The organism is Burkholderia sp. MS389 (assembly GCF_016899425.1).
Taxonomy (GTDB): Bacteria; Pseudomonadota; Gammaproteobacteria; order Burkholderiales; family Burkholderiaceae; genus Burkholderia; species Burkholderia sola.
Genome location: NZ_CP045995.1, coordinates 1,432,244 through 1,489,914, shown reverse-complemented (window position 1 = coordinate 1,489,914; position 57,671 = coordinate 1,432,244). Strand labels below are relative to the sequence as shown.

At 68.2% G+C, this 57,671-nt stretch carries 46 protein-coding genes and 1 pseudogene (2 of these 47 running past the window's edge); 20 read left to right on the top strand and 27 right to left on the bottom strand.

The window, feature by feature from the left end:
• From otnI to GJG85_RS23010, 7 genes are all read right to left on the bottom strand, one after another.
• On the bottom strand, positions 1–301 hold the beginning of the coding sequence (gene otnI / locus GJG85_RS23040) for a 2-oxo-tetronate isomerase (RefSeq protein ID WP_050012230.1). It extends 476 nt beyond the left edge of the window; 301 of the gene's 777 nt are visible here — the first part of the coding sequence; its start codon is at positions 299–301; its stop codon lies off the left edge, out of view.
• A gap of 75 nt (positions 302–376) precedes the next feature.
• Complete coding sequence (locus GJG85_RS23035; RefSeq protein WP_050012231.1) at positions 377–1,702, bottom strand: MFS transporter; 1,326 nt, start codon at positions 1,700–1,702, stop codon at positions 377–379.
• Positions 1,703–1,830: 128 nt separating this feature from the next.
• Positions 1,831–2,469, bottom strand: coding sequence for an aldolase (locus GJG85_RS23030; protein WP_050012232.1), 639 nt, complete (start codon positions 2,467–2,469; stop codon positions 1,831–1,833).
• Positions 2,466–3,764 (bottom strand): 3-oxo-tetronate kinase, encoded by a 1,299-nt coding sequence (otnK, locus tag GJG85_RS23025; RefSeq protein WP_050012233.1) that lies wholly within the window; start codon positions 3,762–3,764, stop codon positions 2,466–2,468. The genes GJG85_RS23030 and otnK overlap by 4 nt, the downstream gene beginning before the upstream one ends.
• A 19-nt stretch (positions 3,765–3,783) precedes the next feature.
• Positions 3,784–4,674: an L-threonate dehydrogenase gene (gene ltnD, locus GJG85_RS23020; protein WP_006489132.1), complete on the bottom strand. Its 891-nt coding sequence runs from the start codon at positions 4,672–4,674 to the stop codon at positions 3,784–3,786.
• Between the two features lie 58 nt (positions 4,675–4,732).
• Positions 4,733–5,437 (bottom strand): FCD domain-containing protein, encoded by a 705-nt coding sequence (locus GJG85_RS23015; RefSeq protein ID WP_006480587.1) that lies wholly within the window; start codon positions 5,435–5,437, stop codon positions 4,733–4,735.
• Positions 5,438–5,626: 189 nt separating this feature from the next.
• Positions 5,627–6,700: a GlxA family transcriptional regulator gene (locus GJG85_RS23010; RefSeq protein WP_050012446.1), complete on the bottom strand. Its 1,074-nt coding sequence runs from the start codon at positions 6,698–6,700 to the stop codon at positions 5,627–5,629.
• Between the two features lie 286 nt (positions 6,701–6,986).
• On the opposite strand from GJG85_RS23010, the gene GJG85_RS23005 reads away from it, so the two are divergent.
• Genes GJG85_RS23005 through GJG85_RS22980 form a run of 6 tightly spaced genes read left to right on the top strand, consistent with a single transcriptional unit; the run spans position 6,987 to position 14,031 of the window.
• Complete coding sequence (locus tag GJG85_RS23005) at positions 6,987–8,372, top strand: L-serine ammonia-lyase (RefSeq protein WP_089489664.1); 1,386 nt, start codon at positions 6,987–6,989, stop codon at positions 8,370–8,372.
• Between the two features lie 14 nt (positions 8,373–8,386).
• Positions 8,387–9,631, top strand: a complete 1,245-nt coding sequence (locus GJG85_RS23000; RefSeq protein ID WP_006480591.1) for a sarcosine oxidase subunit beta family protein — start codon at positions 8,387–8,389, stop codon at positions 9,629–9,631.
• 21 nt (positions 9,632–9,652) lie between these two features.
• On the top strand, positions 9,653–9,964 hold the full coding sequence (locus GJG85_RS22995; protein ID WP_204384456.1) for a sarcosine oxidase subunit delta: 312 nt from the start codon (positions 9,653–9,655) through the stop codon (positions 9,962–9,964).
• Complete coding sequence (locus tag GJG85_RS22990) at positions 9,961–12,972, top strand: sarcosine oxidase subunit alpha family protein (RefSeq protein WP_089489663.1); 3,012 nt, start codon at positions 9,961–9,963, stop codon at positions 12,970–12,972. Before GJG85_RS22995 ends, GJG85_RS22990 begins: the two co-directional genes overlap by 4 nt.
• Positions 12,962–13,594 (top strand): sarcosine oxidase subunit gamma, encoded by a 633-nt coding sequence (locus GJG85_RS22985; protein ID WP_050012237.1) that lies wholly within the window; start codon positions 12,962–12,964, stop codon positions 13,592–13,594. Before GJG85_RS22990 ends, GJG85_RS22985 begins: the two co-directional genes overlap by 11 nt.
• The gene (locus GJG85_RS22980) at positions 13,591–14,031 is read left to right on the top strand and encodes a dihydroneopterin aldolase (RefSeq protein WP_204384455.1); all 441 of its coding nucleotides are present in this window, start codon (positions 13,591–13,593) and stop codon (positions 14,029–14,031) included. Before GJG85_RS22985 ends, GJG85_RS22980 begins: the two co-directional genes overlap by 4 nt.
• 181 nt (positions 14,032–14,212) lie before the next feature.
• On the opposite strand, the gene GJG85_RS22975 is transcribed toward GJG85_RS22980, so the two are convergent.
• From GJG85_RS22975 to GJG85_RS22945, 7 genes are all read right to left on the bottom strand, one after another.
• The gene (locus tag GJG85_RS22975) at positions 14,213–14,629 is read right to left on the bottom strand and encodes a lysozyme inhibitor LprI family protein (protein ID WP_080334165.1); all 417 of its coding nucleotides are present in this window, start codon (positions 14,627–14,629) and stop codon (positions 14,213–14,215) included.
• 3 nt (positions 14,630–14,632) lie between these two features.
• On the bottom strand, positions 14,633–15,325 hold the full coding sequence (locus GJG85_RS22970) for a lytic transglycosylase domain-containing protein (RefSeq protein WP_050012239.1): 693 nt from the start codon (positions 15,323–15,325) through the stop codon (positions 14,633–14,635).
• A gap of 157 nt (positions 15,326–15,482) precedes the next feature.
• Positions 15,483–15,878 (bottom strand): NAD(+)--rifampin ADP-ribosyltransferase, encoded by a 396-nt coding sequence (gene arr, locus GJG85_RS22965; protein ID WP_050012240.1) that lies wholly within the window; start codon positions 15,876–15,878, stop codon positions 15,483–15,485.
• 32 nt (positions 15,879–15,910) lie between these two features.
• Positions 15,911–16,678 (bottom strand): ABC transporter permease, encoded by a 768-nt coding sequence (locus tag GJG85_RS22960; RefSeq protein WP_050012241.1) that lies wholly within the window; start codon positions 16,676–16,678, stop codon positions 15,911–15,913.
• Complete coding sequence (locus tag GJG85_RS22955) at positions 16,675–17,628, bottom strand: ABC transporter ATP-binding protein (protein ID WP_050012242.1); 954 nt, start codon at positions 17,626–17,628, stop codon at positions 16,675–16,677. Before GJG85_RS22955 ends, GJG85_RS22960 begins: the two co-directional genes overlap by 4 nt.
• On the bottom strand, positions 17,625–18,803 hold the full coding sequence (locus GJG85_RS22950) for an ABC transporter permease (RefSeq protein WP_050012243.1): 1,179 nt from the start codon (positions 18,801–18,803) through the stop codon (positions 17,625–17,627). Before GJG85_RS22950 ends, GJG85_RS22955 begins: the two co-directional genes overlap by 4 nt.
• Entirely contained in the window at positions 18,800–19,723 is a 924-nt protein-coding gene (locus GJG85_RS22945) for an ABC transporter substrate-binding protein (protein WP_089489659.1), read from the bottom strand. The genes GJG85_RS22950 and GJG85_RS22945 overlap by 4 nt, the downstream gene beginning before the upstream one ends.
• 165 nt (positions 19,724–19,888) lie before the next feature.
• Between GJG85_RS22945 and GJG85_RS22940 the strand changes: the two genes are divergently transcribed.
• Positions 19,889–20,818 carry a 2-hydroxyacid dehydrogenase gene (locus GJG85_RS22940; protein WP_050012245.1) on the top strand — a complete coding sequence of 310 codons (930 nt, stop codon included), beginning with the start codon at positions 19,889–19,891 and terminating at the stop codon, positions 20,816–20,818.
• A gap of 236 nt (positions 20,819–21,054) precedes the next feature.
• Here the strand turns inward: GJG85_RS22940 and GJG85_RS22930 are convergent, their stop codons facing one another.
• Positions 21,055–23,025, bottom strand: coding sequence for a Xaa-Pro dipeptidyl-peptidase (locus tag GJG85_RS22930; protein WP_050012247.1), 1,971 nt, complete (start codon positions 23,023–23,025; stop codon positions 21,055–21,057).
• 552 nt (positions 23,026–23,577) lie between these two features.
• Here GJG85_RS22930 and GJG85_RS22925 point away from each other — a divergent pair.
• Positions 23,578–24,390: a hypothetical protein gene (locus GJG85_RS22925; RefSeq protein ID WP_050012248.1), complete on the top strand. Its 813-nt coding sequence runs from the start codon at positions 23,578–23,580 to the stop codon at positions 24,388–24,390.
• Between the two features lie 17 nt (positions 24,391–24,407).
• On the opposite strand, the gene GJG85_RS22920 is transcribed toward GJG85_RS22925, so the two are convergent.
• Positions 24,408–25,661 carry a lipoprotein-releasing ABC transporter permease subunit gene (locus GJG85_RS22920; RefSeq protein WP_204384453.1) on the bottom strand — a complete coding sequence of 418 codons (1,254 nt, stop codon included), beginning with the start codon at positions 25,659–25,661 and terminating at the stop codon, positions 24,408–24,410.
• Between the two features lie 313 nt (positions 25,662–25,974).
• Here GJG85_RS22920 and GJG85_RS22915 point away from each other — a divergent pair, with 313 nt between their 5' ends.
• Both GJG85_RS22915 and pbpC read left to right on the top strand, forming a co-directional pair.
• On the top strand, positions 25,975–31,971 hold the full coding sequence (locus GJG85_RS22915; RefSeq protein WP_204384451.1) for an alpha-2-macroglobulin: 5,997 nt from the start codon (positions 25,975–25,977) through the stop codon (positions 31,969–31,971).
• Between the two features lie 54 nt (positions 31,972–32,025).
• Positions 32,026–34,449, top strand: coding sequence for a penicillin-binding protein 1C (pbpC, locus tag GJG85_RS22910; protein ID WP_089489656.1), 2,424 nt, complete (start codon positions 32,026–32,028; stop codon positions 34,447–34,449).
• 7 nt (positions 34,450–34,456) lie between these two features.
• Here pbpC and GJG85_RS22905 read toward each other — a convergent pair whose 3' ends face one another.
• From GJG85_RS22905 to GJG85_RS22875, 7 genes are all read right to left on the bottom strand, one after another.
• Positions 34,457–35,863 carry a methyl-accepting chemotaxis protein gene (locus GJG85_RS22905; RefSeq protein WP_050012251.1) on the bottom strand — a complete coding sequence of 469 codons (1,407 nt, stop codon included), beginning with the start codon at positions 35,861–35,863 and terminating at the stop codon, positions 34,457–34,459.
• 213 nt (positions 35,864–36,076) lie between these two features.
• Positions 36,077–37,147: a porin gene (locus tag GJG85_RS22900; RefSeq protein WP_050012252.1), complete on the bottom strand. Its 1,071-nt coding sequence runs from the start codon at positions 37,145–37,147 to the stop codon at positions 36,077–36,079.
• Between the two features lie 216 nt (positions 37,148–37,363).
• Positions 37,364–39,346 (bottom strand): acetate--CoA ligase, encoded by a 1,983-nt coding sequence (gene acs / locus GJG85_RS22895; protein WP_204384450.1) that lies wholly within the window; start codon positions 39,344–39,346, stop codon positions 37,364–37,366.
• A gap of 250 nt (positions 39,347–39,596) precedes the next feature.
• Positions 39,597–41,489, bottom strand: a complete 1,893-nt coding sequence (locus GJG85_RS22890; RefSeq protein ID WP_204384448.1) for a sigma-70 family RNA polymerase sigma factor — start codon at positions 41,487–41,489, stop codon at positions 39,597–39,599.
• Positions 41,473–41,787, bottom strand: a complete 315-nt coding sequence (locus tag GJG85_RS22885; RefSeq protein ID WP_124631577.1) for a high-potential iron-sulfur protein — start codon at positions 41,785–41,787, stop codon at positions 41,473–41,475. Before GJG85_RS22885 ends, GJG85_RS22890 begins: the two co-directional genes overlap by 17 nt.
• 103 nt (positions 41,788–41,890) lie before the next feature.
• Positions 41,891–43,096 (bottom strand): c-type cytochrome, encoded by a 1,206-nt coding sequence (locus tag GJG85_RS22880; RefSeq protein ID WP_204384446.1) that lies wholly within the window; start codon positions 43,094–43,096, stop codon positions 41,891–41,893.
• Between the two features lie 80 nt (positions 43,097–43,176).
• Complete coding sequence (locus tag GJG85_RS22875) at positions 43,177–44,898, bottom strand: methanol/ethanol family PQQ-dependent dehydrogenase (protein WP_050012257.1); 1,722 nt, start codon at positions 44,896–44,898, stop codon at positions 43,177–43,179.
• Between the two features lie 432 nt (positions 44,899–45,330).
• Here GJG85_RS22875 and GJG85_RS22870 point away from each other — a divergent pair, with 432 nt between their 5' ends.
• Positions 45,331–47,658, top strand: a complete 2,328-nt coding sequence (locus tag GJG85_RS22870; protein ID WP_050012258.1) for a TonB-dependent receptor — start codon at positions 45,331–45,333, stop codon at positions 47,656–47,658.
• A gap of 54 nt (positions 47,659–47,712) precedes the next feature.
• Here the strand turns inward: GJG85_RS22870 and GJG85_RS22865 are convergent, their stop codons facing one another.
• Positions 47,713–48,690, bottom strand: coding sequence for an alpha/beta fold hydrolase (locus GJG85_RS22865; protein ID WP_239468993.1), 978 nt, complete (start codon positions 48,688–48,690; stop codon positions 47,713–47,715).
• A gap of 351 nt (positions 48,691–49,041) precedes the next feature.
• On the opposite strand from GJG85_RS22865, the gene GJG85_RS22860 reads away from it, so the two are divergent.
• The 7 genes from GJG85_RS22860 (at position 49,042) to GJG85_RS22830 (ending at position 54,854) form a co-directional block, all read left to right on the top strand.
• On the top strand, positions 49,042–51,090 hold the full coding sequence (locus tag GJG85_RS22860) for a sigma-54-dependent Fis family transcriptional regulator (RefSeq protein WP_050012260.1): 2,049 nt from the start codon (positions 49,042–49,044) through the stop codon (positions 51,088–51,090).
• Positions 51,091–51,411: 321 nt separating this feature from the next.
• On the top strand, positions 51,412–51,486 hold the full coding sequence (pqqA, locus tag GJG85_RS22855; RefSeq protein ID WP_006485436.1) for a pyrroloquinoline quinone precursor peptide PqqA: 75 nt from the start codon (positions 51,412–51,414) through the stop codon (positions 51,484–51,486).
• 60 nt (positions 51,487–51,546) lie between these two features.
• Positions 51,547–52,470 carry a pyrroloquinoline quinone biosynthesis protein PqqB gene (gene pqqB / locus GJG85_RS22850; RefSeq protein ID WP_050012261.1) on the top strand — a complete coding sequence of 308 codons (924 nt, stop codon included), beginning with the start codon at positions 51,547–51,549 and terminating at the stop codon, positions 52,468–52,470.
• Between the two features lie 2 nt (positions 52,471–52,472).
• Positions 52,473–53,192, top strand: coding sequence for a pyrroloquinoline-quinone synthase PqqC (gene pqqC / locus GJG85_RS22845; protein WP_089489648.1), 720 nt, complete (start codon positions 52,473–52,475; stop codon positions 53,190–53,192).
• Complete coding sequence (pqqD, locus tag GJG85_RS22840; RefSeq protein WP_006480620.1) at positions 53,189–53,470, top strand: pyrroloquinoline quinone biosynthesis peptide chaperone PqqD; 282 nt, start codon at positions 53,189–53,191, stop codon at positions 53,468–53,470. Before pqqC ends, pqqD begins: the two co-directional genes overlap by 4 nt.
• Position 53,471: 1 nt before the next feature.
• On the top strand, positions 53,472–54,611 hold the full coding sequence (pqqE, locus tag GJG85_RS22835; RefSeq protein WP_050012263.1) for a pyrroloquinoline quinone biosynthesis protein PqqE: 1,140 nt from the start codon (positions 53,472–53,474) through the stop codon (positions 54,609–54,611).
• Between the two features lie 3 nt (positions 54,612–54,614).
• Entirely contained in the window at positions 54,615–54,854 is a 240-nt protein-coding gene (locus GJG85_RS22830; RefSeq protein ID WP_080334168.1) for a TonB family protein, read from the top strand.
• A gap of 18 nt (positions 54,855–54,872) precedes the next feature.
• Here the strand turns inward: GJG85_RS22830 and GJG85_RS22825 are convergent, their stop codons facing one another.
• Positions 54,873–55,211, bottom strand: coding sequence for a helix-turn-helix transcriptional regulator (locus GJG85_RS22825; protein ID WP_050012264.1), 339 nt, complete (start codon positions 55,209–55,211; stop codon positions 54,873–54,875).
• A gap of 79 nt (positions 55,212–55,290) precedes the next feature.
• Between GJG85_RS22825 and GJG85_RS22820 the strand changes: the two genes are divergently transcribed.
• Positions 55,291–56,190, top strand: coding sequence for a hypothetical protein (locus GJG85_RS22820; protein ID WP_050012265.1), 900 nt, complete (start codon positions 55,291–55,293; stop codon positions 56,188–56,190).
• Between the two features lie 207 nt (positions 56,191–56,397).
• A complete protein-coding gene (locus tag GJG85_RS22815) occupies positions 56,398–56,628 on the top strand; it encodes a hypothetical protein (RefSeq protein WP_050012266.1) in 231 nt (76 codons plus the stop codon).
• A 28-nt stretch (positions 56,629–56,656) separates the two neighbouring features.
• Here GJG85_RS22815 and GJG85_RS22810 read toward each other — a convergent pair whose 3' ends face one another.
• Entirely contained in the window at positions 56,657–57,532 is an 876-nt protein-coding gene (locus GJG85_RS22810) for an alpha/beta hydrolase family protein (RefSeq protein WP_176016393.1), read from the bottom strand.
• A gap of 132 nt (positions 57,533–57,664) precedes the next feature.
• Positions 57,665–57,671 (bottom strand): annotated as a pseudogene (locus GJG85_RS35050) (alpha/beta hydrolase); its annotated part runs 104 nt beyond the window's last position; the annotation flags it as partial.

The window sequence follows — 57,671 nt, the reverse complement described above, 5'->3', positions numbered from 1 at the left end:
TCTTGTTGCCGATCACGCGCGCATAGTCGAGCGCTTGGTCGATGCCGCGGCGAAATTCGTCCTCGCGGCCCGGCAGCGATGCAATGCCGCGTTCGCCCGCGGCCCAGTCGCCCGGCGGCGCGTTGAACAGCGCCTGTTCGAGGCCGTGCGCGTCGAGGCGCGCGCGGATGTCCTCGGCGGCGAAGTCGTACGGGAACAGGTACTCGACGGCCTTGAAGCCGTCGCGGGCGGCAGCGCCGAAGCGGTCGAGAAACGCATGCTCGGTGTACATCATCGAGAGGTTGGCGGCGAAGCGTGGCATGGCAGCGGGTCCTGTGAATGAATGGGGCGGGGCGCCGCGCGCCCCGCGTCGAATGATGAATCGGCCGGCGGCGGATCAGCGGTTCACGAGCTTGGGCGGCGTGAGCCACACGGCGATCGCGCCGATCACGAGCATCGCCGCGAGCACGTACATGCCGGACGCAGTGCTGTGCGTGGCGTCCTTCAGGTAGCCGATCACGTACGGGCTCGCGAAACCGGCGAGATTGCCGACCGAGTTGATGATCGCGATCCCGGCGGCAGCCGCGGAGCCCGCGAGGAACGCGGTCGGCAGCGACCAGAACAGCGGCGCGCAGGTCAGCACGCCGCCTGCCGCGAGCGACAGGAACACGATCGACACTGCCGTATTGTGCGAGTACGACGCGGCGACCGCAAACCCGACCGCGCCCATCAGCGCCGGCACGATCAGGTGCCAGCGGCGTTCGCGGCGCTTGTCCGCGCTGTGGCCGAACAGGTTCATCACGACGATCGCGACGACGAACGGAATCGCCGACAGCAGGCCGATCTGCAGCGTATCGGTGATGCCGGTCGATTTGACGAGCGTCGGCATCCAGAACGTGAGCCCGTACTGGCCGGTGACGAATGCGAAGTAGATCAGCGACATCCACCACATGCGCGGGTCCGAGAACACGGCCTTCAGCGAATGGCCGTGCTGCTGCTGTTCCTGCGGCTGCGCGGCGATTTCGTCCTCGAGCAACTGCTTCTCGCGCTCGTCGAGCCACTTCGCGCCGCGGATGCTGTTGTCGAGATACAGGATCGTCGCGATGCCGATAAGCACGGCCGGCACGGCCTCGATCATGAACATCCATTGCCAGCCGTGGAAGCCCGAGCCGCCGTGGAAGCGCTCCATGATCCAGCCCGACAGCGGGTTGCCGAAGATGCCCGACACCGGAATCGCGGACATGAACACCGCGATGATCTTCGCGCGGCGATGCGACGGGAACCAGTACGTGAGGTACAGGATAACGCCCGGATAGAAACCGGCTTCCGCGAGCCCGAGCAGGAACCGCAGCACGTAGAACTGCGTCGGCGTCTGCACGAACGCGAACAGCGCGGACAGCAGCCCCCACGTGATCATGATCCGCGCGATCCAGATGCGCGCGCCGAGGCGGTGCATCAGCAGGTTGCTCGGCAGTTCGAACAGAAAGTAGCCAAGAAAGAAAATCCCCGCGCCGAGGCCGAATACGGTTTCGCTGAACGCGAGATCCTGCGACATCTGCAGCTTGGCAAAGCCGACGTTCACGCGGTCGAGATACGCGACCACGTAGCAGAGCATCAGGAACGGCACGATGCGCCAGAACACTTTCTTGTAGGTGCGGTCGAGTTCGCCCGATTGGGCGGCCGCGGCGGGCGAGCGGCTTGCGGCCGCGTCGAGAGCAGTCATCGTCGTCTCCAATGATGTTATGTGCCGGCGGCGCGTACGCCGCCAGTCGTGTGTGCTGACGGAAAGGCCCGCGCACACGGCGGGTAGATAAATCGATACGGACTACTGCATGATTGGGTCGCGGTGCGTTACCAGCGCGCGCCGAAGCTCTGGCGCAGTTCGTCGAGCGCGGCGTCGGACAGCGGTTCGGGCTTCGGGTTCGTCATCAGCCACAGCCGCGCGGTTTCCTCGAGTTCCTCGAGTGCATACGACGCGTGCGATACCGAAGGCCCCCACATCACCGGGCCGAGGCGATCGAGCAGCACGCCGCGCACCCGGTCGGCCAGCGCCGCGACTTCGGCCGCGACGGCCGGGTCGCCGGGGCGGCGGTAACGGATCAGCGGAATGTGGCCGACCTTCATCACGTAGTACGGCGTGATCGGCGGCAGCACGTCGGTATCGCGCCACACGCCCGCGAGCGTCAACGCGACGAGATGCGTCGAATGCGTGTGGACGACGCCGTGCGCCTCCGCGTTGCGTGCGTAGATGCCGCGATGCAGCGCGAGCGTCTTCGACGGCTTGCCGCCCGATACGGGCTGGCCGTCGGCGCCGACCTTCGCGATGTCGTTCGGGTCGAGCCGGCCGAGGCACGCGTCGGTCGGCGTGATCAGCCAGCCGTCGTTCAGACGCGCGCTGATGTTGCCGGCGCTGCCGACCGCATGGCCGCGCGCATACAGGCTCGCGCCGACCACGCAGATCTCTTCGCGCAGTTTTGCTTCGTCGCTCATCGTGCGGCTCCATCCAGCGCGCGCAGCGCCTTGTCGAAAAAGTCCGTGGTGCCGAAGTTGCCGGATTTCAGCGCGAGGCCGAGCGGCTGCGTGTCGATGGTGGCCGTGGCCGGCACGCCCGGATCGATCTGCGCGCCGATCTGCAGCGACTTCACGTCGAGCGCCTGCACGACGGCGCCGGACGTCTCGCCGCCCGCGACGACGAACTTGCGCACGCCGAGCTCGCGCAGCCCGCGGGCGATCGCCGCGAGCGTGCTTTCGACGAGACGGCCGGCCGCGTCGACGCCGAGCGCCTGCTGCACGGCCTTCACTTCGTCGGGCGTGGCCGTTGCGTAGATCAGCACGGGCTGCGGCAGGTGCGAGCGCGCAAAGGCGAGCGCTTGCTCGACGACGGACTCGCCGCGCGACGCCGCGAGCGGATCGATGCGGAAGCTCGGCCGCGTCGCGCGCCACGCGGCGACCTGCGCGTTGGTGGCCTTCGATGCACTGCCGGCGAGCACGGCCGACGGGCCGTCGATGCGCGGCAGCGATGCCGCGTTGTCGCGCTCGGGCAATTGCTCCGCGCGGCGGAAATTCGCGGGCAGGCCGAGCGCGATGCCGGAGCCGCCGGTGACGAGCGGCAGGCCCGCGCATGCTTCGCCGAGGACGTAGAGGTCGCGGTCCGACAGCGCGTCGGCAATCGCGAAGCGCACGCCTTCCGCGCGCAACTGGTCGATCCGCGCACGCACGGCGGCCGCGCCGAGCGCGATCGTGTCGTAGCGGATCAGGCCGACCGGCGACTTCGTCTGCCGTTGCAGCACGCGTACGAGGTTCGCGTCCTGCATCGGCGTGAGCGGATGATGCTCCATCCCCGATTCGTTCAGCAGCACGTCGCCGACGAACAGGTGGCCGCGATAGATCGTGCGGCCGTTCTCGGGGAACGCCGGGCACGCGATCGTGAAGTCGCCGCCGGCCGCATCGAGCAGCGCGTCGGCCACCGGCCCGATGTTGCCCGCGTCGGTCGAGTCGAACGTCGAGCAGTACTTGAAGAAGAACTGGCGGCATCCTTGCGTGCGCAACCATGCGTACGCGGCGAGCGATTGCGCGACGGCGTCGGCGGCGGGGATCGTGCGCGACTTCAGCGCGACGACGATCGCGTCGGCGTCGGCGATCGTGTCGGTCGCGCCGTCGGCGGGCACGCCGATCGTCTGCACGGTGCGCATGCCGCTCTTGACGAGCATGTTCGCGAGATCGGTCGCGCCGGTGAAATCGTCGGCGATGCAGCCGAGCAGGGGACGGGAAGCGGAAGCGGTCATGGCAGGCACGTCGTTCGAATCAGCGGGCGGGCGGCAGCGTGATGCCGGGGAAAGTCTTGATCACGGCGGAATCGTCCTCGCCGCCGTGGCCGGCGCTCGACGCGCTCATGAACATCTGGTGCGCGGTGGCGGAGAGCGGCAGCGGGAATTTGCTGCGGCGCGCGGTATCGAGCACGAGGCCGAGATCCTTCACGAAGATGTCGACGGCCGACAGCGGCGTGTAGTCGCCGTTCAGGATGTGCGGCACGCGGTTCTCGAACATCCACGAATTGCCCGCGCTGTGCGTGATCACGTCGTACAGCGCGTCGGCGTCGACGCCTTCGCGCAGGCCGAGCGCCATCGCCTCGGCGGCGGCCGCGATATGCACGCCGGCCAGCAACTGGTTGATGATCTTCACTTTCGAGCCGATGCCGTGCGCGTCGCCGAGACGGTACACCTTGCCGGCGATCGCGGCGAGCACGTCCTCGCAGCCCGCATAGGCGGCGGCCGGGCCCGACGTCATCATCGTCATCTCGCCGGAGGCCGCGCGCGCGGCGCCGCCGGATACCGGCGCGTCGAGCATCTGCAGGCCGGCCGCTTCGATGCGCGCGCCGAGCGCGACCGCGAATTCGGGCGCGACGGTCGCGCTCGCGATCACGACGCCGCCCGGCTTCATCGCGGCGACCGCGCCGTGTTCGCCGAACAGCACCGTTTCCGTTTGCGCGGCATTGACGACGAGCGTGACGACGACGTCGCACTGCGCGCCGAGTTCGGCCGGCGTCGCGCACGCGATGCCGCCTTCGGCGGCGAACGCCTGCAGCACGGTGTCGCGCACGTCGCATGCGTGGACGCGCAGGCCGGCGCGCAGCAGCGAGCGTGCGACGCCGAGGCCCATCGCGCCGAGGCCGATGACTCCAACATTTCGTGACATGGTCAACCTTGATCGATTCGAAAGAGGTTCTGGACAACGGCGGCGGGCGCCGCCGGCTTCAGCAGATGCCGGCTTCCGCGAGACGGCGGGCGGCGTTGTACATGTGCGTGCGCGCCGCGTTGCGGGCGGCCATCGGGTCGCGCGCGCGGATCGCGTCGGCGATCGCCGCGTGCTCTTCGCGCACCTGACGCGAGAAATCCTCGCGCGTCGCTTCGTTGCTGCGCGTGACCTTCACGCCGGCTTCGAGATACTGGTTCAGGAATTGCAGCGTCTTCAGGAAATACGGGTTGCCGGTGACGGCCGCGATCGTGCGGTGGAATGCGACGTCTTCCGCGACGCCGTCGCGCCCTTCGGCAACGGCTGCGTCGATCTTGCGCAGCGCGTCGTCGATGTCGGCCATGTCGTCGGCGGTGTGGTGCAGCGCGGCCTCGGCCGCGACTTCCGCCTCGATCGCGCGGCGCACCGCGAGCAGATGCGGCAGCGAGCTCGCCTCGACGGCTTCCGCGTAGTCGATCCGCAACGGCCGGATCGCGCCGTGCTGGTTCACGAATACGCCGCTGCCCTGGCGCGGCTCGACCACGCCTTCGTTCTTCAGCCGCGAGATCGCCTCGCGGATCACGGTGCGGCTCACGCCGAATTCCTGCGCGAGCACGGCTTCAGTCGGCAGCTTGCCGGTGGCCGAGAAGCTGCCCACTTCGATCTGCTTGAGCAGTTGCTGCGCGACGTGGTCGCTCATCGCACGGGCGGGAATTTTCTCGAACATGATGCTCAGGTTTGTAAGGTGATGTGGTCATCATACAAATTTGAGCGAGCATCAGCATCCGGGATAACCCTCGTTCAAGAGAGGTAACGTCGGCTAAATTGATTGGAACCGGTTCCAAAAGAACGGAAACCGACGCGAACATGCGTCGTTCTGCAATCGATCAGGGAAGGGGCTGGCTGCCCGGCCCCGTCACTCGGCGATGTCCTCGACGGGGTCGGCCGACGCGTCGGGCATCGCGGCCACTTCGGCCACGTCGCCGCCGCGCTCGCGATAGGTCGCCGGCGGCACGCCGAACTGCTTGCGGAATTCGCGCCCCAGGTGCGACGCATCGGCGAATCCGCAGCTCGACGCGATATCGGCGACCGTGCGGTCCGAACTCGTCAGCAGCCACGCGGCCGTGCGCAGCCGCACCTGCTTCGCGAAGGCCTGCGGGCTCCTGCCGGTCTCGGCCTTGAACAGCCGTTCGAGCTGCCGCGTCGACAGGTCGAGCTTGCACGCGAGTTCCTCGAGCGGCAGCGCACGCCCGACGTGCTGTTCCATCAGAAGAATCGCGCGCTTGACCTTCGGGTGCGTCGCCGGCTCGAGCCCCGGCGGATGCGGCTGCGGCGCATTGCCTTTCTGCATCTCGCCGACGAGCAGGATGCGCAGCGCCTTCTGCACGGTCGCGTGATCGAAATGGCGCAGCAGGATCGCGGCGGCGACGTCGATCGACGCGCGGCCGCCCGAGCACGTGATCCGGCGCCGGTCGATCACGAACAGCCGGTCTGCGATCAGCAGGTCGGGATCGGCGGACGGAAAGCGCTCGATGAAATCCCAGTAATGGAACCAGCTCACGCAGGTGCGGTAGCCGTCGAGCACGCCGGCGCGCATCAGCGTGAACACGCCGGTGCAGATGCCGACGACCGTCGCGCCGCCCGCCGCCGCGCGGCGGATGAACTCGAGCGTTTCAGGGCCGGCCTGCGGCCCCGAATGCAGCAGCCCGCCGACCACCACCACATAGTCGAACGGCTCGGCCGCGTCGAACGTCTCCCACGGCGTGATCTGGATCCCGCAGCTCGCGCGCACCGGCGCGAGCGTCTCGCCGATCACGCTCCACGCGCAGCGCACGGGCTTGCTGTAGTCGCCGTCGTCGGCCGACAGCCGCAGCATGTCGACGAAGCCGGAGAAGGCCGTCAGCGTGAAGTTCGGCAGCAGCACGATGCCGAAGCGGATGCGCCGCGGCGCGGGTTCTGCGAGGGGGGAAGCGGGTACGTCGGGGGTCATCGCGGCCAATCTCGTCACGCCGGGCAGGCGGTCTCACTCGTTTCACACTGTTTGCGGGTTGCGGCTGCCGGAGGCGGCGCGGATGCAGCCAGCGTCGCCGATCGGCCGCGGCCGGACTTGTGGTTTTTCGTCGCGAACCATCGCCAAAACGCACTTTCGGGCCGGCCGGCACGGCGCTTGGCGGCGGTATCCCACGCCGATGCCGTTTTTGTTCTATCGGCCGATTTTACGCTTTGATGTACTGGTGCCCAACGACATTTCACGCATGCAACCCAAAGGAAGCCAGATGAACGTCAGCGCGTTCGACCTGTTCAAGATCGGCATCGGCCCGTCCAGTTCGCATACGGTCGGCCCGATGATCGCCGCGTGCCGCTTCGCGTCGCACGTCGAGGACGCGAACCTGCTCGGCTTCGTGCGCCGCGTGCGGGTCGAGCTGTACGGCTCGCTCGGCGCGACCGGCAAGGGCCACGGCACCGACAAGGCCGTGCTGCTCGGCCTCGAGGGCCACCTGCCCGACACGATCGATCCGGACCTGATCGAGCCGCGGCTGGCCGCGATCCGCGCGGAGAAATCGCTGTCGCTGCTCGGCAAGCAGACGGTGCGCTTCGACGAGAAGGAACACATCGGCTTTTATCGCAAGCTGATGAGCGGCACGAGCATCGTGCATCCGAACGGGATGCGCTTCCAGGCATTCGACGAGCACGGCCAGCTGCTGGTCGAGAAAGAGTATTACTCGGTCGGCGGCGGCTTCGTCGTGAACCGCGACGGCGATCGCGTGAACGGCGTGCGCGCGGCGGTCGAGGTGCCGTATCCGTTCCGCACCGGCGACGACCTGATGCGCCAGTGCCGCGAGCACGGGCTGTCGATCGCCGAACTGATGCTGCGCAACGAAACCGCGCTGCGCCCCGCCGACGAAGTGCGCGCCGGGCTGCTCGCGATCTGGCGCACGATGGCCGCCTGCGTCGAGCGCGGCTGCAAGGTCGAGGGCGACCTGCCGGGACCGATGCGCGTGAAGCGCCGCGCGGCCGAACTGAACGGCCGCCTGCGTTCGCGTTCCGAAGAGTCGCTGCGTGACCCGCTGTCGATGCTCGACTGGGTCAACCTGTACGCGATGGCCGTGAACGAGGAAAACGCGGCCGGCGGCCGCGTCGTCACCGCGCCGACCAACGGCGCGGCCGGCGTGATTCCCGCGGTGCTGCACTACTACGTGAAGTTCGTGCCGGGCTCGAACGAAGCCGGCATCGTCGAATTCCTGCTGACGGCCGCGGCGATCGGGATCATCTACAAGGAAACCGCGTCGATCTCCGGCGCGGAAGTCGGCTGCCAGGGCGAAGTGGGCGTCGCGTGCTCGATGGCCGCCGCCGCGCTCGCCGCGGTGATGGGCGGCACGCCCGACCAGGTCGAGAACGCGGCCGAGATCGGCATGGAGCACAACCTCGGGATGACCTGTGACCCCGTCGGCGGGCTCGTGCAGATCCCGTGCATCGAGCGCAACGCGATGGGCGCGATCAAGGCGCTGAACGCGTCGCGCATGGCGCTCAAGGGCAACGGCCAGCACTACGTATCGCTCGATTCCGTGATCAAGACGATGCGCGAAACCGGCGCCGACATGAAGACGAAATACAAGGAAACGTCGCGCGGCGGCCTCGCCGTGAACGTCATCGAATGCTAACGAAGGATCCAAACATGAGCCGCTACTCGATATTCAGCCTGTTCCGCAACGGCCTCTCGTATCACGAGAACTGGGAAAAGCAGTGGAAGAGCCCGGAGCCGAAGAAGGAATACGACGTCGTGATCGTCGGCGGCGGCGGCCACGGCCTCGCGACCGCGTACTACCTCGCGAAGGAGCACGGGATCACGAACGTCGCGATCCTCGAGAAGGGCTGGATCGGCGGCGGCAACACCGCGCGCAACACGACGATCGTGCGCTCGAACTATCTGTGGGACGAATCGGCCGCGCTGTACGAGAAGGCGATGAAGCTGTGGGAAGGGCTGTCGCAGGATCTCAACTACAACGTGATGTTCAGCCAGCGCGGCGTGATGAACCTCGCGCACACGCTGCAGGACGTGCGCGACACCGAGCGCCGCGTGAACGCGAACCGGCTGAACGGCGTCGACGCCGAATTCCTGACGCCCGCGCAGATCAAGGAAATCGAGCCGACGATCAACCTGAACAGCCGCTACCCGGTGCTCGGCGCATCGATCCAGCGCCGTGCGGGCGTCGCACGCCACGACGCGGTGGCCTGGGGCTTCGCGCGCGGCGCGGATCGCGCCGGCGTCGACATCATCCAGAACTGCCAGGTGACGGGCATTCGCCGCGAAGGCGGCGCGGTGGTCGGCGTCGATACGGTGAAGGGTTTCATCAAGGCGAAGAAGGTCGCGGTGGTCGCGGCCGGCAACACGACGACGCTCGCCGACATGGCCGGCGTGCGTCTGCCGATCGAAAGCCATCCGCTGCAGGCGCTGGTGTCCGAGCCGATCAAGCCGGTCGTCAACTCGGTGATCATGTCGAACGCGGTGCACGCATACATCAGCCAGTCCGACAAGGGCGACCTCGTGATCGGCGCCGGTATCGACCAGTACACGGGCTTCGGCCAGCGCGGCAGCTTCCACATCATCGAAAGTACGCTGCAGGCGATCGTCGAGATGTTCCCGGTGTTCTCGCGCGTGCGGATGAACCGCCAGTGGGGCGGCATCGTCGACGTGTCGCCGGACGCGTGCCCGATCATCACCAAGACCGACGTGAAGGGCCTGTATTTCAACTGCGGCTGGGGTACCGGCGGCTTCAAGGCGACGCCGGGCTCGGGCTGGGTGTTCGCTCACACGATCGCCCGCGACGAACCGCATCCGCTGAACGCGCCGTTCGCGCTCGACCGCTTCTACACGGGCCACCTGATCGACGAGCACGGCGCTGCCGCCGTCGCGCACTAACCGCACTGAGGAGAAAGAAACATGTTGCTGATCGAATGTCCGTGGTGCGGGCCGCGCGCCGAATCCGAGTTTACGTGCGGCGGTGAAGCCGACATCGTGCGCCCGGTGGCGAACGAGACCATGACCGACCGCGAATGGGGCGAATACGTGTTCATGCGCGAGAACAAGCGCGGGCTGCACAAGGAGCAATGGCTGCATGCGCAGGGCTGCCGCCGCTGGTTCAAGGTCACGCGCGACACGGTGACCTACGATATCAAGGGCTACGAAAAGTTCGGCGGGGCTGCCAATGGCGCCGCTGCCGGCAACGCACACGAAGAGGGCACCAGCAAATGAGCCAGAAAGACCGCCTCGGCACCGGTGGCCGCATCAATCGCGCGATTCCGTTGACGTTTACGTTCAACGGCCGCACGTATCAGGGCTTCCAGGGCGACACGCTCGCGTCCGCGCTGCTCGCGAACGGCGTGCACTTCGTCGCGCGCAGCTTCAAGTACCACCGTCCGCGCGGAATCGTGACGGCGGACGTCGCGGAACCGAATGCCGTCGTGCAGCTCGAAACCGGCCCGTACACCGTGCCTAACGCGCGCGCGACCGAGATCGAGCTGTACCAGGGGCTCGTCGCGACGAGCGTGAACGCGGAGCCGACGCTCGAGAACGACAAGTACGCGATCAACCAGAAGTTCTCGCGCTTCATGCCGGCCGGGTTCTACTACAAGACCTTCATGTGGCCGCGCAACATGTGGCCGAAGTACGAAGAGAAGATCCGCGAAGCGGCCGGCCTCGGCAAGGCGCCCGAGGTGCTCGACGCCGATCGCTACGACAAGTGCTACGCGCACTGCGACGTGCTCGTGGTCGGCGGTGGCCCGTCGGGCCTCGCCGCCGCGCATGCGGCCGCCACGGCCGGCGCACGCGTGATCCTCGTCGACGACCAGCGCGAACTCGGCGGCAGCCTGCTGTCGTGCCGCGCGGAGATCGACGCGAAGCCCGCGCTGCAATGGGTCGAGAAGATCGAGGCCGAGCTGCGCAAGCTGCCCGACGTGACGATCCTGTCGCGCAGCACCGCGTTCGGCTATCAGGACCACAACCTCGTGACGGTCACGCAGCGCCTGACCGATCACCTGCCGGTGTCGATGCGCAAGGGCACGCGCGAACTGCTGTGGAAGGTCCGTGCGAAGCGCGTGATTCTCGCGACCGGCGCGCACGAGCGGCCGATCGTATTCGGCAACAACGACCTGCCGGGCGTAATGCTGGCGGGCGCGGTGTCGACCTACGTGCATCGCTTCGGCGTGATGCCGGGCCGCAACGTGGTCGTGTTCACGAACAACGACCGTGCATACCAGACCGCGCTCGACCTGAAGGCGTGCGGCGCGAAGGTAACGGTCGTCGATTCGCGCGCGTCGTCGAACGGCGCGCTGCCGGCGGCGGCCAAGCGGCAGGGCGTGACGGTGATGAGCGGTGCGGTCGTCACGGCCGCTTCGGGCAAGTGGCGCGTATCGTCGGTCGACGTCGCGTCCTACTCGAACGGCCAGACCGGCGGCAAGATGCAGTCGCTGCCGTGCGACCTCGTCGCGATGTCGGGCGGCTTCAGCCCGGTGCTGCACCTGTTCGCGCAGTCGGGCGGCAAGGCGTGCTGGAACGACGAGAAGGCGTGCTTCCTGCCGGGCAAGCCCGTGCAGGCGGAAGCGAGCATCGGTGCGGCGGCCGGCGAATTCGGGCTGGCCCGTGCGCTGCGGCTCGCGGTCGATGCGGGCGTGGAAGCGGCGAAGGCCGCGGGCTTCACGGCCGCGCAGCGCCCCGTCGCGCCGCAGGTCGCGGAAACCGTCGAAGGTGCGCTGCAGCCGTTGTGGCTCGTCGGCAGCCGCGAGGCCGCCGCACGTGGGCCGAAGCAGTTCGTCGACTTCCAGAACGACGTCGCAGCCGCCGACATCCTGCTCGCCGCGCGCGAAGGCTTCGAGTCGGTCGAGCACGTGAAGCGTTACACGGCGATGGGCTTCGGCACCGACCAGGGCAAGCTCGGCAACATCAACGGGATGGCGATTCTCGCGGGCGCGCTCGGCAAGACGATTCCGGAAACGGGTACGACGACGTTCCGCCCGAACTACACGCCCGTGTCGTTCGGTACGTTCGCGGGCCGCGAGACGGGCGATTTCCTCGACCCGATCCGCAAGACGGCCGTGCACGAATGGCACGTCGAGCACGGCGCGATGTTCGAGGACGTCGGCAACTGGAAGCGGCCGTGGTATTTCCCGAAGAACGGCGAGGATCTCCATGCGGCCGTGAAGCGCGAATGTCTCGCGGTGCGCAACAGCGTCGGCATCCTCGACGCGTCGACGCTCGGCAAGATCGACATCCAGGGCCCGGACGCGGTGAAGCTGCTGAACTGGATGTACACGAACCCGTGGAACAAGCTCGAAGTGGGCAAGTGCCGCTACGGGCTGATGCTCGACGAAAACGGGATGGTGTTCGACGACGGTGTGACCGTGCGCCTCGCCGACCAGCATTTCATGATGACGACCACCACCGGCGGCGCGGCGCGCGTGCTGACGTGGCTCGAGCGCTGGCTGCAGACCGAATGGCCCGACATGAAGGTGCGGCTCGCGTCCGTCACCGATCACTGGGCGACGTTCGCGGTGGTCGGCCCGAAGAGCCGCAAGGTCGTGCAGAAGGTGTGCCAGGACATCGACTTCGGCAATGAAGCGTTCCCGTTCATGAGCTATCGCAACGGCACCGTCGCCGGCGCGAAGGCGCGCGTGATGCGGATCAGCTTCTCGGGCGAGTTGGCCTACGAAGTGAACGTGCCGGCGAATGCGGGCCGCGCGGTGTGGGAAGCGCTGATGGCGGCCGGCGCCGAGTTCGACATCACGCCGTACGGCACCGAAACGATGCACGTGCTGCGCGCGGAGAAGGGCTACATCATCGTCGGCCAGGATACCGACGGCTCGATCACGCCGTTCGACCTCGGGATGGGCGGGGTCGTCGCGAAGTCGAAGGACTTCCTCGGCAAGCGCTCGCTGTCGCGTTCGGATACCGCGAAGGAAGGCCGCAAGCAGTTCGTCGGCCTGCTGACCGAAGACGAACAGTTCGTGCTGCCGGAAGGCGCGCAGATCATCGCGAAGGACACGCAGGTGTCGGCCACCGATCCGACGCCGATGATCGGCCACGTGACGTCGAGCTACTACAGCCCGATCCTGAAGCGCTCGATCGCGCTCGCGGTGGTGAAGGGCGGCCTGAACAAGATGGGCGAGAGCGTCGTGATTCCGCTGGCCAACGGCAAGCGCATCACCGCGAAGATCTCGAGCCCGGTTTTCTACGATACCGAAGGGGTGCGTCAGCATGTGGAATGAAACGAGAAACCAGACGCAGGTGGCGGGCGCGGGCGGCGTGACGCTTGAATCGCCGTTCGTCGGCGCGGCCGACGTGCTGAAGCCGCACCAGGCGCGCGCTTCGAAGAAGTTCACGCTGCGCGAGCGGCCGTTCCTCGATCTCGTCAACGTGCGCGGCGAGTTGGGCGATCCGGCATTCGTCGCCGCGTTCGAGCGCGTGGTCGGCTGCCGGCCGCCCGCGGAGCCGAACACGGTGGCGCGCGGCGCCGAGTACGACGTGCTGTGGCTCGGCCCCGACGAATGGCTCGTGCGGTCGAACGGGCCGGTGCAGGCCGGCGTGCTCGAGGCGAAGCTGGCCGAGGCCGTGCAGGGCTTGTACGCGGCGGCCGTCGACGTCGGCAGCGGCTACACGGTCGTCGAGATCACCGGCGAACGCGTGCGCGACGTGATCGCGCGCGGCTGCCCGCTCGATCTGCATCCGCGCGTGTTCAAGCCGGGCCAGTGCGCGCAGTCGCACTACTTCAAGTCGCCGATCACGCTGATCCCGACCGGCGACGACACGTTCGAGATCGTCCTGCGCCGCAGCTTCGCCGACTATTTCGTGCGCATCATGCTCGACGCCGCGGCGCCGCTCGCATCATGAAGCCGTTCGACGAACCGTTCGTGGCGATCGACGCGCCGCGCCTGCGCGGGCGCGGCTGGAGCGTGTTCGTCGACGAACTGAAGGTGCCCGCGCGAATCGGCATTCATGCGCACGAGCATGAAGCGCCGCAGCCGATCGTGATCGACGCGCGGCTCGGGTATCGCTGCGAGCCGAGCGAGCAGGGCGAGTGGATCGATTACGACGGCTACTGCGCGCACGTCGCGTCGTTTCTGTCGCACAAGCCGCATACGCGGTTGCTGGAGACGCTCGTTGCAGATATCGCGGTGCTGTCGTTTCGCGAATGGCCGGCGCTGGAGTCGCTGACGCTGTCGGTGTACAAGCCGAAGATCCGGCCGGGGACGAAGCGCGTGGGTGTGTCGCTGGACTGGACGCGCGGGGATTACCTGCGGTGGACGGGGGCGGCGGGGCAGCTTTGATCAGAGGGGGCCGGATCAAGGCACGAGGGAGGTGATCCGGTGACGCCATGGGGCGGCGGCGCGAATGCGCCGCCGTACTCGTTTACAGTTCCTGAAATATGAGAAGAATGGGCTACCGCTGGCCTTTGGCGTTTTTGTTCCTGAAATATCGGAACAATTGGCGATATGGCACGGCCGGCGGTCAGTTCGGCTGCGTCAGTTGCGCTTCCCACTTCTTCAGGATGCGCACGCGTGCCTGACTGAAATCCACCCAACAGTTGAGCCAGGCGTCACTCGGAATCGTCTGCTGCGGATTGGCGGTCTTCACGTAGTCACAAGTATCGCCGGCAAAGGCGGCCCAACTCGTCTGCGATTTCGCGAGTCGGGCGGCAGCGTCGGGGTTGCGTTGGCGCAGCTTGCGAGCGAGCGACCGGTACGCGCTGTCCACTTGCTGCTGCTGCTGATCGAGCACGCAGCGCCGCACGGCTTCCATCGTCGGCCCTGCCTGTTCGCAGTCGACGGCAGCGAAAGCCGATACAGGGCCGCCCGACAGCGCGACAATGGCGAACAGCCGGACCGCGCGGCGTCGGGCCGGGGCCGTGCGAACGGGGGTGCCCATTGCTTACTTCGCGTTGCGGTTCGCGGCCGGCGCCGCTGACGGATCGCTGACCGGCACCATGTGCGCCTTCGCGTTGTTCGCATCGTTCGCGGTATTCGCACTTTTCGCATCGTCATCGGGTTCGAGCACGAACCGGAACGAATCGACCCGCTGCATCACTTTCGCCGCATACGCACTGGATCCGCCGCTGTAGCTCCTCAACCCGGCCTGCACGTTGCCGCCGGCCGCTTTCACATAGCCCGACAGAATGCGCGAGCCGACCTCGACGTTCGCATTCGGCTCGGTCAGGTCCTTCACGTCGCGCAGCATGCCGCGGTGCGCGGACGGCACGACCTGCATCAATCCGGTCGCGCCATGCTGGCCGCGCGCCTTTTCCTGGAAGCGCGATTCGATCGAAATAATCGCGTAAACGAGTGCCGGCGGCAGCGAATATTTCGTCGCAGTGACGCTCACGATATCGGCGAGCTTCGCGGCCTTTTCTCTTGCGACGCCGAATTTCTTCGTCAGGTAGGACGTGATGCGGCGGTTTGCTTCGTTGGGCTGATCGTTGGTGCTCGCGAGCGGCGCGGGCGCGGCAGCCGGCGCCGATGCCAGTGCATCGGGCGCGGAAGCAGGCAAAGCGGGCGCCTGCTGCGCCGCGGCCTGTTGCGCAATGCCGAGCGAAAGCACGATCAGCCAGAAGAACCGTCGTCGCATGGTCGAGTGCGGGGAAATGGGAGGCGCATAGTATATCGACCAATCGCGGCGCGTGGTCGAGCGCCGGCTCGAATGAAAGCGACGTGTAGGCTTGTCACGTTCGCGATCATCTACGTGCCGATCGTTGCGCGGACACGCATCGGAGTCCGGACGCGCGCTAGTTGATGATCTCGCCGATGCCGGTTTCGATGCGGATTCTGAGCTGCTGGATGAACGCCGGATCGTACGGTTCCCAGCTATCGAGTTCGCCAACGATCTTCAAAGGCGATGTGCTTCGATACGATCGCGTCGGATTGCCCGGGAATTTCTTGTCCGTGACGTTCGGGTCGTTTTCGAATTCGCCGGTGGGTTCGACGATGTAGACCCGCGGCCGGCCATCGCCTTTGGCCATGTCCGCAGCCAGGCCGGCGCCTTTGGGCAGGGCCGTGAAATAAATGTGATTCATCACGACGTCATCCCGATAATTCGATCTGAAGCCTGCCGTCAGCAAGTCGCCGGTCCGCAGATCCGCTTTCGTGCCATGAAAAAACGGGCCGGTGTCCAGGGCAGCCATGGTTTCCCCTTCGAAAAATTTTGCGACGGCTGCTACGCGCGCCGCGCGCTCGCCACCCGCGCGATCGCGCCGATCGCATCGCTGACGAGCACCGCGAGCAAGCCGACGATCACGCCGCCTTGCAGCACGAACGCGGTGTTCGACGTCTGCAGGCCCGCGATGATCACGTCGCCGAGCCCGCGCGCGGCGACCGTCGAGCCGATCGTCGCGGTGCCGAGATTGATCACGACCGCGAGGCGGATGCCGTTGACGATCACCGGGAACGCGAGCGGCAGCTCGACGGACACCAGCTGCTGCCAGCCGCTCATCCCCATCCCGCGCGCGGCGTCGACGACGTCGCGCGGCACGTCCTCGATCCCCGCGATCGTGCTTTCGAAAACCGGCAGGAGCCCGTACAAAACGAGCGCGATCAGCACGGGTTTCAGGCCGAAGCCGACTGCCGGCACGGCCAGCGCGAGCACGGCGACCGGCGGGAAGGTCTGGCCGATATCGACGACGCTGCGCGCGACCGGCAGGAAATCCGCACCGAACGGCCGCGTGACCGCGATGCCGGCCGCGACCGCGACGATCGTGCCGATCAGGCTCGACAGCGCGACCGTGCCGAGATGCGCGAGCGTGAGATCGAGCAGGCTCGCGCGATCGTAGATCACCGGCGCGCCGTTGTCCGCGAACGGCGCGAACAGACCCTGCAGCCACACGGGGCGCAACAGCAGCACGAGCAGCAGCGCGAGCGCGGCCGCGCGGGCGACGTACGCGGGAAGCGACGACCGCTTGGGTCCCATGCTGCCGCGCGTCGTCATGCGGGCTGCCTCGCGTGTGAACGGATCGCGTCGAGCGTGATGCGGCGGGGGCCGTGTGCGTGGCGGTAGCCGTCGGCCGTATCGTCGACGGGTAGCGCATCGACGCCGCGCCACAACAATTCGGACACCGCATCGCGCAGCGTGCGCGTCGCCGCGATCGGTTCGCCGTCGGCGTGGCCGGCTTCGGCCACGGCGTCGATCGGCGTGAGCGCGAGCAGGCGCAGCGGCCGATCGACGCCCGCGACGAGCTGTTCGACGACACCCGCCGCCGGCTTGCCGAGAATCTCGGCCGGCGACGCGACCTGCAGCAGCCGGCCGCCGTCCATCACCGCGATCGTGTCGCCGAGCTTCAGCGCTTCCTCGATATCGTGCGTGACGATCACGACCGTGATGCCGAGGCGGCGCTGCAGCGCGAACAGATCGTCCTGCGCCTTGTTGCGGATGATCGGATCGAGCGCGCCGAATGGTTCGTCCATCAGCAGCATCGCAGGCTCGGCCGCAAGGGCGCGCGCAACGCCGACGCGCTGCTGCTGGCCGCCCGACAGTTCGTGCGGGAGCTTGCCCGCGAATTCGGCCGGCGCGAGATGGAACAGGTCGAGCAGTTCGTTCACGCGGGCGTCGATGCGCTCCGCCGGCCAGCCGAGCAGGCGCGGCACGGTCGCGATGTTGCGCGCGACGCTCCAGTGCGGAAACAGCCCGTGCCCCTGGATCGCATAGCCGATGCCGCGGCGTAGTTGCTCGGGTGCGACGGTCGCCGTATCGACGCCGTCGATGCGAATCGTGCCGCTGGTCGGCGCGATCAGCCGGTTGATCATGCGCAAGAGCGTCGACTTGCCGCTGCCCGATGCGCCGACGAGCGCGGTGATCGTGCCGCGTTGCATCGTCAGCGATACGTCGTCGACGGCGATCGCGTCGCCGAAGCGTTTGCCGACTCGTTCGATCTCGATCATCCTGCACGCCCCTTCGCGAGCGACGTCGCGGCTTCGAACACGACCGCGGCCGCCAGTGCGAGCGCGATCGTCGGGATCGCGCCGAGCAGCACGAGATCGGCGGCCGATTGCCCGATCCCCTGGAAGATGAAGGTGCCGAACCCGCCGCCGCCGATCAGCGCGGCCACCGCGGTCAGCCCGATGTTCTGCACGAGCACGATGCGCACGCCGCTCAGGATCACCGGCAGCGCGAGCACGAGATCGACGCGCAGCAGCCGCTGCGCACGCGTCATGCCCATCGCGCGCGCGGCTTCGGTCACGTGCGGCGGCACCTGTTCGAGCCCGACCACGACGCTCGATGCGATCGGCAGCAGCGAGTAGAGGAACAGCGCAAGCACGGCCGGCGCGACCCCGATGCCGCGGATGCCGAGCGCGGCCGCGAGCGGCACGTGCGTGGCGAGCAGGCCGAGCGGCGCCATCATCAGCCCGTACATCGCGATGCTGGGGATCGTCTGCACGATATTGAGCGCAGGCATCGCGACGGTGCGCACCGTCGCGATGCGCGCGCAGGCGATGCCGAGCGGCACGCCCGCGACGAGCGCGGCGGCGACCGAGCCGCCCGCGAGCGACATGTGACGGATCGCTTCGCGCCAGAAATCGTCGCTGCGCACCGCGTATTCGCGCATCACGGAGAGGCCGTCCCACCAGCCGCTCGCAAGCGGCACCGAAACCGCTGCTATCGCGACGGCGAGCGCGGCGAGGCGCCGCCACGGGCCGAACGCGAGGCGCGCGAGCGCGTCGGCGATCAGCACGGCCCATGCGAACAGCAGCAGCCAGACGCCGGCGTCGGGCGACACGCGGGCCAGCATGTCGTCGGGTGCGACGACATGCGCCGCGGCCGCGCCGACCGCATACGCGAGCGTCGCGAGCCCCGTACAGCCGGCCGCGAGCCGCCACGCGGGACGGCTCGCCGTCATCACCCACAGCGCGCCGACGGTCCACAGCGCGGCGAGCACGGCGCCCTGCATCGGCGGCAACGCGGCGAACACCGACAGCCCGGTGCCGGCCGCGATCCGGTTCGGCCGCAGCACCGCGAACGACAGCCCGAACACCGCGACGATCGTCAGCATGCCGATCAGGATGCCGACCTTGTCGAGCGTGACGCGCCGCGCGGACGCTGCCGCGCGCGCCGTCATTTCACGAAACCCTTCGCTTTCAGGTAGCTTTTCGCGACGCCGGCCGCCGGCTCGCCGTTGAGCTGGATGCGGGCGTTCAGCGATTGCAGCGTTTTCAGGTCGAGGCTCGCGAACACGGGCTTCAGCAAGTCGGCGATCTGCGGATGCGCTTTCAGCGCGGCTTCGCGGATCACCGGCGCCGGCGCGTAGACGGGCTGCACGTGCTTGTCGTCGTCGAGCACCGCGAGGCCGCTCGACGCGATGCCGCCGTCGGTGCCGTAGACCATCGCCGCGTTCACGCCGTCGGTCTGGTTCGCGGCGGCCTTGATCGTCGCGGCCGTGTCGCCGCCGGACAGCACGACGAGCTGCTCGGGCTTCAGCTTGAAGCCGTACGCTTTCTCGAACGACGGCAGCGCGGACGCGCTGTTCACGAATTCGGCCGAGGCCGCGAGCTTCACCTTGCCGCCGCTGGCCACCCACTTGCCGAAGTCGGAGAAGGTCTTCAGGTGCTGCGACTGCGCGACGGGCGCGAGCAGCGCGACGCCCCACGTGTTGTTCGCGGGCGCCGGTGCGAGCCACACGAGATGGTTCGCCGCGTAGTCGAGTTGCTTCGCGGTGTCGTAGCCTTGGCTCGCGTTCTTCCACACCGGATCGTCGGCCTTGTTGAAGAAGAACGCGGCGTTGCCCGTGTATTCGGGGTAGACGTCGATCTCGCCGCTCGTGAGCGCCTTGCGCACGATCGGCGTCGTGCCGAGCGCGATCTTCTCGGTGACGGGAATGCCGTGGGCCTTCAGCACCTGTGAAATGAGGTTGCCGAGCAGGTTGCCTTCGGTGTCGATCTTCGACGACACCACGACGGGCGTGTCGGCGTGCGCGCCGGGCGCCACGATCGCGGCGGCGAACGCGAGGCCCAGGATCCGGGCGGGCAGGGCGAGCTTCATCGGGGCCAATCTCCAGGAGGGGGCGTACGCCGAAAGTTACTTGACTGAGCGGGCTTTGGCAAACCGCGTGCGGCGGCGTGTCCACAGCCGATGTGAGGATAACCCGCAACCGCCGTACGGGCTTGTTACACTGGAATTCACTCCCGCCTGCGGACATTTGCCGACATGAAGCCCGAGCTGCTGGTCCTCATCGCATTGCGCGGCGACGCGCATCGCGAGATCGTCGCGTCGTTCGACGTGCGTTATGCCCCGACCCCCGACGCGCGCGAACGCGCGATCGCCGAACACGGCAGCACGATTCGCGCGGTGCTGACCAACGGCAGCACGGGGCTGACCGCCGCCGAGATCGACCGGCTGCCGCAGCTCACGTTCGTCAGCGCGCTCGGCGCGGGCTACGAGCACATCGACGTCGCGCACGCGAAGGCGCGCGGCATTGTCGTAGTCACGGGCGCCGGCACCAACGACGATTGCGTCGCCGATCACGCGTTCGCGCTGCTGCTCGCGGCGGTGCGCAACGTCGTGCAGCTCGATGCGAAGACCCGCGCGGGCGTGTGGCGCGACGGGCTGTCGATGCCGCCGAACGTGTCGGGCAAGAAGCTCGGCATCGTCGGGCTCGGCAAGATCGGCGAGAAATGCGCGCGTCGCGCGGTCGGCTTCGACATCGAGATCGGTTATCACAACCGGTCGGAGAAGCCCGTGCCGTACCGCTATTTCGACCGGGTCGACGCGCTCGCGCAGTGGGCCGATTTCCTGATCGTCGCGACGCCGGGCGGCGCGGGCACGCGGCATCTGATCGATCGGACCGTGCTCGACGCACTCGGCCCCGGCGGTTTTCTCGTCAACGTATCGCGCGGCAGCGTTGTCGATACCGCTGCTTTGGCGGACGCGCTGCGCGAGCGGCGCATCGCGGGCGCGGGGCTCGACGTGTACGAAGGCGAACCCGAGCCGCCGCGCGCGCTGACGGATCTCGACAGCGTCGTGCTGACACCGCACATGGGCGGCTGGTCGCCCGAGGCGCTCGATCGTTCGGTGCGGCAGTTTCTCGACAACGCGGCGCGGCACTTCGCGGGGCAGCCGGTGTTGACGCCGGTGTGAGCGCCGGGCGGCGGCGTCTACTCAGTTCGCCTGCCTGCAGAATTCCCAGTAGAAATCCGGCAGATTCGCCGGCTTGTCGGCATCGAGATCGATCCAGCCGAACTGGTTGTGCTCGTCGCTCAGCACGATTTCGTGACGATCGGCCTGACACTCCTTTCATCTAGCGATCCCCCGCCCGCATCGACGGGCATGCGGGCGGGGGACGCGGCGCCGTTACGCCGGCAGACGGCGCACGATTACGCGCCCGTCGACGGCGACGCCAGCGGCACCGTCACCGACGTGCCGGCCGGATCGAGCGTCAGCCCGGTGCCCGGCGTCGGCCGCAACGTCGCTTCATAGTCGCTGGAGAGGACGACGAGTCCCAGCCGGTGGCCTGCTTCCAACTGGTAGTCGCGCGGCATGAACGTCAGCTTCAGGTCGTACGGCATGCCGGGCAGCACCGGTTGCGACACCCACTCGGACAGCCGGTTGCGCGGGTCGGTCCATGCGCGCGTGACGATCGTCGCCGTGCCGTCCGGCGCACGGTCGACCAGTAGCGCCGTCACGTTCGCGACGCCCGTGAAGGTCAGCCTGACGCGCGCGGTCGCGGTGCCGGACAGGCGTGCCGCGGCCGTCAGCGGTGCGGTCTCGAAGCGGCTGCGGTTTTCGCCGGTCGGCGTGTTCGCCAGCGTGAGCGCGGGAATGCGCGCATCGTCGGTGAAGCGCGCGAGCGGGCCGCCGCTCGGCAGTCGCAGCAGCGTGCCGGTGCTCGCGCCGTCGCCGCCGGCGAAGTACGTGACCGGCGTCGCGTGGCGCGCGGCCCAGTCGGCTTCCTTCAGCAGCGTGCCGTCCGCCTGCGCGACCACCGCGCGCGGATCCTGCTCGACGCCGTTGTCATAGCCGATCAGGTAGCGCGTGAACCACCGGTTCACCTCCGCCGTCCACGCGTCGGCCATCGCCGGCACGCGGGTCGGATCGGTGTGCTTCAGGCGATGCAGCCACAGCTGGGTCGGCACGCCCTGACGTCGCATCGCCAGATACCACGACGTCGACTGGTCGACGCGCACGTTGTCGTCGGTCAGCCCTTGCGCGACGAGCGCCGGCGCGACCGCGAACGCGGTCGGAATGTCGCGCGCGGCCCAGAACGGCGAATAGTCGCCGGTCTTGCGGTCTTCCTGCTGCAGCGCTTCGTCGATCAGGTGCGTGCAACGCTCCGGATGCGCGTTCGTCAGCAGCGCCTTGATGTACACGTCGACATCCTCGCCCTGATAGCCTTCCGGCGCGCGCACGAGGCCGCCCGAGCGGTAGTAGCCGTACATGTTCGACAGCCCCGCGATCGGCACGATCGCGTCGAGCCCGCGCGTGCGCAGGCTCGCGACCATCTTCGGCAGCGTGCCGTCGTACGACACGCCGTACATGCCGACGTGGCCGGTCGACCAGTTCGCGACGACCGTCTTGCCGTTCGCGTCCTTCGCGGTCGCGTCGCGGCCGAGCCAGCGGATCACCGACGCCATCGCGACCGATTCGTCGCGCGTCAGGATCGTCGGGCAGCCATCCGAGCCGGCGGTGCCGAGCGAATCCGCATAGACGATCGTGAAGCCGCGCGGCACGAAGTAGCTCTCGATCCATGAACGGCCGGCGGCGGCCGCCTCGAGCTGCTGCAGCATCCGGGTTTGCGGTGCGGCGGCGAGGATGCGCGTGGATGCCGATGCCGCGGCGCCGGCGGTCGAGGCCGGATGCGGCGTGCCGTCGAGTTCGACGTCGACGTCGTGGTTCGGGCTGTCGGCGAGCCCCGCGTAATACGGGCTCGCGAGCACGATGACGGGCGTGCGCGCGCCGTTCGCCGTTTCGGACGGCCGCACGATGCGCACGTGGATGCGGTCGCGCGTGCCGTCGCCGTCGGAATCGACCGGCGTGTCGACCCACGCGTTCTCTTCGATCGTGCCGCCGGACAGCGACGGCTGCACCTGGCCGTTGCTGATCACCGGCTTGTAGCGGCCGCCGCTCGCCGGATTCGCGTAAGGCACGCCGGACGGCGAAAAGCGCGACGCGAGCGATTGCGTATTGGACTGATCGGCCGCGGCGGCGGCCCCCGCCTGTTGGCCCTGCGCGAGCGCTGACACGCCCGCCACGCTGCCGCCGTCGTCGCCGCCGCACGCGGCGAGCGTCGCGGCCGCCACGAGCGCGGGCAGCCATGCGCGCCGTACTCCGGTTCGATGAATGTTCATGGAATCGACCTCGTCTCTTGTGTTTGTCTGGAACCGGCCGGCTCGCGATACGCCCCCTGCGGCCTGGCCGGGTGCTGCGTCGGATGAAGCGGAACTGCACCATCAAAAACGGCGGACGAGATGGATAAGGATCTCGCCCGGTGCCGGCGTGCGTCGGGCGGCGCGCATCCGGCCGGCGTCGAGGCGAGCGCATCGCCCCGAACGGGAATCGTCAGTGCGGCGGTTCGCTACGAATACAGGAGTGCGAATCAAATGCGGGCATGCCCTGGCTTCCTTCAGGTTTCGGATGAAACGGAACGGCACGATGCGATGAGGCGGGAGTGTTGCGAACGACGGTGCTGCAACGGCAGGAAAGCGCGACGCGAGTCGGCACGCTGGCCGGATTGCTTTCCGGAAGCTTGCGCAAAAGTTATCTCAGTGAAATGTTCGTGTCAAACTTTTTTAGCTTGAATCAAACAAAGTTTCGATATGGGTGCGCATGTGTGCTCAACTTCCCGGCAATCCGTCCGTAAACAGGGAAAAACAGGCTGAAAACGAGAGAGAAAGAGGGCAATGACGATACCGGTTACGGCGGCGGGCGGCCTTACGCTCGCGCAAATGGCGCAGGCGGCGCTCGCCGGGCGCGAGACGCCGGACACGACGGCGTCCGGCGCGCAGCAAGACACGCCGATCAGCGTCCGGGCAATCGATCCGGACGCGCTGCAGGCGGCGATGACGAAACAGTTGTCGATGGTGGGCGATTTGACGATGAAGCTGCGCGGCGTGACCGATATGCTCGCGACGAGCCTGCAGGACATCGTCGCGAAGCGGCCGGACTTGGCCGATGCGCCGTTCGACTTCATGACCGACGACGGCCGGATCAAGGTCGTGTCGAAGACGATGACGGACAGCGATCGCGCGTGGATCGAGTCGACGCTGAATTCGAACGCCGGCCTCGTGCTCGCGACGCGCGATTTTCACGAGCAGGCCGTCGATATCGCCGCGCAAGGTGCGGCCGTGCGCGGCGACGCGTTCACGGACAGCGATCGCGCGGCGGCGAGCCAGGGCGCCGACGCACGCTTTCACTTCATGAGCCTGCTCAACCGGTCGGTCGCGGACAACCCGCCGCCCGTGCCGCCCGGCGGGCACTTCACCACGCAGGACGGCACGACGCTGACGATCGAGCCGTCGGCCGGCACGGCGCGCGGCACGCTCGCGCTGCTGAGCACCGCGCGCCAGTTGTCGTCGGGTGCGGCGATTTTCGTCGACGCATCCGGCAACACGTCCTACGGCATGCGTATGGAACTCGTCAACGTCGGCTTCGACGTGCTCGCCGGCTACACGCCCGACGGCGGCAGCAGCGTCGGTTTCCACGAGACCGCGTAACGCCGCGCCAATGGCCTCTACTCGTCGCGCAGCGCCTCGGCCGGCCGCACCCGCGCGGCGCGCCAGCTCGGGTACAGCGTCGCGACGCACGACATCAGGAACGCGGCCGACGCAATCTCGATCACGTCGAGCGCCGACAGCTTCGACGGCAGCGCGCTGAGGAAATACACGGACGGCGTCAGGAAGCGGATGTCGAGCAACTGTTCGACCGCCGGCAGCACCACCGGGATGCTCACCGCGATCGCGCAGCCGAGCGCGACGCCCGCCAGCGTGCCGGCGAGGCCGATCGTCATTCCCTGGATCGCGAAGATCTTCATGATCGCGCGGGGCGGCGCGCCGAGCGTGCGCAGGATCGCGATGTCGCCCTGCTTCTGCGTGACCGTCATCACGAGCGACGACACGAGGTTGAACGCGGCGACCGCGACGATCAGCATCAGGATCAGCGACAGCATCCGCTTCTGCAGCCGCTCGGCTTCGAACCACGTGCGGTTCTGCTGCGTCCAGTCGCGGATATACAGGTTGCCCGACAGCGTGCGCGACAGCGCCAGCGCGATCTCCGGCGCGCGCTGCAGATCGTCGACGCGCAGCCGGATGCCGGTCGGCGCGCGCACGTTGGCCAGTTGCTGCGCGTCGCGGATGTGGATGTACGCGAGCGCGCTGTCGTACTGGTAGTGGCCCGACTCGAACGTGCCGACCACGTTGAACTGGCGGAACCGCGGCAGCGCGTCGCCCAGGCGCGCGGCATTGCCGGGCGCGAAGAACGTGATGCGGTCGCCGATCTTCACGTGCAGCGCATCGGCGAGCGCCGCGCCGAGCACGATGCCCATCTCGCCCGGTACGAGCGCGTCGAGGCGGCCCGTCTTCAGCTTGCGCGCGATCTCGGACACGCGCGGCTCGAGCACGGGATCGATGCCGCGCAGCGCGACGCCGGTCACGTTGCCCGCGTTCGTCAGCAGCGCCTGCGCGTCGATATAGGGCGCGACCGCGCGCACCGCAGCATTCTGTAACGATTCGTGCGCGGTGAGCCGCCAGTCGGGCATCGCGCCGGACGGCGAGAAGATTTCCACATGCGCGAGCACCGACAGCATCCGGTCGCGCACCTCGGTGCGAAAGCCGTTCATCACCGACAGCACGACGATCAGCGCGGCCACGCCGAGCGCGATGCCGGCCATCGCGGCGCCGGCGATGAACGACACGAAGCCGTCGCCGGCCGAGCGCCGGCCGCCGCGCGCGTAGCGCAGCCCGATCTGCCATTCGAACGGGAGTTTCAAGCGGTTTCCTTTCGTTTCGATTCGATCCTGCCGAGCCGCGCATTCTAGCGAACGCGGCGCGGCCGCGTGCGGAGGCCGGACATCGGCGGCCCGCCATCCGCCCGATGCCCGCCCGACCGGCCGGTCACCGGCGGGCGTTGCGCGCCGGCACACCGCTGTTTCCATCGTTTCGGGTCTGATCGATAATGGCGCCCAGCATCCGGTCGAAGATACCCAATCATCACGGCGCAACCGGGCCGCGCCGTCACAGACCCATAACGATTCGGGGAAGGTTGCCGCTTGGGCAGCATGTCCTTGACAAGGAAATAACAAAATGGATTTGCTGCGTTTCCTGCTGCTCCTGCCGATTCGCGCGGCGGGCTTCGTCTGGTGGCTGCTCGGCTGCGCGCTGCGGCCGCTGGTCGGCGACGTGTCGTGGACGGCGCCCGCATGGATGGGCGTCACCGCCGCGGCCGTGCGCCGCCGCCCGTGGCATGCCGGCGGCATCGTGCTGCTCGCGGCCGCGCTCGGTTACGGCGGCTACTGGTTCAAGCATCGCCCGAAGCCGCCGGAGCCCGAAACCGTCGGCTTCACCGTGAAGGCGCCGGCGATCACGACCTACGAGGTCGACGACACCGACAAGCCGAAGATCACCGTGCATCCGCTGGAAGTGGCGTTCTCGCGATCGGCCGCGCCGATCGAACAGGTCGGCAAGCCGGCCGGCGACGGCATCGAGATGACACCCGCGCTGAAGGGCGCGTGGGAGTGGGCCGACGACAAGACGCTGCGCTTCACGCCGGCGGCCGACTGGCCGGTCGGCGCGCACGTCGAGGTGCGCTTCGCCGTGCATCGCGTGTTCGCGCCGCAGGCGACGATGCGCGACGATCGTTTCGCGTTCGACGTGCCGGCGTTCGCCGCGACGTTCGGCGACAACCAGTTCTACCAGAACCCCGACAATCCGGCGGAGAAGCAGGCGCTGCTGCAGTTGCGCTTCAACTACCCGGTCGATCCGGCCGAGTTCGAGAAGCGCATCGGCCTCGCGCTGGTCGGCCGCGACGGCAAGACCGTGTCGCCGCTGCGCTATACGGTCAACTACGACAAGATGAAGACGAGCGCGTGGGTCTACTCGCAGCCGCTCGACATTCCGCGCGATCCGCTGGCAGTGCGGCTCGACGTCGACAAGGGCGTGAAGAGCGCGCGAGGCGGCAACGGCACGCCGGATGTGCTGCACGCGTCGGTCGACGTGCCGGGGCTGTACAGCCTGTCGATCGGCAATATCGCGCCGACGCTGGTCGACAACGAGCGTTACGAGCCGGAGCAGGTGCTCGTCGCCGAAGCGTCCGACGGCGTGCGCAGCGCGGAGCTGGCCGCGCGCGCGAAGGCGTGGGTGTTGCCGAAGCGCAAGCCGGGTGTCGATCAGTCGGCCGACGATCCGCCGTACGAATGGAACCTGGCCGACGTCAGCGACGCGGTGCTGAAGCAGTCGAAGCCGCTGCCGCTCGAAGCGGTGCCCACCGAGAACGACTACGCGACGCTGCAAAGCTTCAAGTATCACGCGACGCCGGGCGATCGTATCGTCGTGCGAATCGAGGGCAACCTTAAATCGGCCGGCGGTTACCTGCTCGCCGAGGCGGCGACGACCGCGTTCACGGTGCCCGACTATCCGAAGCTGCTGCGCTTCATGGCTGATGGCTCGCTGCTGTCGATGAGCGGCAGCAAGCGGCTGTCGGTCGTGTCGCGCAACCTGCCGGGGATGAAGGTCGAGATCGGCCGCGTGCTGCCCGACCAGATCCAGCATCTCGTGAGCTTCAACAACGGCACGTACGCGCGGCCCGAACTGTCGTATTCGTTCAGCGAGGATCACATCGTCGAGCGTTTCGTGCAGACTCGCGCGTTCCCGGCCGGCGACCCGGGCCGCGCCCATTACGAAGGCGTCGACCTCGGCCAGTATCTGAAGGACGGCAAGCGCGGCGTGTTCCTGCTGCACCTGTCGAAGTACGATCCGGCGGCCGAGAAGAAGAAGGCCGACGATGCGAAGGATGGCGACGCGGCGTCCGATGACGGCAGCCACGATCAGTCCGACAACGCCGATTCGGGCGACAGCAGCGGCAACGGCGACGACGGCGACGACGCACTCGGCGACACGCGGCTGATCGTCGTGACCGATCTCGGGATGCTGGTCAAGAAGGCGCTGGATGGCAGCCAGGACGTGTTCATCCAGTCGATCCGCTCGGGCAAGCCGGTTGCGGGCGCAACCGTATCGGTACTCGCGGTGAACGGCCAGGCGCTGTTCACGCAGACCACCAGCGCCGACGGCGTCGTGCATTTCCCCGCGTTCAAGGGGCTCGACCGCGAGAAGCGTCCGCAGCTCTACGTCGTGAAGAAGGACACCGACCTGTCGTTCCTGCCGGTGGCCGGCCGCGACCGCCAGCTCGACTTCTCGCGCTTCGACGTCGACGGCGAACGCAACGCGACGGGCCAGGGGCAATTGTCCGCGTACCTGTTCTCGGATCGCGGGCTGTACCGACCCGGCGATCCATTCCATATCGGCCTGATCGTGCGTGCGGCCAACTGGGCGCGCAGCCCGGCCGGCGTGCCGCTGCAGGCGGAGATCGTCGACCCGCGCGGGATGACCGTCGAGCGCAAGCCGGTGACCGTCGACGCGACCGGTTTCACCGAGATCGGCTACACGACCGCCGAAACGGCGCCGACCGGTACGTGGACGGTCAATCTGTACATCGTGAAGGACGGCCAGCCGGGCGCCGAGCCGATCGGCAGCACGACGGTGCAGGTGAAGGAATTCCTGCCCGACCGGATGAAGGTCGACGCGAAGCTGTCGCAGCAGGTCGTCGAAGGGTGGGTGAAGCCGAAGGGGCTGAAGGGCATCGTCGATGCGCAGAACCTGTTCGGCACGCCGGCCGAGAAACGCCGCGTCGCGGCGACGCTGACGCTGCGCCCCGTGTGGCCGTCGTTCCGCAGCTGGCAGGGGTATCACTTCTTCGACGCACGCCGCGCGAAGGAGGGCTACACGACCGCGCTGCAGGACGGCACGACCGACGACAAGGGCCATGCCGAATTCGATCTCGATCTCGACAAGTACGCGGACGCGACCTATCAGCTCTACTTCCAGGCGAAGGCGTATGAAGCGGAAGGCGGCCGCAACGTCGCCGCGAACGCGCAGACGCTCGTGTCGAACAACGACTGGCTCGTCGGCTACAAGTCGGTCGACGATCTCGGCTACGTGAAGCGCGGCAGCCCGCGCACGGTGCGGCTCGTCGCGATCGATCCGGGCGCGAAGGCGATCGACGTGAAGGACCTGCGCGCGCAGCTCGTCGAGCAGCGTTACGTGTCGGTGCTGACGAAGCAGGATTCCGGCGCGTACAAATACGATTCGCGGCTGAAGGAAGTGCCGGTCGACGAGAAGCCGCTGTCGATTCCGGCAGCCGGGCTCGACTACGCGCTGCGCACCGACAAGCCGGGCAGCTATGCGCTCGTGATCCGCCGCGTCGATGGCGCCGCGGTGAACCGGATCGAGTATTCGGTCACGGGTGCCGCGAACGTCACGCGTTCGCTCGACCGCAACGCGGAGCTTCAGGTAAGCCTCGCGAAGCACGACTTCAAGCCGGGCGAACAGGTGGAAATCGCGATCCGCGCGCCTTACGCGGGCAGCGGCCTGATCACGATCGAGCGCGACAAGGTGTATGCACATGCGTGGTTCCATGCGGACACGACGAGCTCGATTCAGCACATCACGGTGCCGGCCGGCTTCGAAGGCAACGGCTACATCAACGTCCAATACATTCGCGATCCGTCGTCGGACGAGATCTTCATGAGCCCGCTGAGCTACGGCGTCGTGCCGTTCTCGGTGAACCTCGATGCGCGCCGCAACGCGGTGAGCGTCGATGCGCCGGCGCTCGTGAAGCCGGGCGATACCGTCAACTTCACCGTGCATTCGGCGAAGCCCGCGAAGGTCGTGGTGTTCGCGGTCGACGAGGGCATCCTGCAGGTCGCGCGCTACAAGCTCGGCGATCCGCTGAAGTTCTTCTTCCGCAAGCGGATGCTCGAAGTCGGCACGTCGCAGATCCTCGACCTGATCCTGCCGGACTTCGAGAAGCTGATGGCGATGGCCGCGCCCGGCGGCGACGCCGACGACGCGATCGGCCGCCAGTTGAATCCGTTCAAGCGCAAGCGCGACAAGCCGGTCGTCTACTGGTCGGGGATCGTCGACGTGAACGGCGACACGCGCCTGAGCTACACGGTGCCCGACTACTTCAACGGAAAGCTGCGCGTGATGGCCGTGTCGGTGTCGCCGGATCTCGTCGGCACGTTCGAAGGCGCGACGACGGTGCGCGGCGATTTCGTGCTGTCGCCGAACGTGCCGACGACGCTCGCGCCGGGCGACGAGGCCGACGTCAGCGTCGGTGTCGCGAACAACCTGACGGGCGTCGGCAACCAGCCGGTGCCGGTCGCGGTCACGCTGAAGACGGGCCCGCAGTTGCAGGTGATCGGGCCGGCGACGCAGAACGTCGCGCTCGCGCCGCAGCACGAAGGCGTCGCGCTGTTCCGCGTGAAGGCGACCGATACGCTCGGCTCCGGCGCGCTGTCGTTCGGCGCGCGCTACGGCGCGAAGGGTGCGCAGCAGCGTGTCGACGTGTCGGTGCGGCCGGCCGCCGCGTTCCGCACGCAGCTCGACATCGCGCGGCTCGACCCGGGCAAGAAGACGGGCGTGCCGAACCTGCGGTCGATGTACGACGCGTATGCGTCGCGCGACGCGAGTATTTCCACCGCGCCGCTGGTGCTGACCGAAGGGTTGTCGTCGTATCTCGTCAACTTCGAGCATTCCTGCAGCGAGCAGATGGTGAGCGCGGCCGTGCCGCGCGTGTTCGCGGCGAAATGGCTGTCGGCGCGCGCACTGACGAGCGCGATGCATGCGCCCGAGGCTGGCGTCGATGCGGCGAATGCGAGCGCGATCGCGCAGTTCCTCGGCGTGCTCCACAGTCGGCAGAACGCGCAGGGCGGCTTCGGCTTGTGGAGCGCGACGCCCGATGCCGATCCGTTCGTGTCCGCGTATGCGATGCACGTGCTGCTGGATGCGCGCGAGCGCGGCATCGCGGTGCCGAAGGACATGCTCGACGCGGGCAACGCGTATTTGCAGCGGCTCGCCGCGAACGATTCGCTCGGCTCGCTCGACCTGTTGCGGCAGCGCGCGTACGCGGTGTACCTGCTGACGCGCCAGGGCAACGTGACGACCAACAGCCTCGCGGCCGTGCAGAAGCGGCTGCAGGCGGCCTATCCGAACGACTGGAACAACGATCTCGCGGCCGCGTGGCTCGCCGCGTCGTATCAGTTGCTGAAGCAGGACAAGGAGGCCGCCGCGCTGATTGCCGGCCCGCAGGCGTTGCTCGAACGCAAGCGCGCGTCCGACGGCGGTGACGCGGCCGGCTACTACATCGACCCGCTGACGCGCGATGCGAGCGTGCTGTACCTGCTCGCGAAGCACTTCCCGGAGCGCGTGCGCAAGCTGTCGCCGCGCGCGATGGACAACCTCGCCGCGCCGCTCGTCGACAACCGCTACAACACGCTGTCGTCGGCGATGACGATTCTCGCGCTCGACGCGTATGCGGCGTCGAACGCGGGCCAGCTCGACCGGCTCGCGATCAACGAGGTGCGCGCGGGCGCAGCGCCGAAGGACGTGTCGTCGATTCAGGCGAACCTCGTGCGCTCGGGCACGTGGGCGGCCGGCGCGTCGCGCGTCGACTTCGTGAACGGCAGCGCGCTGCCGGCGTGGTGGGTCGCGAGCCAGTCGGGCTACGACCGCGGCACGTCGACGAAGGCGATCAGGAACGGGCTGGAGATCGTGCGCGACTACACGGATACCGACGGCAAGCCGCTCGCGAGGATCGCGCTCGGCCAGGAGATCGACGTACACCTGAAGATTCGCGCGACCGGTTCGGCGAACGTCGGCAACGTCGCGATCGTCGACCTGCTGCCGGGCGGCTTCGATCCGGTGATCGCGCCGCCGCCGGTGACCGATACGCAGGACGGCAACGGCGACGGCAGTGCGTCGGCGCCGGTGGCCGATGCACCGTGGCATTCGCCGATCGGCGTGAAGGGCTCGACGTGGCAGCCGCAGTTCGCCGATATCCGCGAGGATCGCGTGGTGATCTACGGCACCGCGACGACCGACGTGCGCGAGTTCGTCTACCGGATCAAGGCGAGCAACGCGGGCCGCTTCATTGCACCGCCCGCTTACGGCGAATCGATGTACGACCGCCGCGTGCAGGCGCAGGCGCCGGGCGGCACGGCGCTGACGGTGGAGCGCGTGCGATGACGGGGCGGTTTCATCCGCGTTGCAGGTCGCGCACGTCGCCAGGAGCGGCCGCGCGTGGCTGACGCATCCGTGCTCCGGCGCGCGCTGCACGGCGCCGGCCGCTGGCTGCATCGCTGGCAGAACTGGCTCGTCGGCGCGCTGCTCGGATTCGGCGTGCTGGCCGCGTGCCGGCTGTGGCCGCATCCGCCGCTGCGCGACTGGAAACCGTCGTCGGTCGCGGTGACGGACGCTCAAGGCCGGCTGCTGCGCCTGACGCTCGCGAAGGACGACCGCTACCGGCTGTGGGTGCCGCTCGACCGGATGTCGCCGCAACTCGTCGAAGCGGTGATGCTGCACGAGGACCGCTGGTTCCGGTGGCATCCGGGTTTCAATCCGTACGGGCTCGCGCGCGGTGCGTGGATCACGTACGTGCGCGGCGGCAATCCGCAGGGCGGCTCCACGCTGACGATGCAGCTCGCGCGCTCGCTGTGGAAGCTGAACACGCGCACGCCGGCCGGAAAGCTCGAGCAGGTTGCCCGCGCGGTGCAGCTCGAACTGTTCTACTCGAAGCGGCAGATTCTCGAAGCGTATCTGAACGACGCGCCGTACGGCCGCAACGTCGAAGGCGCGGGCACCGCGAGCGTCGTCTATTTCGACCGGATGCCGGACGCGCTGACGTTGCCCGAAGCGCTCGCGCTCGCGGTGATTCCGCAGGACCCGGCGCGACGCGTGCGCGGCGGGCAGGACGAGATCAACCGTGCGCTGGCCGCGTCGCGCAATCGGCTCTATGCGCGCTGGCTGACGAAGCACCCGGGCGATGCGTCGCTCAAGCCGTTGTTCGCGTTGCCGCTCGCGATGCGGCCGCTGTCCGCGCTGCCGTTCGACGCGCCGCATGCGGTCGACCAGGCGCTGGCCGCGCGCAGCGCGTGGCGTACGACGTCGAGCGGCGCGGCGGACGGTGGCAACCGCGACGGCGATGGCGGCGCCCGTCTTGCGATGACGCTCGATCTCGACCTGCAACGCACGCTCGAACGGCAGATTTCACGCTACGTCGCGCGCAACGATACGCGCGGCGTGCGCAACGCGGCGGCCATCCTCGTCGATACGCGCGACATGGGCGTGAAGGCGCTGGTCGGCTCCGCGAACTTCTTCGACCGGACGATCGACGGGCAGGTGAACGGCACGCTCGCGCGGCGCTCGCCGGGCTCGACGCTCAAGCCGTTCATCTATGCGCTCGGCTTCGACCAGGGCGTGCTGCATCCGCAGACCGTGCTGCGCGACGTGCCGACGTCGTTCGGCCCGTATGCGCCGGAGAACTTCGACGGTCATTTCCTCGGGCCGATCACGGCGACCGACGCGCTGAACCGCAGCCGCAACGTGCCGGCCGTATGGGTCGCGTCGCAGCTCAAGTCGCCCGACCTGTACCGGTTCCTGCAGGACGCCGGCGTGCGCCGGCTCGCAAGCGCGCAGCACTACGGGCTCGCGCTCGTGCTCGGCGGCGGTGAAGTGACGATGCAGGATCTCGCGGCGCTGTACGCGATGCTCGCGAACCGCGGCGAGTTCCGGCCGCTGCGGCTGCGCGCGGACGAGCCGGCATTGCCCGGCCGGCGCCTGCTCAGCGCCGAAGCGAGCTACATGACGATGGACATGCTGCGCCAGCACCTGCGCCCCGACGAGACGAGCGGCGCGCAGCCGTCGAGCGTGCCCGTGTACTGGAAGACCGGCACGTCATGGTCGTTCCGCGACGCGTGGACGGCCGGCGTGTTCGGCCCGTACGTGCTGGTCGTGTGGGTCGGCAATTTCGACAATTCGACCAATACCGCGTTCGTCGGTGTCGATGCGGCCGCGCCGCTGTTCTTTCAGGTCGTCGATGCGCTGAATGCCGAGCGGGCCGTCGTCGAGCCGCCGCGCGCGGTGCCGCCGAAACTGAAGCGCGTGCGCATCTGCCTCGCGAGCGGCGATCTGCCGAACGAGTGGTGTCCGCAGCAAGGCTGGACGTGGTTCATCCCCGGCACGTCGCCGATCCGGGTGAGCACCGTGCACCGGCCCGTCGTGATCGACGACGCGACGGGGAAGGCCGCGTGCCCGCCGTACGACGGCAAGCGCACGCATACGGAGGTCTTCGAGTTCTGGCCGTCGGACTTGCAGCAGGTGTTCGCGCAGGCCGGCATTCCGCGCCGGCGGCCGCCGCAGAATGCGGATTGTCGCGATGCCGGGCAGGTCGAAGGCGACCCGCCGCGCATCACGTCGCCGCTGCGCGGCAGTACGTATGCGATGCGCGTGAAAAGCACCGACGACACGCGCATCGCGTTCAACGCGACCGCCGATGCGAGCGCGCATGCGCTGTACTGGTTCGTCAACGACGCGTATGTCGGCCGCAGCGGGCCGGGCGACGCGCTGTTCTGGCAGCCGCGCACGGCCGGCAGCTATACGGTGCGGGTGGTCGACGATCACGGGCGCAGCGACCAGCGGCCGCTGGGCGTGGGACTGGAGCAGTAGCGCCGATTCAGACCGTGTAGCCGATGCGCAGCACACCCCACGGCCGTCCGCCGACGACGATCGGCGCGGACACGTCCTTCATCAGCACGAACTGGCCGTTGCCCATGTCGCGCCGATAGGTCTGCAACAGGAACGGCTTGTCATGCGCGACGGACATGCGCGCCGTCCGGTCCGTGTAGATCCGGCGGTTTCGGCAATTTGCCGCATTCCACGCGGCGTCCGCACGCTGCGGCAGGGAAAACTTGCGGTTGTGGGTCGGCAGGTAGCACTGCCGGTCGAAGCTCGCGCAATAGACGACGCGTGGGTCGACGTCGAGCACTGGCTCCTGGATCGCCGGCAGCACGCGATCGGTGAACGCCGTGAAGCGCGTCATGAACTGTTGCGGGTCGGTGCCCGGAATCGGTTCGTAGTGCGCGTCGAAGAGCGCGTCGAGTGCGATATCGCCGCGGGCGACCGCGTCCTCGAAGAGCTTGCCGATCTTGGCGGCCGTGCTCCGTGCGGTGTCGATCAGGCGCGTGTCCGGCGATTCGATGCCGGTCGCGGCGGTGAGCTCGATCAGCGTCTCGGAGACGGAGAGCAGATTGCCGAGGCGGTCCTTGGCCTGCGAGAAGTTGTCGGCCGAATTCTCGACGCCGGACGCCATCTCGCCCACCTGCTCGTCGAGACGGTGGCACTGCGCCTCGATCTCGTCCGTCAACGACGCGATCTGTTCGGCTTCGCCCGCGAGCTCGGTGATCGCGTGCCCGGTCGCGTGCACGACCTCGCCGATCGTGCGCGTGCCCTCGCGCACGCGATGCGCGCGGGCGGCGTTGTCGGTGCCTTCCGCGAGCAGGTGTTCGGTCTGCTCGGCGAGCCGCGCGAGCGTCGTCTCGATCTGGGCCGTCGCCTGCCCGGTTTTCGCGGACAGGTTCTTGACCTCGGCCGCGACGACCGCGAAGCTGCGGCCCGACTCGCCGGCGCGCGCGGCCTCGATCGCGGCGTTCAGCGCGAGCAGGTGGGTCTGTCTCGCGATGACGGAGATTTCCTCGGACACCGCCCGCACGTGACCGAGCGCGTCGCGCAGCGCGCCCATCTGGTCGCTGATCGTGGTGACGCCCTCGACGAGGCCGTGAATGTCGGCGAGCGACGCCTCGATCGTCTGCTGCGACTGCCGGACCGCGTTCGACGCATTGGCGCTGACGTCGCGCACCTGCTGCGCGGCCTCGGCGATCCGGTGGTTGCCGCGCAGCGTGACGGCGGCCGATTCGCGCAGCGTATGGCAGACCTCCGCCTGCCGGGCGACGCGTGCCGCGACTTCCTCGACGTGGCCCGATACGTCGCAGATCTCGATGCCGAGCCTGCCGGCCTGTTCGGCGATGTCGCCGACGAGCGCGCGCGACGAACGGCGGCCGCGGCCGATTCCGAAGAAGTTCACGTTGGTGGGTCTCCTTGAGGGCACGCGCGCCGGGTTCCCGGCGGATGTTGCGCATGCGTTCCTGACTTGACGGCCGCGCGGCCGAGGACTTGAGGTCGGGTAAACATCGAGATCGGTGCGCAGGATGACTGGGCCCGCGCCGGGCGGGGCGTTTGCGCGACGTTTCCGTGGCCGGACGGGCAGCGCGTGGTGGCCGCCCGTCCTCGGGGGATATCAGAACACGTGATGGATGCCGGCGTTGACGCCGACCGTCGTGCCCGGCAACCCGTACAACGCACCGCCCGTGATGCCGAGGCCCGTATTCATCGCGCCGTGGTTGTTGACCACGCCGACCTGCGCATACAGGCCCGTTCGTTTCGACAGGCTGTAGTCGGCGCCGATCGCGGCGAGCAGCGAATGGTTGTGCGAATCGTTGCGGTCGGTCGTGTACCACGCGCCCGTGTTCAGGTCGAGGGCCGGCGTGACGCGATAGTCGAGGCCGGCGCTATACACGTTGTTGCTGAACGAGCCGGCGACCTTGTAGCTCGTGAACGACGCCTTGCCGGTTACCGGCCCGAACGTATAGGCGGCGCCGATCGTGCGGCCGACGAACGCGACCGTGCTCGGCACCGGCGTCGGCGTCGTGCCGCCGTTGCCGTCGTAGAGCGCCGCGTTGAGCATGAAGCCGCCGTTCGTATAGGTAAGGCTGCCGGAATACTGGCGTCCCGCCTGGAAGTCGCCGGCCTTGCCGCCGAAGCCGAACATCGCGCTGGCCGTCAGCCCGGCGATCGTCGGGCTCGTGTACGAAATCGCGTTCGGGTTGAAGAGGCCCGTGACGAGCACGTTGTCGACGTACGGCACCAGCGCGGCGCCGAAGTGCGAGACGTTGCGCGGATCCGATCCGAGGATCGCGAGCACGAACGGCGAGAACTGCAGGCCGACCTTCGTCTCGCCGAAGCCGCCGTCGATCCCGACCCACGCCTGACGGCCGAAGAAGTTGCCGTTCGAATGGCCGAACGCGCCGTCCGTGATGTTGAAGCCGCTTTCCAGCTTGAATCGCGCGTGCAGCCCGCCGCCGAGATCCTCGGTGCCCGTGATGCCGAAGTTGGTCGGCGTCATGCCCGTGTCGGTCAGCGCGAACTGGCGGCCGGCGTTGCCGCCGGTTGCCGAATCGAGCGATCGGCTCGTATAGAGCAACGCGGCGTCGAGATCGCCGTACAGCGTGACGCTGCTCTGCGCGAAGCTGCTGGTGCTTGCGGCCGCGCCAAGCAGCGCCGCGCACATCGTCGGTGTCATTCCCTTCATCGTCTGTCTCCGTTTTGTGAGTGTTGTAATACGTACAACTAATTAAAAATGCAGTGGCGAAAGTGCTGCGATCCGCCTGCACGCCGTGCCGTCGGGGAACGCACGGCGATGCTCGTCGCCGGCGCGAGCGCGGCCGCGCGCCCCGGCGTGATGAACGGGCAAGCGGTCGTGCTCCGGCGCCGCGGTGACGCGATAGGCCCGCCGTGGCGGGCGATGTCACATCGCGTGGTTCAACTGCTCGAGGATGGCCGGATTCTCGAGCGTGGACGTATCCTGCGTGATCGCCTCGCCCTTCGCGAGCGAGCGCAGCAGGCGCCGCATGATCTTGCCCGAGCGCGTCTTCGGCAGGTTGTCGCCGAAGCGGATGTCCTTCGGCTTCGCGATCGGCCCGATCTGCTTGCCGACCCAGTCGCGCAGCGTCTTCGCGAGCGCCGCCGCTTCGTCGCCTTCCGGGCGCGAACGCTTCAGCACGACGAACGCCACGACCGCCTCGCCCGTCGTATCGTCCGGACGGCCGACCACCGCCGCTTCGGCAACCAGTTCATGCGATACCAGCGCCGACTCGATCTCCATCGTGCCGAGCCGGTGGCCCGACACGTTCAGCACGTCGTCGATCCGGCCCATGATCGTGAAGTAGCCGGTCTCCTTGTCGCGCACGGTGCCGTCGCCGGCCAGATAGAGCGTGCCGCCGAGCTCTTCCGGGTAATAGCTCTTCTTGAAACGCTCGGGATCGCCCCAGATCGTGCGGATCATCGCGGGCCACGGCCGCTTGACGACGAGAATCCCGCCTTGCCCGTTCGGCACGTCCTGGCCCGTCTCGTCGACCACCGCGGCCATGATGCCCGGCAGCGGCAGCGTGCACGAACCCGGCACGGTCGGCGTCGCGCCCGGCAGCGGCGTGATCATGTGGCCGCCGGTTTCGGTCTGCCACCACGTGTCGACGATCGGGCAGCGCTCGTGGCCGACGTGCTTGTGGTACCACGTCCACGCTTCCGGATTGATCGGCTCGCCGACCGTGCCGATGATGCGCAGGCTCGACAGGTCGTAACTCTTCGGATGCACCTTGTCGTCGGCCTCGGCCGCCTTGATCAGCGAACGGATCGCGGTCGGCGCGGTGTAGAACACGGTGACCTTGTGATCGTCGATCATCTTCCAGAAGCGGCCGGCGTCCGGATACGTCGGCACGCCCTCGAACACGACCTGCGTGCCGCCGCATGCGAGCGGCCCGTACGTGATGTACGTGTGGCCCGTGACCCAGCCGATGTCGGCCGTGCACCAGAACACGTCGTCGGGTTTCCAGTCGAAGGTCCACTTCATCGTCTGCGCGGCCCACAGCAGGTAGCCGCCCGTGCTGTGCTGCACGCCCTTCGGCTTGCCGGTCGAGCCCGACGTGTACAGGATGAACAGCGGATGCTCGGCGCCGACCCAGGTCGGTTCGCAGCGGTCGGACTCGCCGTCGGTCAGCTCGTGCATCCACAGGTCGCGATCCGCATGCCAGTCGATCTGGCCGCCGGTGCGGCGATAGACGATCACGCTCTTGACCGCTTCGCAGCCGCCCATCGCGATCGCCTCGTCGGCGATGCTCTTGAGCGGCAGCGTCTTGCCGCCGCGCGCCTGCTCGTCGGCGGTGATCAGCGCGACCGCGCCGACGTCGACGAGCCGCTCGTTCAGCGATTTCGCGGAGAAGCCGCCGAACACGACCGAGTGGGTCGCGCCGATGCGCGCGCAGGCCTGCATCGCGACGATGCCTTCGATCGACATCGGAATATAGATGACGACCCGATCGCCCTTGCCGATGCCGCGTTGCTTCAGCGCATTCGCGAAGCGCGACACGCGCGCGAGGAGATCCGCATAGGTGACGCGGGTGACGGTGCCGTCCTCGGCCTCGAAGATCACCGCGACGCGTTCGCCGTGGCCGGCTTCGACGTGGCGGTCGAGGCAGTTGTACGACGCGTTCAGCTCGCCGTCGTCGAACCACTTGTAGAACGGCGCGTTGCGCTCGTCGAGCACGGTCGTGAACGGCTTGTGCCACGTGAGGCCCTCGCGCGCGAGACGCGCCCAGAAGCCTTCGTAATCCTGCTCGGCCTCGGCGACGAGCGCGCGATAGGCCGGCATGCCGGAAATGGTCGCCGTCTGCTCGAGCGCCGCGGGCGGCGCGAACTGACGGGTTTCGTGAAGAACCGATTCGATCTTGGACAAGCGAGTCTCCCTGCGTTCGTGTAATTCCTGACGGTGCCTGGGAAAACGCAACATGCGTGCCAGTTGCGCGACCGGTGCGCGGCTGCGGCGAAAGCCGCGACAGCCGGGCGCGTGACGCCCGATCCAGCCAAACCGTCGGGTTTGCGGACGGTAGCGCGATGCGGTGCGGCGTTCACAAATGCAGCAGGCGTGTTGCAGTCCTGAGCAGTTCGGTGTGCGAGCCGTCGCGTGCTCGCCCGGCGCGGGCGCGTCAGGCGAGCAGCGAGCGCAGCGCTGGTGCGTGCCGGAATTGCCGGATGCGTTCGAGCGCCGCCACCTCGAGCTGACGAACGCGTTCGGCCGACAGGTTCAGTTGCCGGCCGATCTCGCGCAGCGAATACTCGTTGTCGACGTCGATCCCGTAGCGCAGGCGAAGAATCCATGCTTCGCGCGCGGGGAGGCAATCGATCAGCGCCGCGACCGCCGTGCGCAACTGGCCGGCGCTCGCGGCTTCTTCCGGCGTCGGCGCGTCGGGGTCGATCGTGACGTCGCACAGCGTGAGGTCGTGATCGGGCGAAACCGGCAGGTCGGCCGAGATCGGTTCGCGCACGATGCCCATCAGCTCGCGCACCTTGTCGACCGGCAGCCGCATCTGCGCGGAAAGCGCGCGCGCGTCGGCGACGTCGCCGGTTCGTTGCCGATGGATGCGTGCGAGCCGCGACAGCTTGTTGAGCGTATCGACCGTATGCGCGGGCACGCGTATCGTGCGGCCCAGATCGGCGAGCGCATGGGTGATCGCCTGCCGGATCCACCAGGTCGCATAGGTCGAGAATTTGAAGCCGCGCCGGTGATCGTAGCGATCGACGGCCTTCATCAGCCCGATATTGCCTTCCTGGATCAGGTCGGAGAACGGCAGGCCGCGATCGGCATAGCGTTTGGCGACCGACACGACGAGCCGCAGGTTGCTCTGGAACAGCTTCGTTCTCGCGGGTTGCATCGCCCGCTCGATACGCGAGCACCGCGCGTCGAGCGCGATCGCGATGTCGAGCGGCAACGGCGACTGAGCGGCGCCGCGCGCGAGCGCGCCGCGCGCGTCGATTAGCGCCGGCGCATGGCGGGCGAGGGCGCCGGCGCAGTCGGGATGCGCGGTGCCGCATGCGTGCAGCCATGCGTATACGTCGTCGCACGGCGCGAAGAGGTCGTGGCGCGCGGATTCGGCATGTATGCCCGCAGCGGCCAGCGTGTCGACGAGCCGCTTTTCGAACGTGCGCGCTCGGGTCGCGCGCTCGCGGTTCGCCTGTCCGATGCGTTCGATCGCGCGTGACGTGAAGCGGATGGCGCCGGTCAACGCGGCCGCTTCGCGCAGCAGCGCCCGGCTGGCGGCCGACGCGAAACCGTCCGTGTGCAATGCATGCTGCATGGCCGGCGCCAGCGCACCGGCGCGCTCGAGCGCTTCGACGACCGTATCGCGCCACGCGTCGCTGTCGACGGAAGGGCCGGCCGCATCGTCCGGCGCCGGCGACGCCATGGCCGGATCGTCGGGCAACATCGACGGCGTACTTGCAGGCGATTCGATCTCACCGGTAAGCCCCGTCACGTAAACCGACGCCGCCGCCTTGCCGGCACGGATGTCGTCCGCGATCGCCGCGACGGTCGCGAGCGCCGCCGGATCGCGGCTCAATGCGTCGATGCAGGCGGCGCGTCCGCTTTCCAGACGGAGCGCGAGCGCGATCTCTTCGTCGCGTTCGAGCAGCGGCGTTGCGCTCATTTCCCGCAGATAGAGCCGGACCGGATCGTTGGTCCGGCCCGCGAGCAGGTCGTCGGCCGCGAGCGGCGTCGATGCGTCGGCGAGCGGTGACGCCACCTCCGACGCCTGCGCAAAATGACGGTCGAGCGTCCACCCAGTGTGCTCGCCGGCATGCTCGCGTACGTCGATGCCGAACTCGCGCAGCATCGACGCGGCTGCGTCGACATCCGCGCGTTCGGCCGCGTTATCCGGCAACGCATCGGGCAACGCATCGGCGATTTCGCCGTGCGTCACGTATCCGCGGTCGATGCCCAGCGCGATCAGCGCATGCAGATGCACCGCGCGTTCGGCGTCCGCGCCGCGACGCGACGCGTCGTCGCGCTCGCGGGCGGGCCCGGCATCAAGCGAGCTTCGCATAGACGTTGCACCAGCCTTCGGCGGCAACCGTCTTGCCCGCGAACATCGGGCACGTGCCGACGGCTTCGCCCGCGGCAGCCTTGTAGAAGCGGCAGTTCGAACACGTCTGACCCGCCTGATACTTCGGGAACTTGCCTGAGTCGACGGTCGTCGCCTTTGCGCGGTAGCCGAGCGTCTTCGCTGTCGCGTCGTTTTCGTCGACGGGCGGGGCGGCCGCGAAGGCGCGCGTGCCGGCCGCGAGCGCGGCGCACAGGCCGGCGGCCTGCACGATGAAGGTTCTGCGATGGCGGGAGATCATGATGTCGTCCTGAACGAAATGAAATGAAAAGAAAAAGCCGGGCCCGCGCGCCGGGCAGGCTGCCCGGCGCGGCGGTCGACCGAAACGAAAGCGGGCGGGAAAGTTACTTGCGCGGCCCGGCGATGAGCGGCGCCTTCGACGCGTTGGCGATATCGGCGGTCAGCTTGCTCTGCGACGCGTCGTAGCCGTTCGAGTAGAGCAGGAACGCCATCAGGTCCTCGTATTCCTGTGCGCTCATCTTGCCGGGGCGATCGGCCGGCATGTTGCTCGACATGTACAGGAAGATGCCGCCGACCGTGATGTGCGACTTGCCCTCGGGCGCGAACGATTCCCCGCTCAGCGCGGGCGCGGTATTGCCCTCGAGCTGGTCGCCGTGGCATTTCGCGCACGCGTCGCCGTAGAGCTTCTTGCCGTGCTGCACCTGTGCCTGGTCGAACGACGGGACGCCGCTGCCTTCGCTCGTCGACACCTTGATGAAGCCGCTCCTTGCCGGCCGCTGCGCGGACGCGATCGCGCCGTCGAGAAACCGGCCGGGCACGTGCGTGGCGGCGGCTTGCGCGATATCGGCGGGGAGCGTCCAGCCGCGCGTGAGCGATGCGAGACGGCCGTTGCCGCTCATCTGCGACAGCGTCGCGTCGATGCGCTTTTGCAGCGCGTCCTTGCCCGGCCCGAATGCGAACGACAGTTGCCAGTCCGAGTATGGCGACGACGTCGCCGCCACCTTGAACCGCTGTTTCGGATGGGCACGCTCGTACGCGACGACGCTCGGATACCAGACGATCGCGCGCTGCGCGCGGCCCGCGGCGAGCGCGCCGATCGTTTTCTCGCTCGTGTTCTCGAGGTCGAAGCGTGCGTTCGCCTGCTGCGCGGCGATCAGTTGCGACGGGCTGCCGTACGTGGCCGCGATCGTTTCCTTGGCGCCGGACGGCGCTGGCGCATCGGGCAGCGACACGCTGACGTAGCCTGAGCGCAGATAGCCCTGCGAGAACGTCATTTTCGATCCCGACGCATCGGCGATCGCCGAACGCGGGAAACCGGCGATCACGTCGCAGTCGCGTTCGAGCGATTTCGTCAGCTCGCTGGCGGAGATGCCGTCGTCGTCGCCGTTGTCGTCGACGCCGCGTGTGTTGAAGGTCGCGGCGATGCCCGCGGCGCGGAACACTTCGCGCGCAACGGAGCGGTCGAGCGCAGTGGTCGGGCTACCGGGCAGCGTGCAGACGCGCACGCCGGCCGACGCGGCTGCCGGTGTCAGCGCCACGCCCACGGCGAGCAGACTGGCGACGGTAACGGAAGTGAGGCGAGTATTCATGGTGGTGTGTCCGGTTGAAGCGGGTGGGGCGTCGCGCCCGCATCGGGCGCATGCGGGCGCGACTCGGGCGTGGCGCCGGGTCAGTTCAGCGCGAACACGTAGAGCGTGCCGCCGCGCGGAACGTCCTTCGCGATGTCCGCCATCGGGCCACCCCAGATCGGGTTCGCGCCGCCATAGCCGGCGAGCACGGCGACATATTCCTTGCCGTCGACCTCGTACACCGACGGCTGCGAAATGATGCCGCTCGCCAGTTGCGGGCTTTCCCACAGAACCTTGCCGGTCGCCGTATCGAACGCGTACAGGTGGCCGTCGAGCGAGCCGCTGAACGCGAGGCCGCTCGCCGTGGTCGCGACGCCGCCGTTCCACGGCTTCTTCGACCAGTGGCTCCACAGCTTCTTGCCGGTGTTCACGTCGATGGCCGTCAGTTCGCCGTAGCCTTCGCTGCCCGGTTCGGGCTTGATCTCGAAGCCTTCGCCGAGATACGGCAGCCCTTCCATGTAGCTGACCGACTTGCCGGTCAGGCTCATGCACGCATGCAGCGCGGGCACGACCGCGATGTTGCGTTCCTGGTCGTACGAGATCGACCACCAGTTCTTGCCGCCGAGGAAGCTCGGGCACGTCTCGATCGTCGTGCCGGCCTTCGGGAACTTCGATGCGTCCTGGATCGGCTTGCCGTCTTCCGTGTAGCCGGTGACCGACAACGCTTTCACGAACGGCGTCGCGTAGATCAGCTTGCCGGTCGTGCGGTCGATCGCATGGAAGAAGCCGTTGCGATCCGCGTGAATGATCGCGTCGTAGTCCTTGCCCTTGTACTTGATGTCCGCGAGGACGGCCGCGTTCACGCCGTCGTAGTCCCACGTGTCGTTGTTCGTGTACTGGTAGTGCCACTTCAGGTTGCCGCTCTTCGCATCGAGCGCGAGCAGCGAGTCGGAATACAGGTTGTCGCCGGGGCGCAGCGCCGCGAGCCACGGGCCGGGGTTGCCGACGCCCCAGTACAGCGTGCGCGACGCGGCGTCGTACGTGCCGGTCAGCCACGCGGCGCCACCGCCGTGGCTCTGCATGCCGTCGGGCCAGGTTTCCGCGCCCTTTTCGCCGGCGGCGGGGATCGTGTAGCGTTTCCAGACCTGCGAGCCGTCTTCCGGATTCAGCGCGGCGATGTAGCCGCGAATCCCGTATTCGCCGCCGGACGTGCCGACGACGATCGCGCCGTCGATCGCGAGCGGCGCGAGCGAGAACGCGTAGCCGAGGCCCGGCTCGAACATCTGCTTCTTCCACACGAGATTGCCGGTCTGCGCGTCGAGCGCCGCGATTTCGCCGTTCAGCATCGCGATGTAGACGTTCTTGCCGTACAGCGCGACGCCGCGGTTGACGACGTCGCAGCACGCGGTCTTGAACGACGCCGCGCCGAGCTTCGGCTCGTATTTCCACAGCTGCTTGCCGGTCTTCGCATCGAATGCGTAGACGTTGTCCTTCGGCGTCGTCACGAACAGGTAGTTGCCGTTGACGATCGGCGTGGCCTCGAAGCCCTGCTTCAGGTCGGCGGGGAACTTGTACGCCCACACCTGCTTGAGATCCTTTGCGTTCGACGGGTCGATCTGCTTGAGCGGCGAATGCGAGCGGCCGTCGTAGGTGCGGTAGTAGGTCAGCCAGCCCGGATCGCCGTGTGCATCGGTCAGGCGCTGGTAGGTCACGGCCGGGTAGTCCGCGGCCGCTTCGACGAGGCCGGGGTTCAGCGCGACGGCGGCTGCCACCGCGATGCCGATCGTCGCCAGCCGGCTCGCTGAAGCCGAGAGTTTCTTCATGGTTGTCTCCTGGGTCATTGTGGTCGCACCGCCGCGAACGATTCGTCGCGCCGGCACGGTTGGGGTTTCCGGGCCGAGTGCACTGCCCGTCACGCAAATCGCATGCCATCGCGGCAGGAAGCCGGTGTGGCGCGGCACACCGGCGTATCGCTTGCGATGGGCCGATCGACGACCCGCGCCGTGGCGTCGGCGCAGGTGTTGCATTCAGGTACACCGTCGCGCGGGAAGTGTTGCCAAACATGACAGGTGGCGCAGTCCGTAGAACAGCGGGACATCGGCCGAACGCATGCGTTTCGCAAAGCGAGGGGCGACGCGGCGGGCACCGCTTGCGCTCGCGGCGCTGGCACGGTTCTCGCACGCAGGCTTCGCGACAACCCGGCGCCGCGCGGTGCATCGCGCGGCCCGGCGGAAAACAAGTGCGGAGACAACGGAATGATCAGGAGACCAAATGGCGCCGTGCGCGCCGGCGCGACGCGGCGCGGCCGGCGTGCGCGATGCATCGGCACGACCGTCGGCGCGCTGGCGCTGTTCGGCCTGCCGCCCGGCAGCGTGCGCGCGCAGCAGGCCGACGGCAGTGCGATCGCGCCACCCGAGCCGGCCATCGTGCTGCCCGCGGTGGTCGTCGTCGGCACGACGCCGCTGCTCGGGATCGGCACGCCGTTGTCGGAGGTGCCGGCGAACGTGCAGACGGTGCGTGCGGCGGAACTCGACGTGCAGCACCGCGCGACGCTCGCCGATTTCTTCGCGGCGAACCTGCAGAGCGTGACGATCTCGGATGCGCAGGGCAACCCGTACCAGACGGACGTCAACTATCGCGGCTTCACCGCGTCGCCGCTGCTCGGCACGCCGCAGGGGCTGTCGGTGTTCGTCGACGGCGTGCGCGTGAACGAGCCGTTCGGCGACGTCGTGAACTGGGACATCCTGCCCACGCAGGCGATCGACCGCGTGCAGCTGATTCCGGGCTCCAACCCGGTGTACGGGCTCAACACGCTCGGCGGTGCGCTCGCGATCACGACGAAGAACGGCAGGTCGAGCCCGGGCGGCGAAGCGGAGGTGTCGGGCGGCTCATGGGGCCGCAAGACCGCCAGCGTCGAGCAGGGCGGGACGATCGGCTCGAATCTGGACTATTACGCGACTGCAAACGTCGCGAACGACGGTGGCTGGGCCGACCATAACGCGAGCCGCGTGCGGCAGGCGTTCGGCAAGCTGCGCTACACGGATGCGGACACGACGCTGTCGATCGCCGCAGGCGGCGCGGACAACACGCTGTCCGGCACCCAGACGATCCCGCGCTCGTTCCTCGACAACCGGAAGCAGGCATATACGTATCCGGACCGGAACCGCAACAGCGCGGGCTACCTGACGCTGTCGGGCGAGCGCTTTTTCGGCGAAGACGTCGAGCTGAGCGGCAATGCGTACTACCGGCACCTGCGCAACGTCAACACGAGCAGCAACAACAATACGGATTACGGATCGGTGGACGACGATGGCACGGTCGACACGATGCAGGGCAGCAACGCGCAATCGACGATCGTCACCGACAGCTACGGCGGCAGCGTGCAGCTCACGCTGCTCGGCAAGCTCGGCGGGATGGCGAACCGGCTGGTCGCGGGCGTCTCGGCCGATGTCGCGAACTCGAGCTACGTTGCCTCATCGCAGGACGCGTCTTTCACCGACGCGCGCGCGGCGATCGGCATCGGCGATTTCGTCCCGCGGACCAGCGCGAAGACGCGCAACGCGAATGTCGGCGTGTACTTGAGCGACGCGCTGTCGCTGACGCCGCACTGGACGCTGACGCTGTCGGGCCGCTACGACTGGTCGAAAGCGCAGATCGGCGACGAGAGCGGCGTGCAGCCGCTACTCGACGGCACCCATGTGTTCTCGCGCTTCAACCCGGCGGTCGGGCTCAACTGGAACCCGGTCGCGGGCTTCACCGCGTATGCGGCCTACAACGAAGGCATGCGTTCGCCGACCGCGATCGAACTCGCGTGCGCGGACCCGGCCGCGCCGTGTTCGCTGCCGAACGACTTCATCGCCGACCCGGCGCTCAAGCCGGTGATCTCGAAGACGTTCGAAGCCGGCGTGCGCGGTCGCATCGGCACGGCGACGACCTGGAGCGCCGCGGCCTACCGCACGACGCTGACCGACGACATCCAGTTCATCAGCAGCCCGGCCAGCGCGCAGGGCTACTTCCGCAACGTCGGCGATACGCGGCGGCAGGGGATCGAGCTCGCCGGCCGCACGCGGTTCGGCCCGCTCGGTGTCGGGCTGTCGTACAGCCATGTCGATGCGACCTACCGATCGTCGTGGACCGAACACAGCCCCGCCAATTCGGCGGCCGACGCGAACGGCAACGTGACGGTCAAGCCGGGCGACCGCATCCCCGGCATTCCCGCGCATACGGTGAAACTGCGGCTCGACTATGCGGCGACGTCCGCGTGGGACATCGGCGCGAACGTCGTGTGGCGTAGCGGCGTGTACGCGCGCGGCGACGAGAACAACGGCGACGTGAACGGCCGGATCGCCGGCTACGTGCTGGTCGATCTCGACATGCGTTACCGGGTCACGAAGCGGTTCGAGGTGTTCGCGAGCGTGACGAACCTGTTCGACAAGCGCTACGCGAGCTTCGGCGCACTGGGCCAGAATTTCTTCAACGGGGCGAACCATACGTTCGACGGCGCCAATCCGGTGAACGAGCAGTTCGTCGGGCCGGGCGCGCCGCGCGGCGCGTGGGTCGGCATGCGCTATGCGTGGGATTGAGCGTGATGCGGCTGCGTGTGCGGTCCCGTCGCGACACGAACGAGCGCCGGGTCGTCACGTGAACGGCACCGTCGCGAACATCGCATTCACGGCGCGGGCGACGCTGCGCGCCAATGCGGGATCGCTTGCCAGATGCCCGGCCTTCACGCGTTCGATTGTCGCGTCGGGCACGGCGCGCGCGAGGCGCTCGACGTTGCCGACCGGGCAAACGGGATCGTCCATCCCGTGCGCGGCGAACAGCGGCACGTGGGCCAGTGCGGCCCGTCGCGCGAGCGCGAGTACGCGGCGCTCGCCGAGCCAGCAATCGTGTTGCAGGTAGTGCGCCTGGATCCGGTATTTGTCGATCAGCCGGCCGACGGTCTTCTGGGACCGAATCGGGCGCACGGGCGAGCGGCGTGTGCGTACTGATGCGAGGATCGCGTTTTCGTATGCGTGCCACGCGAGCGCGACTATGCGCTGCCGGGTTGTGCTCGCGCCGCGGCGCAGCCCCGCAGCGCAGCGCGACAGCAGTCGCTCCGGCCGGCCGCCGCCGGCCGCGGCATGCAGGCGCCGCCATTCGCGCGGCGCGCGCGTGCGGGACGTCACGAAGAGTCCACGGACTTCGCGTGGCGACGTCAGGAACAGGCCGCGCAGCACGACGCCCGTCACCCGCTCCGGATGCGTGCCTGCATATGCGAGCGCGAGCGCGGCGCCCCACGATCCGCCGACGACGCCCCAGCGTGCGATGCCGAGCTGTTCGCGCACCGCTTCGAGATCCGCGATCAGCCGCGCGGTGTCGTTGTGACGCGTGCCGCCGCGCGGTGTCGACGCGCCCGCGCCGCGCTGGTCGACGAGCACGACGCGCACGCGGGCAAGGTCGAACAGCCGCAGGATGCCGGCCTGGCTGCCGCTGCCGGGCCCGCCGTGCAGTACGACGACCGGATGGCCTTGCGCGGCGCCGGCCACGGCGAACGCGATCGATTGCGCGTCCCGGTGCAGGTGTCGGCGAACGGGCGTGGGCGGTGACGTCGATGCGTCGGGCAAGGCCCGCATGGCAGGCGATGGCGTGGATCGAATCGGGCGACGCGTCATGTCGATAGGGTTCGGGCGGAATCGGAAGGCAACCGTCACGCGGCCGGGCAGCGGCCGGATGGGTTCTGCGATGAAGCCAGAAACGCGCCAGCCGCGAGGATCCGGATTCGCACGGGTAGTCACGCGTCGGGAATTCGCGGTATCACGAAGGCCTGCCCGTCGCGCGACGCGACACGACACGCCCGGCCGCGCCCGGATGATTCATTACATCGTCCTTTCAATTTATCGCGCGGCGCTCGCGTGGCCCGATGCTTGCTTGCAATGACGGCAAAGAGTCCGGCAGTTGACCGGAAGGATCCCCCGGAGGAGACAATGCGCGATGACGTAGAGCAGGCGGCCGGGTCACGGGCCGCGCATCCCGCTGGCTGGCCCGCGCCGTCGATCCAGAAGGCCCACGAGCGCTCGGAGACGTTCGGCCTCCAGGTATCGGCACGACCCGACTACGACGTGCTGTCGAACGCGGCGCTGGTGCTCAAGCGCGAGCAGAGCCGGGTGCTGTGCGTGCACGCGATGCCGGTGATGGAGACGCTGCACGAGCAGATCGTCAACACGCAGAGCATGATCGTGCTGACCGATGCGGAAGGGCTGATCCTCCATTCGATCGGCGACGACGATTTCCTGCGCCGCGCGGAGAAGGTCGCGCTGCGCCCGGGCGCGAACTGGGCGGAGAGCCGGCAGGGCACCAACGCGATCGGCACGGCGCTGGCAGAGCTGTGCCCGATGGTCGTCCACGGCGACCAGCACTTCCTGGCCGCGAACCGCTTCCTGACCTGTTCGAGCGTGCCGATCCTCGATCCGTACGGCGACGCGATCGGCGTGCTCGACGTGACGGGCGACCACCGCAGCTATCACCAGCATACGATGGCGCTCGCGAAGATGTCGGTGCAGATGATCGAGAATCACCTGTTTACGACGACCTTTCAGGAAACGCTGCAGGTGTCGTTTCATGGCCGCCCCGAGTTCCTCGGCACGCTGATGGAGGGGATCGTCGCGTTCACCGCCGACGGGCGCTTCCTGTCGGCCAATCGCAGCGCGCAGTTCCAGCTCGGCATGCCGCTCTCGGCGCTGCGCGCGCACACGCTGTCGTCGCTGTTCGACGTCACCAGTGCGCAGCTGATCGACCGCATGCGCGCGAGCACCGACCGGCACCTGATGCTCAATCTCGGCAACGGTGCGGTGGTCTGCGCGCGCGTGCACTTCCGCCGCGCGACGCTCGCCGAAGGCAGCCGGCCGACGGACGTCCACGACGCGGGCGCGCCGGCCGCACGCGCGAACGCGGCGCCCGCGCCGGCGGCCGGCACGTCGGCCGGCCTGTCGCGGCTCAACTATCTCGACACCGGCGATGCGCAGGTCGCGTGCGTGATCGCGAAGGTGCGCAAGGTGATCGGCAAGGACATCCCGATCCTGATCACCGGCGAGACCGGCACCGGCAAGGAACTGCTCGCGCAGGCGATCCACAACGACTCGCCGCGGCGCGACGCGCCGTTCGTCGCGGTCAACTGCGCGTCGATTCCGGAGACGCTGATCGAGTCCGAGCTGTTCGGCTACGAGGAGGGCGCATTTACCGGCGCGCGCCGCAAGGGGGCGATCGGCAAGCTGCTGCAGGCGAACGGCGGCACGCTGTTCCTCGACGAGATCGGCGACATGCCGTATCCGCTGCAGGTGCGGCTGCTGCGCGTGCTGCAGGAGCGCCTCGTGAACCCGCTCGGGTCGACGAAGACGATTGCCGTGGACATCGCGATCATCTGCGCGACGCACCGCGACTTGCGCGAGATGATCGCGCAGAACCGTTTCCGCGAGGATCTCTACTACCGGCTGAACGGCCTCGTGGTGCGCCTGCCGCCGTTGCGCGACCGCACGGATCTCGCGGTCGTCGTGCAGAAGATGCTGCAACGCGAGGCGTTCGCGGGGCCGGGCGGGCCGCCGCTGTCCGTCGCGCCGGACGTCATGGAGTTGTTCGTGCGCTGCACGTGGCCGGGTAACTTCCGCCAGCTCGGCAACCTGCTGCGCACGGCGGCGGCCATGGTCGACGACGATGGCGAAATCCGGCGCGAGCACCTGCCGGACGACTTCTTCGATGACCTGCGGCGCGGCGATGCCGTGCAGACCGGGCAGGCCGTGCCGGCCACGCCCGATTCGCCCGCCGCGGCGAGCACCGCGGCCGGGCCGGGCGCCGCGGACGCGTTGCCTTCCGTCGATGCGCGCCTGCAGGACGTCGCCGCGTCCGCGATCGCCGCCGCGCTGGCCCGTCACGGCGGCAACGTGTCCGCCGCGGCGCGCGCGCTCGGCGTCTCGCGCAACACGATCTACCGGAAGATGCCCGCCGCCGACGCGGGGCGCCAGCCGTCCGACGAAAGCTGACGCGCCGTCGCGCTGCGCGCGACCTGTCACAGCCGGTGTGTCAAGTTGCAACACCGGTGTTCAACGATTCAACACCTGTGACCACGCGCGGACAGCGTTCCGCCGGGGTGGCGGAACGCATTCGCGCGAATCGTGTCGGCTATTCGTAAGGATTCCGCCGCGATGCCCGGATGATGGCCGTCTACCGCCGCCGGGCCGCCGAAAAGCGGCTTCGGCACGCTCCTTGCTGAATAGAAACCGACCGCTCGATTGCCGCGGTCGTTCGATTCATCCAGCAACGCATCGACTCATCGACTCATCAATTCAGACAGGAGACACACCATGCAGTGGACGACACCGTCTTACACCGACCTGCGTTTCGGCTTCGAAATCACGATGTACATCGCCAACCGCTGATCGCCGTGCGTGCCGCCCGTTTCGCCGTGATCGGCGCGGGCGGCCTCGGGAGCTGACGCCATGAAGATCAAGATACTCGGCTCGGGAGCCGGCGGCGGGCTGCCGCAATGGAACTGCAATTGCGCGAACTGCCGCCGTGCGCGCAGCGGAAGCGGCCATGTGCTGCCGCGCACGCAGTCGTCGATCGCGGTCAGCGACGACGGCGTCGACTGGGTCCTCGTCAACGCGTCGCCCGACATCCTTTCCCAGTTGCGCGCGGATCCGGACCTGCAACCGGCGCGCGCGATTCGCGACAGCGGCATTGCCGCCGTGGTGCTGTGCGACGCGCAGATCGATCACGTGACGGGCCTGCTGATGCTGCGCGAGCGTTCGACGCCGCTGCCGCTTTACGCGAGCGCGCCGGTGCTCGACGACCTGTCGACCGGCTTGCCGCTCGTGCCGCTGCTCGGCCATTACTGCGGCGTGGCCGCGCACACGATCGTGCCCGGCGAGCCGTTCGCGGTGCCGGCCGCGAGCGGGATCCGTTTCACCGCGCTCGCCGTCGACAGCAAGCCGCCGCCTTATTCGCCGCGACGCGCGTCGGCCGCGCCCGGCGACAACATCGCGCTGTCGATCGAAGACGTCGCGAGCGGGCGGCGCGCGTTCTATGCGCCGGGGCTCGCGTCGGTCACCGACGAGGTACGTGCGGCCATGGACGGCGTCGATCTCGTGCTGGTGGACGGCACGTTCTGGACCGGCACCGAGATGATCGATCTCGGCCTGTCGGGCAAGCACGCGGCCGACATGGGACATCTCGCGCAGTGCGCGGAACCCGGGCGGCCCGGCATGATCGACTGGCTCGACACGCTGCCCGCGCGCACGCGCAAGGTGCTCACGCACATCAACAACACGAACCCGATTCTCGATCCGCATTCCGTCGAGCACGCGCACCTGCGCGCGCACGGCATCGACGTCGCGCACGACGGCATGCAATTCCAGGTCTGACGATGAACGCACCGATCCCCGCTACGGCGTTGCACGCGACGCCCTGGACCGCGACCGAATTCGAGGCGCGCCTGCGTGCGCTCGAATCGCGCTATCACATCCATCATCCGTTCAACCGGCGGCTCAACAGCGGCGCCTGTTCGCCCACGCAGATCCGCGGCTGGGTCGCGAACCGCTTCTATTACCAGATCTGCATCCCGCTCAAGGATGCGGCGATCCTGTCGAACTGCCCCGACCGCGAAACGCGGCGCCGCTGGATCCAGCGGCTGATCGACCACGACGGGCAGGGCGACAACGAAGGCGGCATCGAGGCGTGGGTGCGGCTCGGCGAGGCATGCGGTCTGACGCGTGACGAGCTGTGGTCGCTCGAACACGTGCTGCCCGGCGTGCGTTTCGCGGTGGACGCGTACGTGAACTTCGCGCGGCGCGCGCCGTGGCAGGAAGCGGTGTGCTCGTCGCTGACCGAGATGTTCGCGCCGCAGATCCATCTCGACCGGCTCGCGGGCTGGCCGTCGCATTACCCGTGGATCGAGCCGGCCGGGCTGCATTACTTTCGCAGCCGCGTGCCGCTCGCGCAGCGCGACGTCGAGCATGGGCTCGTGGTCACGCTGCAGCATTTCACGACACCGGACGCGCAGCAGCGCGCGCTCGGCATTCTGCAATTCAAGCTCGACATCCTGTGGTCGATGCTCGACGCCGTCGAAAAGGCCTACCCCCTATGAACGCGATCGAAGCCGCCAGCGGCGTGCCGCTGCGCCCCTGCCTCAGGGGCATGTACCGCCTGCAATGGGAGGCGGCCCAGGATGCGTACGTGCTGCTCTATCCGGAGGGCATGGTCAAGCTCAACCCGAGCGCCGGCGAGATTCTCGCGCGCTGCGACGGCACGCGCGAACTGGACGACATCATCGGCGAGCTCGAGCGCCTGTTCATGCAATCGGATCTCGCGACCGACGTCTACCGTTTCCTCGATCATGCGCGACTGCGCGGCTGGCTGGACTGACATGACACCCGACACGCCCCATCCGTCCGCGCCGCTGTGGCTGCTCGCGGAACTCACGTACCGCTGCCCGCTGCACTGCGCGTTCTGCTACAACCCGGTCGACTTCGCGACGCACGGCGCGGAACTCGACACCGACGCGTGGCGCACGGTCATCAGCGATGCGCGCGCGCTCGGCGCCGCGCAAATCGGCTTCTCGGGCGGCGAGCCGCTGCAGCGCGGCGACCTCGAGACGCTCGTCGCGCATGCGCGCGGGCTCGGCTTCTATACGAACCTGATCACGTCGGGCATCGGGCTGAACGTCGCGCGCATCGAGCGGCTCAAGGCCGCCGGGCTCGACCACATCCAGTTGTCGCTGCAGGATTCGACGCGCGAGCTGAACGATTTCCTGACCAGCACGCGCACGTTCGAACTGAAGCGCGACGTCGCACGGCTGATCAAGGCGCATGGCTACCCGATGGTGCTCAACTGCGTGCTGCATCGCTACAACCTGCCGCACGTGGGGCAGATCATCGAGATGGCGCTCGATCTCGGCGCGGATTACCTGGAACTCGCGAACACGCAGTACTACGGCTGGGCGATGCTCAATCGCGACCAGTTGATGCCGACCGTCGAGCAGGTGCGCGAGGCCGAGGACACGGTCAACCGCTATCGGAAGCTGATCGGCGAGCGCTGCAAGATCCTGTTCGTCGTGCCCGACTATTTCGAGCGCCGCCCGAAGGCGTGCATGAACGGCTGGGGCTCGGTGTTCCTCGGCGTCGCGCCGGACGGCACCGCGCTGCCGTGCCATGCCGCGCGGTCGCTGCCGGGGCTTGCGCTGCCGAACGTGCGCGATCGCTCGCTGCGGGACATCTGGTACGACAGCGATGCGTTCAATGCATTTCGCGGCGACGACTGGATGCGCGAGCCGTGTCGCACGTGCGACGAGCGGCATGCGGATCACGGCGGTTGCCGGTGTCAGGCGTACCTGCTGGCCGGCGATCCGAAGGAAGCCGATCCGGTGTGTGCGAAGTCGGCTCATCACGGTCAGATCGAACAGGCAGTGCAGTTCGCGCGACGTCGCGCGCCGCGTGACGAGCAGCCGCTGGTTTTTCGCAGCAAGGAGAATTCGCTCGCGCAATGCAGCGCGGCGTGCGACGGCTGACGGCTGACGCGGCGCCGCCAGGACGACGGCAGGGGCGAACACGGCGCCGCGCTCGTCGAACTGGAAACCGATGCGGCCGGCCGGGTGGTCGCCGCGCGTGTCGTGACCGGCAGCGGCTATCCGCGCCTCGATGCTGCCGCGCGCGATGCGGCGCTGGCGAGCCGCTGCGCCACACACGTAGAAAACGGCGCGCCGTCGCCGATGCGGGCGCGCGCGCCGATCCCGTTCAATCCCGATGAATGACCGGGCACGTTGGCGACATCACCCGTCGTCCGCCTTCGCCTGCAAACCCTTCAGCCCCTGAATCACGACCAGCAGCGCGCGCCCGTGCTCGTCCGACCCGTCCCACGCGTCGACGATCGCGTCGCGCAGCAGGTCGTTGTACCGGCGCCGCGACGGCTCGGTATCGACGCCATAGAAACTGCATAGCTTGTTGAATGGCGCGCTGCGGCGCAGCCGGCGCCCGTTCGACAGCCGAAGGCGCGACACGGTTGGCTGGCTGACCCCGGAAAGTCGCGCAATTTCGCTGGACGAGCGTGTGTCTGCCATCAAGCGGCGCAACAGGTCTTGAACGGGAAAATCTTGGTCCGGGGCTTCCATGCGATGCATTATACCTATACAGTTACGGCTGTTGAATGGGCTTGCTGTCAGCAGCGAGGCTGTATCCCCGAGAAAGTTGATGACACTGAAACACCTCCCACCCACGTTCTGCTGGACCAAGATCGGCGCCGAGTCCGGCGAGGAATTGCCGACCGTCGTGCTCCGCAAGGAATGGGAGCGCCGGCTCGGCGGCGGGCGTTTTCTGTGGGGCATCAACCAGCCGCTCGGCAGCAGCGCGCAAGTCGCCGCGCATCGCACGGGTTCGCTGCTCGCATTGTTTTCGCCGGTCGCGTCGCGTCCGCGCGCGGGCGAGCGCAAGGACGCGCTGCTGTGGAATGCGTGGGTCGACGCAAGCGGTCAGGTGCGGCCGTTGCCGCCGCACACGTTCATCGCCAGCCGCTCGACGTTGCCGTCGGGCCGGCGTCGCGAGCAGCATTACGCGCTCGTGTGCGCGTCGTCCACCGCGCTGACGGTCGGTACGCAGTTGCGCGTGTTTCCCGACCATCTGCGCAGCGTGAGCACGGGCAGGCCGCTGGGCGCCGCGCAGGGCGCGGCCGTGGTTGACTGCATCGGGCGTGCGAAGGAGCAGACGGGCAAGAGCTATCCGCTCGCGCTGTCGGTCGAGCTCGAGGCACCGTATTTCGTGCGGCTCGCGCAGCCATGCGTGCTGAAGGCGCGCGATCTCGCGGAAGTGAACAAGGCCACGCGCGCGGGCGATTTCGATCGCTTCGTCGAGCTGGTCGCGCGCTTGCGCGGCCGTTCGCCGACCGACGCCGTGCGCGGCGTCACGCGCGATCTGTTCGACGTGCCGCCGCTCGAAACGGCGGCCGCGTACGTGGCGCCCACGCATGTCGCGCGCCTGCGCAACCGGCCGGCGGCCGAGCATCCGCGTGATCTCACCGGCGATCTGTTCGACCTGTCGCCGGGCGAGGCGGCCGCGTTCGCCGGGCTCGCGCATCCGCGCATCGGGCGCGCGTGACGCCGGGCGCGACGCCGTTCGCGCAAGAATTTGTTGCAATCTCGCCGTAGCGGATCGACGAGCGCGGAGCGACAATCGGCACGAAGCGCGCGGTGCGGCGGCCGATGCGTCGACACGCGACGGGTCGTGGTTCACGTCGCCGACATGCGTACCACGCACACTGGACGTCGGCGTGCTTCACACTGCAATCCTGACGGAGGAGTGTCGATGTCGACCCACATCTGTTCGCCGGAAGCCCGGGCCGCACAACGCTTCGTCGAAGCGACGCGCAACGTCGATCAGGCGTTTCGCGCGGTGCGCGGCGAAAGCGACGACGACGGCTCGTCGGCCGAATACGCACGCGCGATGTCGCGTCTCGATCGCGCGCTCGACGAGCTGGCGCGTGCGCAGGAATTCTTCGATCGCGTCGTCGGCGCGGACACCACGCACGGCAACTGACGGCTTCGTCGTTTCTCTTTTTCGTGCGTCAGCCCGCGCGCGTCATACCCGGTGCAGGCGGCGCGGCACGGTACGCATAGCCGCGATGCTGGAACGACGTCGCGAAGAACCGCATCTGGTAGCGGATCGCATTCGCCCAGTAGTCCCACGTATGGCCGCCCGGCCGCTCCGCATAGTCGTGCGGCACGCCGAGCGCGACGAGCCGTTCGTGCAGCGTGCGGTTCGAGTCGACGAATGCGTCGTCGCGGCCGCAATCGATCGTCAGGTCGAGATGGGCGCGCACGAATGCCCGCGCGTTTTCGACGATCACGTTGCGGTTCCAGAACGACGGATGGCGATCGGGATCGCCGAACACGTGTGCGATCCCCGGTTCGTCCGTGCAGCAGCGCGGATCGACCGCGCCGCTGATGCTGCCCACCGCGCCGAACGTGTCGGGCCGGTCGAGCGCGATGCGCAGGGCGCCGAAGCCGCCCATGCTGAGCCCGGTGATCGCGCGCGCGTGCTGGGCGGCGATCGTGCGGAAATGCAGGTCGACATAGGACACGACTTCATCGCCGACGAAGGTCTCGTAGCGGCTGCCCGAATCGAACGGGCTGTCGATGTACCAGCTTTCATGTCCGCCGTCGGGCATCACGAGGATCACGCGATAGCGGTCGGCCAGCGCGGCGATGTGCGTGTTCGACGTCCAGTCGGTATGGTCGCCGCCCGAGCCGTGCAGCAGATAGACGACGGGGTAGCGCTCGCCGTGGTTGTCGCGTGCGTAATCGTCGGGCAGCACGATGGTAGCCTTCAGCGTTTCGCTCATCGCGGCGCTCGGAATCGCGACGACCCGCGCATGAAAGGCGAACGCAGGGCTCGTGACGGCGAGCAGCAGTAGCAGCCAGAAAGTACGTGCCAGGTTCATCGATCCTTGCATGTGTCGTTCCAGTCCGGGGCGGGAGGCCGGGAAAACCCTGTTGCGACGACTTTAGCAATCGCGCCTTTCAACCATATTTCGGCGAACCCTACGGGTTGTCAGGCGGACGGTTTGCATAGGATGCGCG

What these genes read in the sequence shown, in the direction of transcription:
- GJG85_RS22980 (WP_204384455.1), top strand. Translation starts at nt 13,591, where the DNA reads ATGAAGCCGTTCGACGAACCGTTCGTGGCGATCGACGCGCCGCGCCTG.
- GJG85_RS22990 (WP_089489663.1), top strand. Translation starts at nt 9,961, where the DNA reads ATGAGCCAGAAAGACCGCCTCGGCACCGGTGGCCGCATCAATCGCGCG.
- GJG85_RS22955 (WP_050012242.1), bottom strand. Translation starts at nt 17,628, where the DNA reads ATGATCGAGATCGAACGAGTCGGCAAACGCTTCGGCGACGCGATCGCC.
- ltnD (WP_006489132.1), bottom strand. Translation starts at nt 4,674, where the DNA reads ATGTCACGAAATGTTGGAGTCATCGGCCTCGGCGCGATGGGCCTCGGC.
- pqqC (WP_089489648.1), top strand. Translation starts at nt 52,473, where the DNA reads ATGAACGCACCGATCCCCGCTACGGCGTTGCACGCGACGCCCTGGACC.
- GJG85_RS23005 (WP_089489664.1), top strand. Translation starts at nt 6,987, where the DNA reads ATGAACGTCAGCGCGTTCGACCTGTTCAAGATCGGCATCGGCCCGTCC.
- GJG85_RS22940 (WP_050012245.1), top strand. Translation starts at nt 19,889, where the DNA reads ATGAAGCCCGAGCTGCTGGTCCTCATCGCATTGCGCGGCGACGCGCAT.
- GJG85_RS22930 (WP_050012247.1), bottom strand. Translation starts at nt 23,025, where the DNA reads ATGAACATTCATCGAACCGGAGTACGGCGCGCATGGCTGCCCGCGCTC.
- GJG85_RS22995 (WP_204384456.1), top strand. Translation starts at nt 9,653, where the DNA reads ATGTTGCTGATCGAATGTCCGTGGTGCGGGCCGCGCGCCGAATCCGAG.
- GJG85_RS22985 (WP_050012237.1), top strand. Translation starts at nt 12,962, where the DNA reads ATGTGGAATGAAACGAGAAACCAGACGCAGGTGGCGGGCGCGGGCGGC.
- GJG85_RS22925 (WP_050012248.1), top strand. Translation starts at nt 23,578, where the DNA reads ATGACGATACCGGTTACGGCGGCGGGCGGCCTTACGCTCGCGCAAATG.
- GJG85_RS22915 (WP_204384451.1), top strand. Translation starts at nt 25,975, where the DNA reads ATGGATTTGCTGCGTTTCCTGCTGCTCCTGCCGATTCGCGCGGCGGGC.
- pqqB (WP_050012261.1), top strand. Translation starts at nt 51,547, where the DNA reads ATGAAGATCAAGATACTCGGCTCGGGAGCCGGCGGCGGGCTGCCGCAA.
- arr (WP_050012240.1), bottom strand. Translation starts at nt 15,878, where the DNA reads ATGGCTGCCCTGGACACCGGCCCGTTTTTTCATGGCACGAAAGCGGAT.
- GJG85_RS23035 (WP_050012231.1), bottom strand. Translation starts at nt 1,702, where the DNA reads ATGACTGCTCTCGACGCGGCCGCAAGCCGCTCGCCCGCCGCGGCCGCC.
- GJG85_RS22950 (WP_050012243.1), bottom strand. Translation starts at nt 18,803, where the DNA reads ATGACGGCGCGCGCGGCAGCGTCCGCGCGGCGCGTCACGCTCGACAAG.
- otnK (WP_050012233.1), bottom strand. Translation starts at nt 3,764, where the DNA reads ATGACCGCTTCCGCTTCCCGTCCCCTGCTCGGCTGCATCGCCGACGAT.
- GJG85_RS23015 (WP_006480587.1), bottom strand. Translation starts at nt 5,437, where the DNA reads ATGTTCGAGAAAATTCCCGCCCGTGCGATGAGCGACCACGTCGCGCAG.
- GJG85_RS22900 (WP_050012252.1), bottom strand. Translation starts at nt 37,147, where the DNA reads ATGAAGGGAATGACACCGACGATGTGCGCGGCGCTGCTTGGCGCGGCC.
- GJG85_RS22875 (WP_050012257.1), bottom strand. Translation starts at nt 44,898, where the DNA reads ATGAAGAAACTCTCGGCTTCAGCGAGCCGGCTGGCGACGATCGGCATC.
- GJG85_RS22885 (WP_124631577.1), bottom strand. Translation starts at nt 41,787, where the DNA reads ATGATCTCCCGCCATCGCAGAACCTTCATCGTGCAGGCCGCCGGCCTG.
- GJG85_RS22825 (WP_050012264.1), bottom strand. Translation starts at nt 55,211, where the DNA reads ATGGAAGCCCCGGACCAAGATTTTCCCGTTCAAGACCTGTTGCGCCGC.
- pqqE (WP_050012263.1), top strand. Translation starts at nt 53,472, where the DNA reads ATGACACCCGACACGCCCCATCCGTCCGCGCCGCTGTGGCTGCTCGCG.
- GJG85_RS22945 (WP_089489659.1), bottom strand. Translation starts at nt 19,723, where the DNA reads ATGAAGCTCGCCCTGCCCGCCCGGATCCTGGGCCTCGCGTTCGCCGCC.
- GJG85_RS22880 (WP_204384446.1), bottom strand. Translation starts at nt 43,096, where the DNA reads ATGAATACTCGCCTCACTTCCGTTACCGTCGCCAGTCTGCTCGCCGTG.
- GJG85_RS22890 (WP_204384448.1), bottom strand. Translation starts at nt 41,489, where the DNA reads ATGCGAAGCTCGCTTGATGCCGGGCCCGCCCGCGAGCGCGACGACGCG.
- GJG85_RS22865 (WP_239468993.1), bottom strand. Translation starts at nt 48,690, where the DNA reads ATGCGGGCCTTGCCCGACGCATCGACGTCACCGCCCACGCCCGTTCGC.
- GJG85_RS23030 (WP_050012232.1), bottom strand. Translation starts at nt 2,469, where the DNA reads ATGAGCGACGAAGCAAAACTGCGCGAAGAGATCTGCGTGGTCGGCGCG.
- GJG85_RS22815 (WP_050012266.1), top strand. Translation starts at nt 56,398, where the DNA reads ATGTCGACCCACATCTGTTCGCCGGAAGCCCGGGCCGCACAACGCTTC.
- pqqD (WP_006480620.1), top strand. Translation starts at nt 53,189, where the DNA reads ATGAACGCGATCGAAGCCGCCAGCGGCGTGCCGCTGCGCCCCTGCCTC.
- GJG85_RS22860 (WP_050012260.1), top strand. Translation starts at nt 49,042, where the DNA reads ATGCGCGATGACGTAGAGCAGGCGGCCGGGTCACGGGCCGCGCATCCC.
- GJG85_RS22870 (WP_050012258.1), top strand. Translation starts at nt 45,331, where the DNA reads ATGATCAGGAGACCAAATGGCGCCGTGCGCGCCGGCGCGACGCGGCGC.
- GJG85_RS23010 (WP_050012446.1), bottom strand. Translation starts at nt 6,700, where the DNA reads ATGACCCCCGACGTACCCGCTTCCCCCCTCGCAGAACCCGCGCCGCGG.
- GJG85_RS22810 (WP_176016393.1), bottom strand. Translation starts at nt 57,532, where the DNA reads ATGAACCTGGCACGTACTTTCTGGCTGCTACTGCTGCTCGCCGTCACG.
- GJG85_RS22820 (WP_050012265.1), top strand. Translation starts at nt 55,291, where the DNA reads ATGACACTGAAACACCTCCCACCCACGTTCTGCTGGACCAAGATCGGC.
- GJG85_RS23000 (WP_006480591.1), top strand. Translation starts at nt 8,387, where the DNA reads ATGAGCCGCTACTCGATATTCAGCCTGTTCCGCAACGGCCTCTCGTAT.
- GJG85_RS22960 (WP_050012241.1), bottom strand. Translation starts at nt 16,678, where the DNA reads ATGACGACGCGCGGCAGCATGGGACCCAAGCGGTCGTCGCTTCCCGCG.
- GJG85_RS22975 (WP_080334165.1), bottom strand. Translation starts at nt 14,629, where the DNA reads ATGGGCACCCCCGTTCGCACGGCCCCGGCCCGACGCCGCGCGGTCCGG.
- GJG85_RS22970 (WP_050012239.1), bottom strand. Translation starts at nt 15,325, where the DNA reads ATGCGACGACGGTTCTTCTGGCTGATCGTGCTTTCGCTCGGCATTGCG.